The sequence below is a fragment of the Leucobacter komagatae genome (assembly GCF_000834055.1).
Classification (GTDB): Bacteria; Actinomycetota; Actinomycetes; order Actinomycetales; family Microbacteriaceae; genus Leucobacter; species Leucobacter komagatae_A.
Map to the genome: position 1 here is coordinate 1 of NZ_JXSQ01000010.1, position 57351 is coordinate 57351.

A 57351-nucleotide genomic window follows, 5' to 3' on the forward strand; every position below is an offset into this window, starting at 1 on the left:
AAGCCGCGGGAGAGGCCGAAGGCCTGGCCCGCCTGTGCATGACGACCCGATGCAGCGCGAGTTCGTGACCCCTGCCCCGAACGAGTTATGGTTCTCGGACATCACCGAGCACTGGACGGGTGAAGGCAAGCTCTACCTCTGCGCGGTGAAAGACGTCTTCTCCAACCGGATTGTCGACTACTCCATCGACGCGCAAATGACCTCTTCGCTTGCGGTGAGTGCGTTGAACAACGCCGTACTACGCCGCCGAGACGTCGCAGGGTGTGCGCTGCACACAGATCGTGGATCCCCGTTCCGAAGCCGGGAACTACAGCGCGCTCTCACCGGTCACAGGATGACCGGCTCGATTGGGCGCGACGGTGCTGCGGGTGACAACGCGGCGATATAGCCGTTCTTCAGCCTGCCCAAAAAGAACGTCCTGTCCGCAACACCCGGGGGCACCCGAGACGAGCTCCGATCAGCACTCGCGGCATGAATCGAACGCACCTATCATCGACGCCGCAGACAAGACCGGTTGGGCCGTTTGACGCCGATCGAGTACGAGACCATCATGAACAAACAGATCGCACTGGCTGCCTAACCAAGCTGTCATCTGAACGTATATCCCCCTACAGGCGGGCCGAACGCTCGCACCTGGTGGAACTCAGCACTTAAGGCTGCGGGCCTGCCCTACATGCCCGTTCACGACATGAGGCACACCGCAGCGTCACTCGCCGTGAAGTCTGGCGCGCACGTCAAGATCGTTCAGAGAATGCTCGGGCACAAATCGGCTGCGATCACGCTCGACACCTACGCGGATCTCTTCGAGGATGATTTAGAGACGCTTATCGAGCGCTTGGATTCAGACATTGATACAGCAATTGTTGCCAAATCTGTTGCCATGGAAGAATCTGAGAAGAAATAAGGCCGATCCTGCCGCAGAATCATGCGGAAGTATCGGCCTAATTGTGTTGTGCCCTGGAGAGGAATCGAACCTCCGACACCTTCTTTAGGAGAGAAGTGCTCTATCCACTGAGCTACCAAGGCGGGAAGCGCCCGCTGGGCGCCAAGCAACGAGTCTAGCGCACTCGGCACCCCGGGTGCGGGGTTGCGGCGGAAATTCGCGCACCTCAGACCGGCGGTGTCGGTGCGACCACCATGGGTCGCCATGCGCACGCGCGTCGCGCACCCGCGCTGCCATGAAGAACGGGGGTCGGCGGCGGGGCCTGAACGCACAAGAGGGGCGCAGCTCGAAAGCTGCGCCCCTCTTGGATGACAAAGTGTTAGCTCATTCGCACGACCTGCGAGGGGAGCTGGCCCCACACGCTGATCGCGTCTACGACGGTGGTGCCACCGCTCCAGCCACCGTGAACTGCCTGGCCGCCACCGATGTAGACGGCGACGTGGGGCAGACCCGGCCACACGAGCAGGTCGCCCGGAGCGAGAGCAGTGGTGCCGTGAACGTAGCTCACGGTTGCGCCGTAGCGGCCGAAGTCGTTTACGCCGTGGTCGTAGCCACCTGCGTCGCGGCGCTCGGTCTGACCGATTGCTGCGAGCGAGTTCTGCACGAGGTCGGTGCAGTCCTGGCTGACGCCAACCTGCGCGAGCGCTGCAGCTACGAGGCCGCTTGCGCCCGACCCGGCTGGAACCTCAGGCGCGGCCGGAGCCTCAACCTTTTCGTCCGACTTCGCAGCCTCGAGCTCCTTCGAGCGCTCCTCGGCAGCAGCCACGAGCCTCTCGCGACGCTCCTGATCGGCGACGCTGGTGTCGACCTCGAGCGGGATGTCGTCAATCTTCGTGAGCGACGGGCCAGCGGTGACCTTGATCGTCTGCGTCTCTGCGACGGCCGCCACGGGCGCTTCCTGCGTGCTGTTTGCGTATGCGGGGAGAGCGAGCGTTCCGAACATCGCGAAAGTGAACACGGCAGCGCCGCTCACACGTGCGATCTTCTTGACCTTCGCCTTGGACGATGCTGCGGAGTCGGTCGCAGCTACGACCTCGGTACTGGGCTGTGAATTCACGAAATATCTACCTCACGTTTGCGCTTATAACCGGCCAGGAAACGGCCGGAAAGCTAAGACTTGGACAAGCCTAACCGAACATCACGAAATTGTCACGCTTAGATTACGCGGGCTAAATGACGCCCTGCTCGAGCATTGCCTGTGCCACGGTGACGAAGCCAGCTGAGTTCGCACCGAGCACGTAATCGCCTGGCTTCCCGTAGCGTTCAGAGGCCGAATAGCAGAGCTCGTGCACGTCGCGCATGATCTCGTGCAGGCGGTTTTCGCTCTTGTCGAAGTCCCAGCGGGACCGCGCGGCGTTCTGGCTCATTTCCAGCGCAGACGTTGCAACGCCGCCAGCATTCGCTGCCTTCCCAGGCGCAAACAGCACCCCGGCCTCCTGCAACAGCTCGATCGCCTCCGGCGTCGCGGGCATGTTCGCGCCCTCGGCGACGGCGCGTACGCCGTTCTTAATGAGCTCGCGCGCCGAGGCCTCATCGAGTTCGTTCTGGGTGGCACACGGGAAGGCCAGCTCGCCGCGAACGTCCCAAACGTTTCCGCCCGCGACGTAGTGTGCTCCCGGTCGGCGTTCAGCGTACTCGGAGATTCGTGCGCGCTCAGTTTCCTTGACCTGCTTGAGCAGCTCAAGGTCAATTCCAGCTTCATCGACGATGTAGCCGCTCGAGTCGGACGCGGTGATGGCACGCCCACCGAGCTGCTGCACCTTCTCAATGACGTAGGTGGCGACGTTGCCTGACCCCGAGACCACTGCGCGGCGACCCGCGACGCCTTCTCCCGCGCGAGCAAGCATTTCTTCCGCGAAGAACACTGCGCCGTAGCCAGTGGCCTCGGTGCGCACCTCTGCACCACCCCAGCCCTTACCCTTGCCGGTGAGCACGCCAGACTCGTAGCGGTGAGTGAGACGACGGTACTGCCCGAAGAGGTAGCCGATTTCGCGGGCACCAACACCGATATCGCCGGCGGGGACGTCGGTGTGCTCACCAATGTGGTGCACGAGCTCCGTCATGTAGGCCTGGCAGAAACGCATGACCTCTGCGTCGCTCTTGCCAGCCGGGTCGAAATCGGAACCGCCCTTGCCGCCGCCGATGCGCTGCGAGGTGAGGGCGTTCTTGAAGACCTGCTCGAAGCCGAGGAACTTGACCACGGACAGGTTGACGCTCGGGTGGAATCGCAACCCACCCTTGTACGGGCCAAGCGCAGCATTGAACTGCACGCGGTAGCCACGGTTCACCTGCACCTTGCCGTTATCGTCTACCCACGAAACACGGAACAGGATCTGCCGCTCGGGTTCGACGAGGCGCTCAAGGATGCCGGTTTCAATATATTCGGGGTGCTCTTCGAGCACGGGAGCGAGGGTGTCGAGCACCTCGCGGACGGCCTGGAGAAATTCAGGCTCGCCCTGGTTACGACTTTCGACGGCGTGAAGGACAGTGCTGAGGTGCGCCTCAGGTGTGGGAAGTGACAAAGCTGTCTCCTCTGGGTATCAGCTCCATTGCATAATGGGCTCGCCAAAACTGCGGGTTCGAACGCCTGCGAAAATGCATCGCATATAGACGCCGTCTCATCTATGAGACGAAAATGTGTGCCGCCACCTCCACTGGAATGTCGATAGCACCACTATTTCCCTCCACCTCGACGCGAACAGAGTCGCCAATGCGGGTGAAAGAAGCTTTGTTGCCGGGGACGACGCCGGCTGCCGCGAGCTGCGCGAGCAGCTCTGGCTCGTACTGCGCTGGTTCCGCGAGGCGGCGGATCGTCGCGCTCGGGGGGTTGTGCGGCTGGGCGATCCAGTCGGTCATGCCGCGCTCGCCACGGTTTGCCGATGGCGCGGCGACCGCGCCGAGCTCTTCAAGCCCGGGGATGCGGTTGCCGTAGGGGGAGACGGTCGGCTTGTCGAGGATGCTCAACAGCTTTCGCTCGACCTGCTCGCTCATCACGTGCTCCCAGCGACATGCCTCTTCGTGAACGAACTCCCATTCGAGGCCGATCACGTCAGCGAGTAGCCGCTCTGCGAGGCGATGCTTACGCATCACGCGAATCGCTCTGGCACGCCCCTCCTCGGTGAACTCGAGTTGCCTGTCGTCTGTGACGACGACGAGCCCCAAGCGTTCCATGCGCGCGACTGTCTGCGAGACCGTTGGTCCCGAGTGTCCGAGCCGTTCTGAGATGCGCGCGCGGAGCGGCACGATGCCTTCTTCCTCGAGTTCGAGGATTGTTCGAAGGTACATCTCGGTAGTGTCAATCAGATCCGTCAATGTATACCCCACCAGCTGTCTGCTTAGCCCCAGCTTACGACATCTCTGCGCCTCACTCACGCAAGACTTCAGCCATGCGGCAGCAGGATCGGGCCATGCGGCCCCGAATCGCGGACGACGCATGGCGACGCGGGCGTGCTTTACTCTCTAGAATTAGCCCATGCCAGCGATTGAATTGCCCTCCTCTCTTATTCCCGCAGACGGACGTTTCGGCTGCGGGCCCTCGAAGATCCGCGACGAGCAGATCGCGTTCCTCTCGAGCCTCCAGCCGAGCGTGCTTGGCACCTCGCATCGGCAGGCACCCGTAAAGAACCTCGTTGGCAGCCTGCGCGAGGGCCTCGCTGAGCTGTTCCGCGCGCCAGAGGGATACGAGATCGTCCTGGCGAACGGCGGGGCGACATCGTTCTGGGACGCTGCAGTCCATTCGCTGATCTCCCGCAGGAGCCAGCACCTCACCTTCGGTGAGTTCGGGGCAAAGTTTGGCGCGGCCGCCGCTGCGGCGCCATTCCTCGAGGAGCCGGTCATTCGCAAGGCGGAGCCTGGCTCACGTTCAGAGCTACTCCCCCAGACCGGCGTAGATGTCTACGCATACCCGCACAACGAAACGTCGACCGGCGTGATGACCGACGTGCGTCGGGCGGCCGGAGCCGATGTGGATCCTGGCGCGCTCACCGTTGTCGATGCGACGAGCGCCGCGGGCGGCATCGACTTCGACGCTTCCGAGACTGACGTTTACTACTTCTCGCCGCAGAAGAACTTTGCTTCGGATGGCGGGCTGTGGTTCGCACTTGTCTCGCCCGCGGCTATCGAGCGAATTGAGCGGCAGACGAACGGTGACCGTTACATCCCGGAGACACTGAACCTCGCTGGAGCCCTGTCGAACTCGCGCCTGAACCAGACGCTGAATACGCCTGCCCTGTCGACGCTCGCTCTCATGGATGAGCAGGTTCGGTGGATCAACGGCAACGGCGGGCTCTCGTGGGCCTCCGCCCGCACTGCGGAGTCCTCGGGCGTGCTCTACGACTGGGCAGAGCGCAGTGAAGTTGCTACCCCGTTTGTGACGGACCGTGCGCACCGCTCGCAGGTCGTTGCAACAATCGACTTTGACGACTCGATCGACGCGACGGCAATCTCGAAGGCGCTGCGCGCGAACGGCATCGTCGATACCGAGCCCTACCGCAAGCTCGGCCGCAACCAGCTTCGTGTGGCGACGTTCACGGCTATTGATCCGGACGACGTGCGCACGCTCACGGGCGCGATCGACTACGTGCTCGAGCGCCTGTAACAAGGCACCTCCACGACCGAGGGGGCCTCCTGCGTATTCGCGGGAGGCCCCCTCTGTGTCTTGCGTCGGAACAGAGCTGACACGGGGTGAGCGGAGTGCTAAACTGAACGCGTTCACTGAACTCGTTCACCCACTCCATCCGGACGGAGGCTTGAATGCTCTCACGCCGGCTTCAACGCCGCACGTCAGTTGCTCAGGTGCTCGATGCGGCCGAACGACTCTTCGCAACATTCGGGTTCGCCGACACAACAGTAAAGGACATCGCAGTTGCCGCCGGCCTCAGCGTCGGAACAGTCATGTCCGTCGGCGATAAGAATGCCCTGCTCGTTTCGGTGTTTGACGGCCACATAGCCAAGATCCACACTGCCCGGCCAGTGGAGGCTGCTACGAGTGCAATCCCGTGCGCGGAGCGACTCACGCTCCTTTTCGAGCCATTCGCAGAACTCTTCACCCAACAGCCTGCGCTCAGCCGCAGCTACGCGAGCATCCTGGTAAGCGGGCAGCACTCTTCCCGAGTGTTCTCCGAGCTCGCAGATACTCTGACAGGCGAGATCACCGAGGAACTGGCTCGCTGCGACCGAGCGGGCGGAGCAACGGACGCAACTTTGCAAACTGCCCGCGCAAGGGCGATCTACCTTGCCTACCTCGGGCTGCTGTTTACTTGGCCACCTGAGTTAGATATGGACACAGACGCACTGGTAACTGCGCTCCAGCGGCTCTCGGAATCGCACCTCCACACCTGCCGTTGCCCGGCTGGCACCGAAACCCCAGCGTGAAAAGACTCTGTCGCCTTCCCGCCTCGTCTCACACAGTCGGGAGACCCCGCGAAAGGAACAGCACATGACCTTCGTCCCCGCACCGTGGTGGGCGACTGCGCTGCTCGCGGTCGTCCTCATAGCCGACGCAGCGCTCTCACTGCGACCGCCACGGTTTATCAGCAGCTGCCTGTCGGGAGTCGGGTTTCCGCGAGACTGGTGGTGGACCCTCATCGTCATCAAGCTGCTCGCGGCGACCGGTCTGCTTGCGGGCATCTGGGTTCCTGGGGTCGCACTCGCCGCACACGTAGGGGTGATCGCTTATTTCGGCTGCGCCGTCGCCGCACACATACGGGCCAAGTTTTTTGGCGTTGCCTTTTGGTTCAACTGCCTCGGTATGCTCGCGCTCGCCATCGGAACAGCTGTGCTCGCCTTCGCAGCCCAGCTGTAGCGTTCCGACGCAGCACAAAGCCCCGGCCCGCGCGTGTAAACGCGCGGGCCGGGGCTTTGTAAACAGCTGGAGTTACTCGGCGTCCACTGCCTGGCCGGCGCGGAGCTTCGAGACCTCGTAGAGCGCAACGGACGCGGCGATGCCGGCGTTGAGCGACTCGGTCGCTGCTGAGATCGGGATCGAGACGATCGCGTCACAGGTCTCCGTGACGAGGCGGGACAGGCCCTTGCCCTCGCTACCGACGACAATCACGAGCGGACGGCCAGCAAGGTCGAGACCGGGCAGGCTGACGTCGCCGTCGCCGTCAAGACCAACAACGAAGAGCCCCTGCTTCTTGAGCTCCTTGATGGTCTGCGTGAGGTTTGTTGCACGTGCAACGGGGATCCGCGCCGCGGCGCCAGCGGAAGTCTTCCACGAGGCCGAGTTCAGGCTGGCCGAGCGGCGCTGCGGCACGATGACGCCCTGTCCGCCGAATGCGGCGACGGAGCGGATGATCGCACCGAGGTTGCGCGGGTCGGTAACACCGTCGAGCGCGACGAACAGCGGGGTCTCACCGCGGTCGAGGGTCTCCTCGAGGAGATCCATCGGGTGCGCGTACTCCATGGGCGGCACCTTGAGCACGACGCCCTGGTGCACGGTGTCCCGGTCCGTCATGCGGTCGAGCTCTTGGCGCATGACCTCAAGCACTGCGACACCGCGGTTTGTCGCGATGCGCATGATTTCACGCGTACGGTCGTCCATCTCGATGCGCGAGGCAATGTAGAGGGTCGTAGCGGGGATCTTGGTGCGCAACGCCTCGAGCACAGCGTTGCGACCGGTCACGAGTTCAGACTCGTCGGTCTTCTTGTTGCTCGGTCCACGACCGCCGCCTGATCCGCCTGCGCCGCCCTGATGGCGTGCCTTCGCAGCCTCGTAACGCTCGCGCGATGCTTTGGCCTTTGCCTTCGGGTGGTAGTCGCGGTCTTCGGCGCGCGGGGTCGGGCCGCGGCCCTCGAGTGCCTGGCGACCCTGACCTCCAGAACCGACGCCCTTACCGAGCCCCTTCTTGCGTACGGCGCCTGGGCGCCCCTTCTTGTTCGTCATATGAGGCTCCAGCGGGTTCCGTTCGGACTGTCTTCTAGGATGATTCCAGCACCAGCAAGGCGATCGCGGATCGCGTCACTCGTGGCGAAGTCTTTGTTTGCGCGTGCATCGGCACGCTGCTCGATGAGGCCGGTAATCAGCGCATCGAGCGCCGTATCGGCGGCGGCGTCTCCCGAAGCCGCGCCCCATACACTATCGCGTGGATCGAGTCCAAGCACATCGAGCATCGCGACGACCTCGATTGCGCGGTTCAGCAGCGCGTCACCATCACCGGCATCGATCGCGGTATTTCCGGCGCGAACGGCCTCGTGCAGGGCCGCGAGCGCCTGTGGGATCGCGAAATCGTCGAGCATCGCCGCGGTGAACTCAGCCGGCAACGACTCGGTGGTCGCTGCGCCGCCGAGCGGTCCGAGGTACAGCTGGGCTGCTGCCTCGCCTGCGAGCGTGTCCTCGGCTGCACCAACGATGTATTCGTGAGCGCGTGCGAGGAAGCCTTCGATCCGGTCGAAGGCGGCTGCCGCCTCTGAGAGCGAATTGGCCGAGTAGTCGAGCACGGAACGGTAGTGCGCAGCACCGAGGTAGTAGCGGAGCACGATGGGCCGGGCCTCGGCGAGTAGATCCGCTGCGAACAGCGAGTTGCCAAGCGACTTTGACATCTTCTGGCCGCCCGTGTTCACGAGGCCGTTGTGGATCCAGTACTTCGCGAACGCCTGCCCGGCAGCTGTGGACTGCGCGAGCTCGTTCTCGTGGTGCGGGAAGCGCAGGTCGAGCCCACCGCCGTGGATGTCGAAGGCGTCTCCGAGGTACCGCGCCGCCATCGCCGAGCACTCAATGTGCCAGCCGGGTCGCCCATCGCCCCATGGCGACGGCCAGGAGGCCGACTCGGGTTCGGAGCCGCGGTGCGCTTTCCACAGCGCGAAGTCGCGCGGGTCGCGCTTGCCGACGGGCTCAGAGTCCGCGGCGTCCTCCATCTGGTCGCGCTTTTGGCGCGTCAGGGTGCCATATTCTGGCCAGCTCGCGGTGTCGAAGTACACGCTCGCCGAGCCGTCGTTCGCCTGGTACGCGTGACCGCGTTCGATGAGCCGTTCGATGAGCGCGACCATCTCGCGAATGTTCGCGGTAGCGCGCGGCTCGTAGGTCGGGGCGAGGATCCCGAGCGCGTCGTATGCAGCGGTGAACTCGCGCTCGACACGGTAGGCGAGCGCCCACCACTGTTCGGTGCCGCCCGCCTCGGCCGCGAGCTGCGCGTTCGCGAGAATCTTGTCGTCAATGTCGGTGACGTTGCGAATGAGGGTGACGTCGTGGCCGGTTGCCCGGAACCAGCGCCGCATCTGGTCGTAGACGAGCGTGCTCCGCAAGTGGCCGATGTGCGGCGATGACTGCACCGTCGGCCCACAGACGTAGAGTCCGACCTTGCCCGCGTTCTGCGGGACGAAGTCGACTACTGCCTGTGCGTGCGTGTCGTAGATGCGTTGTGTCACGCCCCAAGTCTACCGTTTGCATTACCGGGGCCCCGCGAATGTTGCAAATCGGAGAGCGCTATGCGATCTCTCCCGAGAAGAAGAACTGCATCTGCTTCGCAACGCCAACCGCGTGATCACCAAACCGCTCGTGGTAGCGGCTCGCGAGCGTCGCGTCAACGAGGCCGAGCGCGTCGGCATTCACCTTGTCGCTGAGCATCTTCGTGAACACCTTCGCGTGCAACTTGTCGAGATCGTCTTCGAGGTCGCGGATCTCGATGATGATCGCGGGATCCTGTTCGCGCAGCAACCGGACGACTGCCTCGGCCATCTCCACGTCGAGCGCCCCCATTCGGGTGAAGGTCTTACGCAGCCCCTTCGGAATCGCGCTGTCCGGGTACCGGTACCGCGCGAGCTCTGCGATGTGCTCCGCAAGGTCGCTCATCCGCTCGAGCTCCGCGCTCATGCGCAGCGAGGCGACAACGAGCCTCAGGTCCGACGCAACGGGTGACTGCCTGAGCAGGATGTCGAATGCGAGCTCGTCGAGCGAGAGCGACAGCGCGTCGATCTCCTCCGAGCGCTCAATGACGTTCTCGGCGAGTTCTGCGTCAGAGTTGCCGAAGGCGGTCGTCGCCTCGCCAATTGACGCTTCGACGAGCTCTGCCATCAGAGTGAGTCGGTCTTGCAACTCGCTCAGCGACTGCTGGAATACTGCGCGCATGATGTCCTTTCGTGGCCAACCTCTTGCGTACTTACTTTCGCCGGTTACTGTGAACTAGCCGTCACTACAAGGTAAACAGTGAGCGAACTCTTCACTACCGTGTGCGCGGATGGTTCGCTCCCGTTTACGATGAAGACATGCTCCCGCTTGCCGAGCTTCCACAGCTCCATGGCCTTCCCGAGACCGCCACTGCGATCCTCGATGGTCTTGACGCGTTCGCCGTCATCCTCGACCGAGACCTCACCGCCGTCTACGCCAATGATGTCGCCAGACGGAGCGAGACCCCCACCGAGCTCGGTCTGCTCCGCACGATCGAGTTCCAGATCCGCGCACGCCGCGTTCTCGAGACAGGCACCCCCTCTCACCGCGACCCGCAGCCGGCTGACCCGGGAGCCCCCGTACGCACCCATGTCGTGCGCATCGAGCACGACTTTCTCGTTGTCATCGCGGAAGACCTCGGAGAGGCGCAGCGGCTCACCGCAATGCGGCGTGACTTCATCGCCAACGTCTCGCACGAGCTGAAGACCCCCATAGCCGCCGTCGGCCTCCTCGCCGAGGCGGTCAAGGAAGCCGCCGACGACCCCGAGCTGGTGCGCGAGTTCGCTGCGAGCCTGGTGAAGGAATCCAAACGGCTCGCCGACCTCTCGCGCGACATCATCCAGCTTTCAGAGGCACAGTCCACACTGCGCCCCGAGCACCTCGAAGAGGTCGATCTGCGGGCCGTCGTCGACGAGGAAATCGACGCCCACGAGAGCTTCGCTGAGCGGCGCGGCGTGAGCCTCTTCTTCATCGACAGCTCCAACCTCAAACGATCCGCTGCGATCCACGGGCGAGCGAGTGCGATCTCGAGCGCCGTCGCGAACATCCTCAGCAATGCGATCCGCCACTCCCCCGAGGGCGCCTCGGTGCGGATCCGCATCGCGCACAAGAAGCGTCACTTCACCATCACCATCACCGATTCCGGGCCGGGCATTCCACCCGAACACCTCGAGCGCATTTTCGAGCGCTTTTACCGCGTCGACGGCGCACGCAGCCGCGAGGACGGCGGTACGGGTCTTGGGCTCAGCATCGCCAGGCACTCCCTGCGCGCACACGGTGGCGACGTCACGGTGCGCTCAACGCCCGGCGAGGGATCCCGGTTCACGCTCTCATTCCCCCTGAACGATATTCCGAAGAAGAAACGTGCCAAGCGAGTGAAACGCACGCGCAAAGCCCTCCAGCAGCTCACAGACACGAAAGGACGCTCGTAGTGTCCCCAAATATCCTCCTCGTCGAAGACGAAGAGTCAATCTCCAAGCCGCTCGCCTTTCTGCTCGAGCGCGAGGGATACAGCGTCTCAGTCGTCGACGACGGCAACAGCGCTGTGCGGGCGTTCAACACACACGGCGCGGACCTCGTGCTGCTCGATCTCATGCTCCCAGGGCTGCCGGGAACCGAGGTGTGCCGAGAGATTCGACAGCGCTCGCAGGTGCCCATCATCATGCTCACAGCGAAGGACAGCGAAATCGACATCGTCGTTGGGCTCGAGCTCGGCGCTGACGACTACGTGACAAAGCCATATTCGACGCGCGAGCTACTCGCACGCGTTCGCGCTGCGCTGCGCCGAGCGGTGCCCGTCGAGGATCAGGCAACGGATGACGACGAGGACGGTGGCGCACTCGAGTCAAACGGGGTACGTCTCGATACCGACAGGCACACCGTGACCGTGCGCGGTACGGAGATCGCTATGCCGCTGCGCGAATTCGAGCTGCTCGAGCTCCTCATGCGTCACAGCGGTCGGGTGCTCACCCGCGGCCAGCTCATCGACCGGGTATGGGGCTCTGACTACTACGGCGACACCAAAACGCTTGACGTGCATGTCAAGCGTGTCCGCTCACGCATCGAGGAGGAGCCGGCACAGCCCAAGCTCATCTCGACCGTCCGCGGCGTCGGCTACCGCTTCGGCTAACCCAGCTGAGACGCGAAACGGGCGCCAGGCGAGATTCTCGCTTGGCGCCCGTTTCGTGAGCCTGTCGGCAAAGCCGAGTAGTGCTGCTAGTCGGACTTCGTCGTGGCGGAATCCTGCAAGCTCAAGCGCTCAGTGAATTCGGCGACCGACTCGCCTGCAGCCTCAGCTGCGGCTTCGATCTCTTCCTCGGTCATCGCGGCGAGCTGCTCTGCGGTGATGTCGCCGAGCTGGCCGACGCCGGCCGGGAGCACGTAGTCCTGGTATTCCTTGAGCGTGCCATCGAGCAGCGGGATGTACTCGACAAGGTCGCCCGTGCCGTTGATGGTGAAGTACGTCTTCACCGTCTGACCGGCCTGCAGCCCACCGAGCGTTGCGACGATGACTTCCTCATCGCTTGCCGGGTTGCCGAACGAAGTAGTTCCGTCCGGGGCGACGAACTCGACGGACGCGTCTGCGCCCTCGCTGTTCATGTTGAGCGACACCTGCGCGGGAGCTCCCGTGTTGTTCACCGCGGTGAACACCAGGTTGAAGTTTTCGCCCGTCTCGTCTGCGACGAGGATGATGTTCCGAAGCGCAACGCCTTCAGAGGTGACCTGCACGCCGTCGCTTGGGGCGTATTCGACGCCTGTTGCGTTGTGGGCAATGAGGCTGCACCCGCTCATACCGAGCGTGAGCGCTGCTGCAAGCGCGAGTGAAGCGGCGATCCGATTCTTCAAGAGGGCCTCCGAGCCGTGGATGAACTGAAACGTGCGCGCCCGAAGCACGCAGACCTGTGTCAATACTATCCCCCGAGAGGGTCACTTGCGACCCGACAGCACCGCATCGCAAGATACACCAGCCTCCGGGCAGCGAGCTGTGGTATTCTAGTGGTTGGTTTAACACAAGGAGCAACTCGATGCAATTTGAGGTCGGAGAGACCGTCGTCTACCCCCACCACGGCGCAGCCAAGATCATCGAGGTGAAGAAGCGCAAACTCGGAGGCGAGGAGAAGCTCTTCCTGAAGCTTCAGGTCGATCAGGGAGACCTGACGATCGAGGTGCCTGCAGAGAACTGCGACCTCGTTGGCGTTCGCGACGTCATTGACCAGGAAGGCCTCAAGGAGGTGTTCGAGGTGCTCCGCACTCCGTTCACCGAGGAGCCGACGAACTGGTCACGTCGCTTCAAGGCAAACACCGAGAAGCTTGCCTCTGGTGATGTCATCAAGGTTTCCGAGGTCGTTCGCGACCTGTGGCGCCGCGACCAGGAGGTTCGCTCGCTCTCAGCTGGAGAGAAGCGAATGCTCGCCAAGGCCCGTCAGATTCTCGTGTCAGAGCTTGCGCTCGCCGAGAAGACCGACGAGGAGAAGGCTGGCCTGATCCTCGACGAGGTACTCGCTTCCTAACCAGAGAAGTTGTGCGCTGCGCGCACCCAGATGGCCCCGATCGTGCACCGCACGGCCGGGGCCATCGGCTTATGCGCGCGCTGCGCGCTGCGCAGGCCGGGCAGCATCACGCCCCGCCGCACCCCACCCCTGACAACCAGCACTCCGCCCGCCCGGGGATTCAGCCCATGCGAAGCTCACTAGGGCTCGGTTGCGTGAGTGTCCTGCGCGAGTTGAAGAGATCCGGCCGCCCGTAGTCGGCGTAGCTCACGGTGACCTCACCCGGACGCGCCTCGACGATCCGCACGGTCACCCAGTCCTCACCCTCGCGAGCCTCCCAGCGCTCGGCGAGGTATCCGAGGCCGTTGCCCAACAAGAACGCTTCGGCAGCGGCTCTGGATCGCGGCGTAGCGAGCGGCGACCCGAACACCGCGCATGGCACCCAGAGGCCCGGCTCGGATTCCCGGAGCTGGCCAATCAGTTCGCCGTCGTCACGGTACACCTCGCCTGCGCGGCCTGCGTGTTCAGACATGCTGCTCCTCCGATCCACTTACGCAATACCTACTCCCTTACGTGTGTTCGCTCGCATTCGGCTCCGCGCGGCCTCCCAATGCGCCGCCGCGGAGCCAGTCGACCGATGGCGCCCACAGCGAATCCCTGAACCGATCGTGGAAGACGCCGAGGTGACCGATCTCTTCGACCCCGAGCTCCGCGGGCGAAACCGAGCACCGTTCGATGCTCGCGCTGCGCAAGTAGCCGAGGAGCCGTTCGGTGGCTGCCCCCGTCGCGAATGGATCGTCGGTTGCGGCAACCGCGAGGACATCGAAGTCGAGCGTTGACACACGCTCCATCACCTCGCGCCCACCCCGCCCTATGGTGTCAGCAAAGTTCGCCCGGCCCCGAGCCCAATCGAAGGCAACACCACGCGGCATGTCCTCCATCCAGCCGAGCCTGCGCCCGGGCAGGTAACCTGCGGCTGCCGCAACTGCCGGCATCGCGAGGTGCCAGCGAAACAGTGCCCGCGGGTTCCGTGCCGCGTAGTCCCGCCAGTGCGCATGCTGCGCACCCACCATGAGGAGGCGCTCGACCGCGGCAGCACGCGGCGCAATACACACCCCGATCCCTCCGAAGCTGTGCCCAACAGCGACGATCCTTCTGCCCGGCCCATCGCCCTCCGCCCAGGCGATAACCGCATCGATATCGAGGGTGCCCCACTCGTGCCACCGGGTGCGCATCGCTCTGAGGCCTGCGGAGCCGCCAGCCGGGGCGGACCGGCCGATCCCCCGATAGTCAGCCACCACCGCTGCCACACCCCGCGACGCGAGGTAGTCGGCGTAGCGCCAATAGTACGACGCCTTTGCGCCGGTCGCCGTTGTGATGACCGCGGTGACACCGAGGTCCGTCCCCGCGTGCGGCCTGAATACGCGACCGGCAAGGCGGTAACCGTCGGCGCAGGGAATCGAGACGTCGACGCCCGGCTTCTTGGCCTGCCGCGTGTGCTCCGCGGGCTCGTTCACGCTCATGCTGCCCCTCCGTCGGTGTGGGGCAATCGTAACCCGGTGTTGCGCAGCACAACAGAACGGCTTGGGTGTGCGACTAAGTCACACACCCAAGCCGTTCTGTACAACCGGGTGCCACCGGGGCCCGCCGGGTCCCGCCAGCGCGAGGCGAGCTGCCGCCCTACGCGAAGAGCGCGGGAACCTCCGACAGGGCGACCTTCTCCTTGGTGCCGGCGGCGCGGTCCCAGACCTCGGCGAAGCCCTCGGCTGCGTCGCGGCCGACGACGACAACGCGTGGCACCCCGATGAGCTCGGCGTCGCCAAACTTCACGCCTGGCGAGACCTTCGGGCGGTCGTCGAACATCACGTCGACGCGAGCGTCTGCGAGGGTCGCAACGAGCGACTCGGCGATCTCGATGATCGCGGGGTCCTTGCCGGTCGCCACAACGTGCACGTCGAACGGCGCGATCGCGCGTGGCCAGAGGAGGCCGCGCTCGTCGTTGTTGAGCTCAGCGAGCGCCGCGAGGATGCGGGTGACGCCGATGCCGTACGAGCCCATGGTCACGGTGACAAGCTTGCCGTTCTCGTCGAGCACCTTGAGGCCGAGCGCGTCGGCGTACTTACGGCCGAGCTGGAAGACGTGGCCGATCTCCATGCCGCGCGCGGTCTCGATGGGGCCAGAGCCGTCGGGTGCGGGGTCACCCTCGCGCACGGTAGCGATCTCGGCGACGCCGTCTGCCGTGAAGTCGCGGCCGGCGACAAGGAAGGCGACGTGCTTCTCGTGCTCGTTTGCGCCCGTGATCCAGGTGGTCCCTGGCACGACGCGGGGATCGAGCAGGTACTGCACGCCCGAGGAGCCCTCGAGGCCGAGTACGGGTGCGCCGGCGGCGCCAGGCCCGATGTAGCCCTTGACGAGGCCGGGGTGCTTCGCGAAGTCTGCTGCCGTTGCTGGCTCGACCTCGCAGTTCGGGAACGCAACCTCGACGCGCTTCATGTCCGCGTCGCGGTCGCCCGGAATACCGACGACGACGAGCGAGCGCTCGCCCTCAAGGTCGGTGACGGCGAGCACGACGTTCTTGAGCGTGTCGGCGGCGGTCCACGCGCGACCGTCCTCGCGCGGCAGCACGGCGTTCGCGTGCGCGACGAGGGTGTCAATCGTTGGGGTGTCTGGCGAATCGAACACGACGGCCGCTGGCTGCCCCTCAATGGGGAGCGACTCGGGGATCGGGGTCGCGTACGCCTCGACGTTGGCCGCGTAACCGCCTGCCGAGCGCACGAAGGTGTCCTCGCCGATCGCGATGGGCAGCAGGAACTCCTCCGAGCGCGATCCACCCATTGCGCCGGCATCAGCGGCGACGATGACGTATTCGAGGCCGAGGCGCGTGAAGATGCGCTCGTACGCATCGCGCTGCTTCTGGTAGGCGGCGTCGAGGCCCTCGTCGGTGGTGTCGAACGAGTACGCGTCCTTCATCGTGAACTCGCGGCCGCGCAGCAGTCCTGCGCGGGGGCGTGCCTCGTCGCGGTACTTGTCCTGGATCTGGAAGAGCTGCAGCGGCAGGTCCTTGTACGACGTGACGATGTCCTTCACGAGGGTCGTGAAGACTTCCTCGTGGGTGGGCGCGAGGAGGTAGTCGGCGCCGTGCCGATCCTTCAGGCGGAACATGTTGTCGCCGTATTCCTCCCAGCGACCGCTCGCCTCGTACGGCTCGCGCGGCAGCAGCGCCGGGAAGTGCACCTCGTGGGCGCCAGCGGCGGCCATCTCCTCGCGAACGATCTGCTCGATCTTCGCCTTCACCCTGAGGCCGAGTGGCAGCCAGGCAAACACGCCCGGCGCCTGGCGCCGGATGTAGCCCGCCCGCAGGAGCAGTTTGTGGCTTCGGGCCTCCTCATCAGAGGGGTCCTCGCGCAGAGTCTTAAGAAAGTATGAGCTGAGCCGTGTGATCACTCTCCCATGCTAGCCGTAGGCTGAGCATATGCCGGGCAGATTGCACAGGCGTTCGCGCGTTATCGCCACCATCGGTGTCTTCGCTGTGCTCGCACTCGCAGCGCTGTTGCGGTTCTGGGCGCTCGGCAGGCCAGGCACGCTCGTGTTCGACGAGCTCTACTACGTGCGCGACGCCGTCACACAGCTCGCCAACGGATTCCCTACGTCGTGGCCAGACGACGACCCGAGCATGGCGACCCCATTCACGGACGACGCTTCGTTCGCGGTTCACCCGCCACTGGGGAAGTGGATCATTGCCCTCGGACTCCTCGTGTTTGGCGATGGCAGCTGGGGGTGGCGCGCTGGAGTGGCACTCACGGGCGTGGTGACGGTCGGGCTCACCATGCTGCTCGGGTGGCGGATCAGTCGAAGCACGGTTGTCGCACTCCTCGCGGGCCTGTTTCTCGCGGTCGACGGCGTCCACGTGGTGCTGACCAGGGTCGGATTGCTCGACGGCATTCTTGCGGCGTTTGTCGTGCTCGGCGCGTTGTTCATGTGGCGCGACCATGAGCGGGTCGTGGATCGCACTCGGCTCACCGCCTCCGGAATCGCGGTGCAGTGGTCGAGGCCGTGGTTGTTCGCTGCCGCGATTGCGTTCGGTTGCGCCGCGTCGGTGAAGTGGTCTGGGCTCTACCCACTCGCTGCATTCCTGCTCCTCACCGCAGCGCGCGACCTGCTGGTGCGGGTTGTTGCCGCGAGGGAGGCAGCGCGGACGCTCGGGGTCACCGCCGATCTTGCGCTGCACCGGCACGCGAGCACAGCCCGAGCGCTAGGGCGATGGACGCGGCAGGCGTTCGCGACAGGTGTGATTGCGTTGCCAACCGCCGCGGCCGTGTACGTCGCGAGCTGGGCCGGGTGGATCCTGACAACTGGCGGCTGGGGCCGCGCGGACGGGCCGTGGCCAAGCGCGCTTTGGCAGTACCACGTCGGCATGTTCGAGTGGCACTCCACGCTGTCTGCGCCCCACCCGTATCAGGCGCATCCGCTCTCCTGGCCACTGGGGCTCCGCCCCACCGCGATGTACCACGAGGTCCTTGACGGCGGGCTCACCGCAACCATCTCGCCGCTGCCGAACATCCTCATCACCTGGGGCGGCGTTGCTGCGCTCATCCTCCTCACCATCTGGGGCTTCAGGGCACTCATGCGCCCACGGGAGCTCGTGCGACGGAGCCCGGTGCTCGGGGCAGGCGCGTTCGCTGCCGCGTTCGTCGTCACCGGCTACCTGTCTGGCTGGCTGCCGTGGGTGCTCACCCTTTCCCGTTCGGCCGTGTTTCAGTTCTATGCGGTGGTGCTCACACCGTTCTCCGCGGTCGCCCTGGCGCTCGTGATCGGAGTGATTTGTCGCCGTCGCGGCGGTCGCGACGAGGTCGCCGGCAGGCGGATCGCTGTCGGGATCTTCGTCGCCGCAGCAGTGATTGTCTCGGTGCTGTTCTTCCCCGTCTGGTCGGCCATGCCCGTCCCAGAGTGGTTCTGGCGCTGGCATCTGTGGCTCCCTGGTTGGGTCTAGCCAGGTTCGGGTGTGCGGCTACAGCAGACGCTTCGAGAGCGCCCAGGCGGTGAGCTCGTGTCGGTTCGAGAGCTGCAGCTTACGCAGCACGCTCGACACGTGAGTCTCCACGGTCTTGACGGAGAGGAAAAGCTCCGCCGCGACCTCCTTGTAGGCATAGCCGCGTGCGATCATGCGCATGACCTCCTGCTCACGCGCGGTGAGCCGGTCGAGCTCGTCATCGGCAGCGGCAGTCTCTCCGAGTCCCGTGCCGAACGCGTCGAGCACGAATCCCGCGAGGCGAGGTGAGAAGACCGCGTCGCCGCCCCGCACGCGGAGCGCGGCGGCCGTGACCTCAGCGCCGGAAGCTGTCTTGGTGAGGTAGCCGCGCGCTCCGGCCCTGATCACGTTGACGACGTCGTCCGCAGCGTCTGAGACGCTGAGGGCGAGGAACTTGGTTGCCGGTGTGACTGCGGCGAGGCGCTGCAGTACCTCGGCACCGCCCCCGCCAGCGCCTCCCGGAAGGTGCACGTCGAGCAGCACGACGTCTGGCGCGACACCCGGGATCAATGCGACGGCCTCGTCGACGGTAGCGGCTTCGCCAACGACCTCGATCTCTTGGCCGAGCTCGGCACGCAGGCCGGTGCGAAAAATCTGGTGATCGTCGACGATCACGACGCGGATCGCCGCGGGGCTCTCTTCGGTCACGGTGACACTCCTGCCCCTGCGTCTCCGGCAGGCTCTGGTTTTTGCTCGCGCGGCATCTCCAGCCGCACGGAGGTCCCGGTTCCACCCGGACCAGGGACAATCTTCGCAGTTCCACCTGCGCGGGCCATTCGACCGAGGATCGAATCGCGAACACCCATGCGTCCCTCTGGGAGGTGAGCGGGGTCAAGCCCTGGCCCGCGGTCCGTGACGTCGATCGACACTCGCGCTGCCGTAACCTCGGCGAACACCGTGACCTCTCCCCCGGCGTGCCTTGCCGCGTTGAGCATGGCTTCCCTGGCCGCTGCGACGATCGGCTCAGGGACGACGACCTCGGCGCCGACACCGACGGTCTCAAAACGAACCGGGTGCGCGTCCTCCAGTGCAGCTGCGTGCCCGCGAAGCGCTTCCAGTGCGGTCTCCTTCGGGGCGGCGCTGCCGCCGTCCGCCGCACGGAACAACCACTCACGAAGCTCACGCTCCTGCCCCCTGGCGATGCGCGAGACCTCACTGCCAGGGGCCGAGCGCTGCTGAATGAGCGCGAGCGTCTGGAGCACGGAGTCGTGCAGGTGTGCGGCGATCTCCGAACGTTCCGCCTCGCGTTCGCGGCCAGCGCGCTCAGCAATGAGTTCACGATTCAGGCGCAACAACCACGGGGCGATTGCGAGGGCCACGCCGGCCAATGCGGCGAGCGCTGCGGCCATCACCGTCCAAATGTTCGGGCTCTCTGCGGTGACGAAGAACATCAGCACGCCGACGGCGACAAGCGAGAGCGCGCCAAGCACTCTCGGCACCTGGTTGCGGTCAGGCCGATTGCGGTCGGCGATCTGCCACCAAGTGAGACCGACTCCGACGAGTACCGCGAGACCCGGCAGGATCACCGAGAGTCTGAGCGCGACCCCGAGCTGCTGTACAACGAGAAGTATCCCGACGATGAGCAGGCATGCCCCAAAGAGCAGTTCTGCGACGGGCAAGCGTGGGCGTTGACGCCCCTGTTGGCCCGGCGCATCGCCGGTGTGCGCGGCGGCTGGGTCAGCCTTCGGCGGTGATTGTGCAGGGCCCAGTTGCCGGGTTAACGCTGGTTGCGGCACCGCCGACTCCGCCCTTGCCGGCGGCACCGGCTGTGGCCCCGCCTGCGCTTGCCCTGCCTGCGCTGGTCCTGCAGGCCTTGGCGGCGCCAGGTACGGCGCTGACGGCGTTCCACGGGGCACGGATCCCGCCGGTTGGGCTGTTGGTTCTGGTCGAGCCCGCCCGCCGCGATCGCCCTGGGTGCCGCTCGGCCGCGTGAGCGCGCGCCGCATCGGAGCGACATTGGGTTCGGTGCTTTCGAGCGGCACTGTCACCCAGAGCCAGGCGTACAGCAGCACACCGGCGCCACCGGCGAGGACCAGCACGGCCATCGTGATCCGCACGGCGATCACCGGAACGCTGAGATGCTCAGCGAGCCCACCGCACACCCCTGCAAGGAGGCGATCCGTCGCCGAGCGCGTGAGCATACGCGGTCGCGGCTGTGTACTCATCATGTGTCCATCAAAGCACCCGCGGGGCTCGCTCGCCTCCCTCAGGGGTGTCATTCAGGGTCAGATCAGGGTGAACCCTTATGGCCGCATCTGTGGGTTCAAGGCAGACTCAGAGTATGAACCACACACCTCCTCCCAGCGGTGCCCAGCAGAACACCCCGTTCGGCGCCGGATTCTTCACGTGGATCCGCGGCCTCGGCATTGGCCGCGGCACCGACCGCTGGTTCGCCGGCGTCGCGGGCGGCATCGCCCTTCGGGCCGGTATCGACCCCATCATCGTGCGCGGTATCTTCATCGTCCTCGCGCTACTCGGCGGACCGGGCATCGTGCTCTACCTCGTCGGGTGGCTCCTCCTGCCAGACCAGGGCGGGCGCATTCACCTTGAGGAGGTCTTCCGGGGGCGAGCGGGGGCCGCGGCCATAGTAGCTACGGTCGCGGCTGGCATCTTCGTCGTCTTCCCCATGCTGTTTAGAGTGTTCGGCATTGGCGTGTACGGCGGGTGGAGCCTGTGGAACGTCATGGGCATGCCGCACTGGCTCTCGACGACGATCTCAGTGTTCGCCTGGATCGCGGTCATCGCGGGTATTGCCGTGCTCCTCAGCCGCGTATTCCTCGAACGCGGGCGCCGTGTGAACACGGAAACCGCTGGCGCAGCCAGCCCGCAGGCAGCGCCGTTCTCAGCGCCCGCAGAGCCGACAGCCGGGCCAACTCCGGCACCCCCGTACCAGGCGAGTCAGTTCGCTGCCTCCCCCACCTCTGGGGCATGGCACCCAGCCCCGTCGAACACGGCTGACGCTCCTGCCGCAGCCGACACCGCCTTCGCCGACACCGCACCGCCGACGACCAGTGCGCCAGGCGATGGCACCCAACCGCCGCACGAGCAGCAAGCCGATTGGGCGACGCGCGTCGCAGCGAGTGCCGACCGGGCCGGCGAGAAGGCCGTTCGCTGGAGCGAAGACGTTGGCAAGCAGGCGGACGAGTGGAGCGCACGGTACGCGCAGCAGCACGACTTCACCCGGCTCGGTGCGGCGCACGTCGTCATCACGCTCGCGTTCGCACTGCTCGCAGCCGGCACCGCAGCGTTCATCGCATTCGACAGGCAAGTCGGCTCAGATTTGGTGCTCACCGCAGCGCTGCTCGGAGCAACGGGAGTGCTCGCTGTCTCGCTCATCATCGCTGGCGTTCGGGGCCGCAAGACCGGCTGGGTCGGGTTGCTCGCGATCTGCGGAGTCATCGCTCTGCTCTTCACGTCGGTGCTCCCCGCTGGTACCCGATTCCAGCCGTTCGGCAGCATGAACGTGAGCACCACCGCCCCGAGCAGCGTGATCATCGCTGGAAGCAGTGAGCTCGACCTCACGGCGCTCGATGGCAGCGGCACCACCGAAGATCTCGATCTGTGGCACCTCACCGGGGTCTCCGTGATTACACTCCCCAAAACCGAACCGGTGGTCCTCACTATCCGCATGTTGGCCGGCGCCATCGACGCCTCGGAGGCAAAGCCCGACGGAGAACGATCCGCAGGGCCGCTGCTCTCCCGCACGATCGACACCCGCGTCGATGCCAGCGAACCGGCGACGCGAGTGAACGTGTACATGATCGCGGGCAGTATTCGGGTCGAAGGGACTGCAACCGGTGCCACACGGGCGCAGCTCCCCGAGGCTCCCGGCACGACTCCTGAGCTGCGCGCCGAGCTACGTGATGAGCTCTCGGCGCTCCGTGCCGAGGAGGAATCGCTCATCACCGAACTCGAGGGGTCGGAGCTCTCCGCAGCACACGAGGCACGGCTCGAAAATACGCTTGAATTCACGCGCGACGAGATCGCCAAGCTAGAAAAGGAGCTCGTACGATGAGCACCGAACACGCGACAGGGCCAGAGCCCGAAGCCACTCCTCCCGTGCCACCGGCGCCGGAAACGGCACAGCCCACAGAGACGGCACAGCCCGCAGAGTCGGCACAGCCCACAGAGAAGGTGGACCCGACAGCAACTGCACCGTTAACGGAAACGGTGCAGCTGACAGAAGCCGCACCGGCCGTAGAGGGAACACAGCCGCTGCAACCGGCTCAGCCGGCGGGCGACGTCGCGCAGCCGTGGCTGTCCGCGCCCCCGGTGCCACCAGCACCATCTGGCCCACCCGTCCCACCCGTTCAGACGCAACATCAGCAGCCTGGGCAGGTAGCAGCGCCTCAGCCTGCGGGGCGCGTCAAGAAGCCAAGCCCGCGCACGAGCCCCATCGTGTGGGGAGCGCTCATCCTGGTGTTCTGCGCCTACGTCGCGGTCGTCGCCGTCGGCGGGTACATTGACCCGGTCGGGTGGATCATCACCACGATCATCGGCCTTGGCGCGCTGCTGCTGATCGTTGGCGTCGCGGTACTCGTGCGCACCTCACGCGAACGCGACTGACGCCCGCCACGCTGGCTCGCTAGCGCTCGACCTTCGGAATCGGCCTGGTCTGCGCTGCGAGCCAGTGAAGCGGAATATCGATCGACACCTTGGTGCCACCGGCGACGTCTGCACCCCAGTGAATCGATCCACCGAGTTCACCCTCGATGAGGGTGCGTACGATCTGCGTTCCCAACCCGTCGCCCACGGTGCCACCGGGGAGCCCAGTGCCCGTGTCGATGACCTCAACGGTGAGTCGTTCTGGGGTGCGATCCGCCTTGATGAAGACCTCACCCTCGCGGCCCGCGAGCCCGTGCTCTACCGCGTTCGTGACAATTTCGGTGAGCGCGAGCGCGAGCGGCGTCGCGTACTCAGACGGGAGCTCCCCGAAGGAGCCCTCCTTGCGGGGATGCACGGTGGTGCCGTGCAGGCTTGCGACCTCAGCGGCGAGACCGAGCACCCGTTCGAATACGACGTCGAAATCGACGATCTGGGCGAGCCCCGTTGAAAGCGTGTCGTGCACGACCGCGATCGCCGCAACGCGACGCATCGCCTGGCCGAGCACCTGCTTCGCTTCCTCGCTGCGGGCCCTGCGCGCCTGCACGCGCAGCAGCGAGGCCACCGTTTGCAGGTTGTTCTTCACGCGGTGGTGGATCTCGCGGATCGTCGCGTCCTTGGTGATGAGCTCCTGTGCCTGCTGCCGGAGCTCACTCACGTCGCGGGTGAGGATCACTCCCCCAACTCGCTCGCCGTCGCGGTACACGGGGATGGAACGCATCGCGACGGTGAGGCCACGAGCAAAAATCTCCGTGCGCTTCGCAACCTTGCCCTGGCTGATGATGGGCAGCGACTCGTTCGTGTCGAACTGGCCCTTCAATACTTCTGAGAGCACTTCCGAGAAATTCTGATCTTCGATCTCATCGCGGTAGCCGAGCATGGTGAAGGTCGTCTGGGTGTTCGGGCTCACGAACGTTGCGATGCCCTCGAGGTTCACCCGCACGAGACCGTCGGTCGCCCGCGGCGCGCCCTGCTGCCCGCCGACACCGCCGGGGTTCGGGAACGCGCCCGTCTGGATCATGCCGAGCAGGTCGCTCGCGACCTCACGGAACGCGGCAGCAATACGTGACGCATGCTGTGTGTCGTGTGCGCTCGTATGCACCGTCGCTACCGCAAACGGACCAAACACGTTGCCCTGGCTGTCGCGCCTGCTGATGGAATACGCGGTGAGCTTCATCGGGTTCTCTTCGTACCAAGCCGGCGAAGTTGAGGCGGCTGGTTTGCCCGTCTCGAGTGCCTGCTCAACGACCTCACGCCACTCGGGCCGGAGGAAGTCGCCGATCACGTCACGGTAGAACAGCGTGATGTACCCGGCAGGTCGGCTGTGCGCGACCGCGAGATAGTCACCGTTGTCAGACGGTACCCACAGCACGATGTCGCTGAGCGCGACATCGGCGAGCAGCGGAAGATCAAGCGCGAGCAGTTCAAGCCACTCGAGCTCCTCTTCCGTGAGGTCCGAGTACTTCGTTGCAAGATTTCGAAGGGTTGCCACGCACATAAGCCTAGGGCACAAGCCCACCGTTCAAGCGACGCCAGGCGGTCTGCAACCTGTAAGCACACCACCGCCGCGAATGCGACGCTTGACCTGGGATTATGAGGGCCACGTAACGTTGGGGCTCAACATCGGCCGCGAGTGGGGGTCGCGGACAGGCAGGTCCGACACAGAAAGTCCACACTATGGGTGCGCCGCTCTCCTCCCCAACGCCTCTCGCTCACCAGGGCCGACCCCAGCCGCCCCGGCTCCGCGCCGTGACAGCGGGGCCGGAGCCACCAGCAGAGGCGACCGGTGCGGGCGAGCGCGTCCCGAAGCTCACCGCAGCCAAGCCAGGCGCGCCGGACGTGCCACGTCTGGATGCGCGCGCGATTGGCGCCGTCGCTGTTTTCGCGTTCGAAGCGGTCGAGGGTACCCGTCAGATCGGGCAGCTCGGTAAGTGGATCAGCTCCGCGGTCGCCGAGGAGCTCGCGGAGGTCAGGCAACTCAATGTTGAGCGCCGCTCGCTCTACCGCGACCACAGGCGGATCGTGCCGGTCGTGCAGCGCGTTCGCGCAACCCACCCCTCACCGAGCGCTACGGAGGCCTCCGTCGTACTCACGACGCCGAGCCGTTCGCGCGCCGTCGCCCTCCGGTTCGAGGTACTTCGTGGACGCTGGCAGGCGACTTCGATTACCGTGCTGTAGCGAAGCGGTTTCCGCCCACCCAAGTTCGCCACACCGAACTCAAAAAACACGGGTATTCGAGTTCGCGAACGGGCTTCTCCCTCACGCAAAATCCCTGTTAGCGTTGCCCTTTGCGTTGGAATTGGCACATCGATTCGAACGCTCGAACCATTTGAGAGGGCACCGTTGAACACCCCGCCACAACCGCGCGACATTTCCCGCCCGCACGAGTACGACCACCGCCACGCCGACGTTTCGTCAGGCTGGCTTCGCGCCACAGTATTTGGCGCGATGGATGGCCTCGTATCCAATATCGGCCTCATTGCTGGCATCGCCGCAGCTGGCGCGTCAAACAGCATCGTAGCCATCACGGGCATTTCTGGGCTCATCGCAGGCGCAATCTCGATGGCGCTTGGCGAATACACCTCCGTGCGCACGGCGAACGAGCAGCTCGACGCCGAGGTGCGCACTGAGCGTGAGGCTCACTCACGCAATCCCGTTGGTGAGCAGGCCGAACTCTCCGCACTGTTCGCGCGTCTCGGCATGCACGAAGAGACCGCGGACGTCGCGGCTTCGCAGGTGCACGCCAACAGCGAGAGCGCGGTGCGCGTGCACCTCGCGCACGAGCTCGGCCTCAGTCTCGACGATCGTCCCTCGCCCTGGGTGGCAGCCTTCTCCTCGCTGCTGTCCTTCGGGGTCGGCGCGTTCATTCCCATCATCCCGTTCGTGTTTGGCTTCGGCAATCTCTGGGTCGGCCTTGCGTTTGGCGGTGTCGGGCTTCTCGTCGCTGGCGGGCTCGCCGCGCGGACCACGAAGCGCAACTGGTTCGCTGGCGCCGCAAGGCAGCTCCTCTTCGGCGGAATCGCGGTTGCGGCGACGTACACCATCGGAATGCTCCTCGGCGTCTCGAACATCTAACAGCCGCTCGCAGCAGCGCCTCGCAGTCGCCAACGGCCGCCCGCGAGGCGCTGCTGAACGAATTCGGGCGCTGCTGGCACCCGCGCGGGCGTAGGCTTAAGCTGTGCCAGATCCCGATTTCACCGAAGCCGTACTCGCGGTGGTCGCACGCATCCCGGCTGGGCGCGTCATGACCTACGGCGACGTCGGCATCGCGGTTGAATCGGAGGCGCCCCGCGCGGTTGGCCGCGTGATGGCACTGTTTGGGCACAGCGTCGCGTGGTGGCGCGTTGTCCCCGCAAGCGGCCTCCCGCCGCAGGGTCACGCACGACTCGCGTACCCGCACTACCGCGAAGAGGGAACACCCCTCAGGCACGTCGAATCTGCCGAGGAGTACCGCATCGCACTCTCCTCAGCCCGGCTGCCATACACCCACGAAATCTACGCAGACGTGATGCTGTGAACGAGGCTGACATGAACGACAATGCGCAGGGCACCCCCGAAATCACACTTGGCTTCACCCGCGGTGTAGCGCCGAGCAAGTGGGTACGCCGCTGGCAGGCGGTGTCTCCCGAGCAGCCGCTCACGATCATGCCCTTCCCCAAGCCGTACGGGCGCCCGGGGAACGCGGCCGAATTCGACATGCTGCTCGAACGCACTGCGCCGGGAGCGAGTCCCGTTGGCGCCGTGGCAGACGGCGAGCGCACGCACCACGCGCTCCGGCTGTACACAGAGGCAGTGGCGCTTGTGCTCCCCAAGGGGCACGACCTCGCCGGCGAGGAATCGATCTCCCTCGCCGTGATCGCCGAACGCTCCGACATTCGCCTCCTCGACCACCCGAATCACGCTCCGGAGTGGCCGGCGGCGGAGCCGTGGGACGACCCGTCCTGGATGCCAGCCGATCTGCGTGGCGCGCTCGAACTCGTCGCGACCGGGCTCGGCGGAATCCTCATGCCAGCCCCGCTCGCTCGCCACATCACTGACAAGCGCTCACATATCTCGATCCGCGTTTCCGACCCGATTCCCGGCGGGGAGATCTGGGCGAGCTGGCTGGTCGGGCGTGACGCTCCAGACGTGCAGCACCTCGCCGGGGTTATGCGCGGCCGCACCGCCCGCTCCTCACGCAGCAGCGAGCACAACGCTGAGAACGCTGCGGCCGCCGCCGCCCGCGCGCCAAAGCGGCAGCAGCAGCCTCAGAAGAAGCAGCCGAAGCTCAACCCCAACTCGCGCGGCGCGCAGCTCAAGGCTGCACAGGAGAAGCGGGAGCGCGAACGGGCAGAGCGCAGGCGCGCGAAGCGGCGCTAGTCGCCGAATCGGGGTTGCGCCTCACTCGGGTGCGGCAGGCCGACCTTGGCGGTTGGGCAGCGCAAACAGTGCGAGCGAGATTCCGATCAGCACAACGCCGACCACGCCCCCACCGGTGAGCCGTTCACCGACGATGAGCGCGGCGAAACCTGCCGCAATGACGGGCTCCGACAGTGTGAGCACCGTCGCGGTCGTCGCGTCGATGTGCCGAAGCGCGAAACCGAAGGCCAGGTAGCCGAGGAACATCGGAACCAGTGCCATGTACGCCCCAACGCCCAACGTGCGCCACGATGCGAGGAACGGGGCTCCCGTCGCGATGAGCACCGGGATGAGCGCGAGACCACCGCAGCCGAAGATCGCCCCCATCGCGACGCGCGAATCGACCCCTGGCCCGATGAGCCGGTGGGCGGCCCACGCGTAGCAGGCGTAACTCACGCCGGCGAGCAGGCCCAGCCACACTCCGAGCGCTGTCTGCCCCGTACCGCCAGCGGCCGCGTGGCCGCCAAATAGGCTGAGTACCGTCATCCCTCCCAGCCCGAGTCCCGCGGCGGCGAGCCATCGCCTCGTCGGCACGCGCCGGTCAGCTGCCCACTCGAACAGGGCGGCAAACACCGGTGCCGAGCCGAGCGATACCACCGTGCCGATCGTCACGCCAGCGGTGTGCATGCTGCTGTAGAACGCGAGGGGATAGGCGAACACGGCAAGCCCCCCACAGGCTACGAGCTTCCACTGCCGCACGAGCAGCGGCGCTGAACGCACGAGTCCTCTTCCTGCGACGACCGCTTGCAGGAGCCCGCCGAAGCCGAGCGCGACCGCACCGATCGCGATCGGGCTCACCTCGGGTGCGAATGTGGCAGCTGTCCCAGTGGTTCCCCACAGCACGGAGGAGACGAGCACGAGGGCGATCCCGATGCCGGGTCGAGCGAGCGGTGAGTTCTGCATCCCCTCACCCTAGTAGACAGATCGGTCTAGTTCGCTACACTGGGAGAAAATCCGAGCACGGGAGGACAGCATGAACACCACGCACCAGCGACGCGCACCGGCGCGAGAACGCCTCCTCCGCGCCGCGGCAGAAGAGTTTTACGCCGCCGGGGTCACCGCGACAGGTATCGACACGGTCATCGCCTCCGCGGGGGTCGCCAAGGGAAGCCTGTACAACAACTTCGATTCGAAAGACGCACTCGTCGCGAGCTACCTCACGGACCGCCACGAGGAGTGGCTTGGCCTCTATCGAGCACGCCTCGAGACTGCCGCCTCACCCGTTGAACGCGTGCTTGCCGTATTCGACGCCTACGCCGACCACGCGAACTCCGCATACCGCGACGGCTGGCGGGGCTGCGGCCTCCTCAACGCCGCCGCTGAGCTCCCGGTAGGCCACCCCGGTAGGGCGACCGTTCGCGCCCACAAAGACGAGGTGCAGGCGATCCTCACCGCCCACCTCGCCGACCTCACCGCCGAAGCCCCAACGATCGCCGAGCATCTCTCGCTGCTCCTCGAGGGATCGATGGCGAAGTCCGGGCTCGAGGGCAGCGACGCCTGGGTGCGCACGGCGCGCAGGCTCGCCGCTGGGATCCTCGCCCCGCTCGCGCCGCAGGCGGTGCCTGCGGTACCCGCGGCTGCCAGGTAGCGACGAGCCACCTGGCGCACCGCGAGCACCGACTGCGTTATTCGGTGTGACCTGCGAGCTCGGGCTCGGCCGCCGCCGCCGCAACAAACGCGTCGACGCAGGCACGAATTTGCTCCTCCGTATGCGCTGCCGACAGCTGCACGCGGATCCGCGCCTCACCGCGCGGCACAACAGGGAAACTGAACGCCGTGACGAACACCCCGCGCCGCTGCAGCTCAGCGGCGACCCGAGCGGTGCGCGCCGCATCGCCGAACATCACCGGCACGATCGGGTGCTCGCCAGGAAGCAGTTCAAAGCCCGCAGCGGCCATGAGTGAGCGGAAGAGCTCAGCATTCTCCCGCAGCCGCACCCGCTCTCCCCCGGCCTGTTCGACGAGGTCGAGCGCCGCGATGGAACCGGCAACAATCGCGGGAGCGAGGGTGTTCGAGAACAGGTACGGGCGTGCGCGCTGGCGCAGCAGCCCGACGATCTCACTGTGGCCAGACACGTAGCCGCCTGACGCCCCACCAAGCGCCTTACCGAGCGTGCCGGTGAGGATGTCGACCCGATCAGCGACCCCGCAGAGCTCCGGGGTGCCAGCGCCGGTCTCGCCCATGAAGCCGACCGCGTGCGAGTCGTCGACGAGCACGAGCGCGTCGTACTTGTCTGCGAGATCACAGATCGCCTCGAGCGGGGCAATGAAGCCGTCCATCGAGAACACGCCGTCGGTGACGATCACGCGGAAGCGCGCGTCTGCCGCCTCCTGCAACCGCGCCTCGAGCTCCGCCATGTCGCAGTTCGCGTAGCGGTAGCGGCGGGCCTTCGACAGGCGGATGCCGTCAATGAGGGAGGCGTGGTTCAGCGCGTCGGAGATGATCGCGTCTTCCGCGCCGAACAGCGTCTCGAAGACGCCGCCGTTCGCGTCGAAGCACGAGGCGAAGAGGATCGTCTCCTCCGTGCCAAGGAACTTCGACAGGCGAGACTCGAGCTCGAGATGCTGATCCTGCGTGCCACAAATGAAGCGCACGCTCGCAAGGCCGTAGCCCCACTCATCGAGCGCCGTGTGCGCGGCCTTCACGATGCTCGGGTGGTCGGCGAGGCCAAGGTAGTTGTTCGCGCAGAAGTTGAGCACCTGCGCATCGTTGACCGTGATCTCGGGTCCCTGCGGTCCGGCGATGCCGCGCTCGTGCTTGAAGAGCCCCGCCGCCTCAATGGCCTCGAGTTCGCCGTTGAGGTGTGCCTTGAATGCTCCGTACATTACAGTTCCGTCCAGTCGAGGATGATTTTTCCGGTGGTCGCGGACTTCGCCGCTTGAAATCCCTGCTCCCAGTCGCGCGCCGGGATCGTGTCGGCGATGACCGAGGTGATGCGTTCGCGCAGCTGCTCGCTCGTCTCAAGCATCGCAGCCATCGCGTTCCAGGTCTCAAACATCTCGCGACCGTAAATGCCCTTCAGCGTGATCATGTGGGTGACGACCTTTGCCCAGTCGACCGCGAATTCCTCGGTTGGGAGGCCGAGCATGGCGATCCGCCCGCCGTGGTTCATGTTCTCGAGCATGCCGGGGAGCGCGGCACTCGCGCCGCTCATCTCAAACCCAATGTCGAAGCCCTCGCGCATGCCAAGGGCCTGTTGAGCGTCACCGATGGCCTCGCGAGCTACATTCACCGCGGCGTGAGCACCCAGCCCACGCGCGATTTCAAGCCTGGCATCGCTGATGTCGGTCGCGACGACATAGCGGGCCCCGACGTGCCGCGCCACCGCGATCGACATCAGCCCGATCGGCCCGCAGCCGCTTACGAGCACGTCCTCGCCGACGAGCGGAAAAGCAAGCGCGGTGTGCACTGCGTTGCCGAGCGGATCGAAAATCGCACCGAGCTCCGGTGTGATCGTGTCTGAGTGCACCCAGACGTTGCTCGCAGGCAGCGAGAGAAACTCCGCAAATGCGCCGTCGCGGTGCAGCCCGAGGCCCTTTGTACGGATGCACATCTGGCGGCGGCCAGCGCGGCAGTTTCGGCAGGTTCCGCAGACGATATGGCCCTCACCAGAAACGCGGTCGCCGACGCGCACGTCGCGCACCTGCTCGCCGATCTCAACGACCTCGCCGTAGAACTCGTGGCCTGCGATGAGCGGGGCGTCGACGTTTGACGCGGCCCACGCATCCCAGTCGAGAATGTGGAGATCAGTGCCGCAGATGCCAGTGCGCATCACGCGGATGACAACCTCGTCGGGACCGCACTGCGGGTCTGGAACCTCGGAAAGGGTGAACCCTGGGCCGGGTTCGGGTTTGAAGAGTGCTCGCATATAGCTATTTCGTCACGAAAAATAGTTCAGAACAAGATCGTCTTTCTATAGATTTGTTTAAGCTGGAGCTAAACAGTTGCGCGACGCGCACGAACGAGAGGGGCGACGCGTGGAGATCCACCAGCTCGAAATTCTGCGCGAGCTCGGCACGCTCGGCAGCGTGACGGCCGTCGCAGACAGCTTGCGTGTCACTCCCTCCGCAGTCTCGCAACAACTCACCTCACTGCAGCGGGGGTTTCGCGCACCGCTCACCAGGCGCGACGGGCGCACCCTTGTGCTCACCGAAGCCGGACATGCGCTCGCCAGGGCTGGCGCGGAGGTCATCGAGGCCATGGCCGCCGCCGCCGGCGCCGTAGCGGCATTCGAGCAGGAGCCTTCCGGGGTCGTCAAGGTGAGCGGCTTCCACAGCGCCTCGCAAGCGATCTTCGGCGGCCTCCTGAGCGAGCTGCGCGGCGTCGCCGCTGCCCCTGACCTCCGCCTGTCTGACGAGGACGTTTCGCAGGACGAGTTCCCGCTGCTCACCGCGAGCTACGACCTTGTCATCGCACACCGACTCGAACACAGCCCGCCATGGCCCACCGCCGGCCTGCGGGTGATCAGGCTCGCGCAGGAGCCCCTCGATATCGCGCTCCCCACTGGTCATCCGCTCGCCGATCGCGACCGCCTCACCCCGGCAGATGTCGCGGGCGAAGCCTGGGTGACCAGCCGCAGCGGCTACTCCCCCGACGACCTGCTGGGCGCGATCGCCGCGGTCGCCGACCGGCCGGTCAACGTCGTGCACCGCATTAACGACTACGGGTCGGTCGCAGCGATCGTTGCGACGGGAGACGCGGTCGGGATGGTGCCGAGGTACACCGTCGGCTCGGCACTGCAGGGCCTCGTGCTCCGGCCACTCACGGGTGTGAACGCGACCCGCGCAATCGATCTGCTCACGCGCCCGGAGACGCTGCATCGACGGTCGGTGCAGGTGACGGTCGATGCGCTGCGCACCGCGATGGGCAGACTCGTGCGGGCCGGAGAGGCGAAGGTATCGCTCTAGGGTTCACGTAGGATCCTCACCGGTCGCTACGCCTCGTTCGTGAACGTTAGAGCTGATTTGCGGGCACCTCGAAGGTGCCGCACGACGTGGGTCCCTGCTCGTAACCCGTCATGAACCAGCGCTGGCGCTGCTCGGAGGTGCCGTGCGTGAACCGCTCGGGATCGACCCGAACCCCGGAGGATTCCATGATGTGATCGTCGCCGACGGCCGCGGCGGCGCTCAGTGCGTCGTTGATCTCCGAGCGCGTGACTGGCTTGAGGAACGGCACGCCGCTGTCGTCCGTGATCGTCTGCGCGGCCCCGACCCAGGCTCCAGCAAAGCAGTCCGCCTGCAGCTCAAGGCGCACGGATCCCGAGGTCGCGCCCGACTCGCGCCCGGCCTGGTTGAGCGAGCCCGTGATGTTCGAGATATGGTGCCCCCACTCGTGAGCGAGCACGTACATTTCGGCGAGCGGGCCGCCAGAGGCGCCGTAGTCGGAACGCAGCGTGTTGAAGAACGCGGTGTCGACGTAAATGCGCTCCTCTGGCGGGCAGTAGAACGGCCCGGTTGCTGCCGATGCGGTGCCGCACTGCGACTGCGTCTGGCCGCTGAACAGCGCGACCGGCTGTGGCCCGCGGTAGTTGCCGACCTGCGTGTTCCAGTACCGGTTCAGCGAGTCGCTCGTCGCGGTCATGCGGCACTCGACGTTCGCGTTCGCGTCTGCCCCGGTCTCGCAGTTCTCAACGGCGACGACCTGCTCGCTCGACGAGCTGCCGCCACCGGCAGAGCTCAGTGCCGGGGCGAGCCCGGTGAGATCCACACCGAGCAGCTGGGAGCCGAGAAACAGCACGATCATGAGCCCGATACCGCCGCCGCCAACGGCGAGCCCGGTGCGGCGACCGCCGCTGCGCTTCTGCACCTGACTCGTGTCGATGCGAACGTTCTCGTTGAAAGTCATAGTCGAAATAGTATCCCGTCAGCGGCGCATCGCCCATCGAAGCGTGTCGAGGCCCAGTGTGCCCATGCTCAGCGCAGCGCTGTGGAACGCCCGAAGGTCGAATCCGCTGCGGCGCTCGGCGTCCTCGCGCAGTTCAAGCCAGGCGCGTTCGCCCACCTTGTACGAGATCGCCTGCCCGGGCCAGCCAAGGTAGCGGAGCACTTCAAAACGCAGCGCTTCTTCGCGCATCGTCACGTTATCGATCATGAACGCCAGCGCACCCGCAGCGGTGAACCGCTCCCCGTTCGGCATGCGTTTGCCCAGGTGCACCCCGATGTCCACGACGACGCGCGCAGCACGCAGTCGCTGTGCGTCGAGCATGCCGAGCCGCGCGGCGGGATCCTCAAGGAACCCGAGCTCCTCCATGAGACGCTCGGCGTACAGCGCCCACCCCTCAAGGTGCCCCGAGGTCCCCGCCCGCGTGCGGCGCCATGCGTTGAGCGTTCCGCGCATCGCTACCGCGCCCCCGAGCTGGAGGTGATGGCCGGGAACACCCTCGTGATAGACCGTCGTGAGTTCGCGCCACTTGCGAAACTCGGTCACGCCAGCAGGCACGGTCCACCACATGCGACCGGGCCGCGCGAAGTCCTCACTCGGGGAGGTGTAGTAGATACCGCCCTCCCGCGTCGGAGCGATGCGGCACTCAAGCCTGCGCAGGGCATCGGGAATGGTGAACACGCGACCGGCGAGCGCCGTGATAGCTTCGTCGCTGCGCTCCTGCAGCCAGTGCTGCAGTGCTGTCTCACCGTGGATCAGCCTGTCCGGATCGGCGTCGAGGATTGCCACGGCTTCTGCAACACTGCCGCCAGGGCTGATTTCGCGCGCGGTGCGGCGCTGCTCAGCGTCAATCCTCGCGAGCTCGCTCACTCCCCACTCGTAGCACTCGTCAAGGTCGATCTCTGAGCCGAGGAACTCACGCGATGCGAGCGCGTAGTGCTCGCGCCCGACCGCGTCCTGGGTTGTTGCGATCGGCGCGAGTTCGTCGCGGAGGAAGCTCGCGAGTTCGGCATATGCTGCGCTGGCGAGCTGCGCGCCGCGCCCGAGGTCCCTTGCGAGCGGTTCACGCAGCTTGGCGGCGCCGGCAAGCGCGGGGAAATAGTCGGCAGCGAAACGCTCGGCCTGGCTCGCGACGGCGAGGAGTTGGCGCCGTGCCGGTGTTGTCCCGGTCGCCGCACCGAGCCGGAGGGTCTCCCGGTAGCCGGCGAGCGCCCGCGGCACCTCCGCCAGCCGGCTCGCGACCGCATGCCAGTCCGCTTCGGTCTCACGTGGCATGAGGTCGAAGGCTTGTCTGATGAGCTGCGCGGGGGTCTCGAGCACCGTGAGATCGCGCAGCTCTAAGCCGGCGGCGGCTCGGTCGAAGCGAAGCGTGAGTCGCTCGGTAAGCTCGCGCACGGTGACCTCGTCGACCGCGTCCTGCGGGGCGAGCTGCGTGAGCTCGCTCAGCACACCGCGTGCGGCTGCGTTGCCGGCCGCGATGCCCTCGGGCGAGTAGTCCCCAAAGGTGAGGGCTGAGCTTTCCCTCCCGAGTTTGGTGCCGAGGACAGGGTCGAGGCGCACCTCGGTGTCGAGCCACCGCTCGGCGAGCGCGTCGATAGCGGTGACTTGTCGATCATCGGCAGCGGCGCCTTGGACGGGCAGGGTGGGAAGCATCGTTGGTTACCTTTCTGCGCGCTTCGCCTGGGCAAGGCCGTGCGCGGTGATTAGTCTGAGGGGGTGAGTAAAGACAGAGACAGCGCCAACGATGACGTCGCGGCGCTCGGCAGCGAGTTGCGTGGCGAGCGCCAGCGTCAGGGGCTGAGCTTGAACGCTCTGAGCCAACGCTCGGGCGTGAGCTTCGGGCTCATCAGTCAGCTTGAGCGCGGTCTCGGAAACCCCTCTTTCCTCGCGCTGAAACGACTCGCCGAAGCGCTCGGGATCCCGCTTGCGCGCTTCGTTGAGGGCGGCGCTGATCGCGACGAGCTCGTGGTCCGCTCGCACGAACGAACGCTGCTTCCTGTTCTTGAGAGCGAGCCGGCGAGCCAGCTCGTGGTGCGGGAGCTCCTCACCCCCGGCAGGCGGTCTTCCCTGCAGGTGATTCGTAGCACCCTCCCGCCAGGCTTCACGAACGAGGGCAAGGCGTTCAAGCACCTGGGAACCGAGTGTGTCGTGGTGGAGTCTGGGACGCTCACGGTCGTGCACGGCGACCGCCGTGTTGAGCTGGCGCCCGGCGATGCAATGACGTATCCCTGCTCCGTGCCGCACTGGTGGGCGAACACGACTGAGCAGCCGTGCGTGGTGCTCGGGGCCGTGACGCCGTTCGAGCAGTAGCGGCCGGCGGCCAGTCACTCAGCGGCTGCTCGGCGCTCGGTGATGGCGAGCTCGAGCAGCCGGCCGAGCTCTGCGATCGGGGCGGTGTGGTCGTCTGCGCGAAGGTCGATGGCGAGCGGCGCCTCCCCGCTTTCCGGGCGCTCGCCAGCGCCAACGAGGAGGGCAGCTGACTGTCTGCCGCGGCTGTCACCGCCAGCGGCGTCGCCTGCGGCGAGCGCGGCAAGCACCCGGCTCGCAAACGCGGCGAGCGCGGCCTCGGCGGCTCTTTTCCCATCGGTGTCGCCTGCACCGGCGTCCGCGCTGTCGCCCTCGGTGCTGACCACACCGTCCGCTTCCGCGAGGAAGGCAGCGGACATCGCTGAGAGCACCTCGGGGCCCGGCAGCAGGTTGCCGGCGACGACGAATCCCTCACCGAGCTCGCTCCCTGCCCAGGCGCTACAGGTCGCGCCGGTGTGCGCTGCTGCCTCACCGTCGGAGCTGATCACCGCTGCCTGGCGCTTTTCCGCTTCCCCGTCCCATTCCGGGATGCGTTGCAGGGCGCTCGCTGGTGTCTCCCCGCCCTCGAGAGCGTCGAGCAGCCTGCCACGCAGCGCACGGTTCGTGTATGCCTGGCTCGCTGCTGCCCCCACACCGACCCGGATCGCCGGAACTCCTGCGCCGACCGCGAGTGAGCGACTCGCGGTCGCGGCCGCGAGTAGACCCCTCGTTGGGTCACTCGCCAGGATGGTAAATGTCATGTCTGTCACTTTCTCAGGTTGACGCGAGCGGATTTTCGCTGTTGACTATCGCAATAATGATGATTCCATCATAAAAATGATATTTCCGCCCACTCGAACAGAGGATCAGTGCCGATGAAGTCACGCACACTACTCCCGGGAGTCGCCCTGATCGGCGCGCTCACCCTCTCAGCATGCTCGACCGGTAGCGCGGTCGACCTCGACGGCGGCGACGGTGCGCAGTCGGGCGCCGTGCTCTCCGCAGCGATCGCCGGAGAGCCAGACCAGCTCGATCCCCACAAGACCACGGCGTACTTCTCGTTCGAGGTGCTCGAGAACGTCTTCGACACGCTCGTGCAGCCAGACGAGAACCTCGAGATGCAACCGGCACTCGCCGAGAGCTGGGAGCTGAGCGACGACCAGCTCACCTGGACATTCACGCTGCGCGAGGGCGTCACGTTCCACGACGGCAGCCCGTTCACCTCAGCCGACGTCGCATACTCGCTCAACCGCATCATCGACGAGGAGCTCGCGAACGCGTGGCGACTCAGCGCAATCACCGACATCTCCACGCCAGACGACACGACCGTTGTCATCACGGTTGGCCAGCCAAGCCCCAACCTGCTCTCGAACCTCGGCGGCTACAAGGGCATGGCCATCGTGGAGCGCGACAACGTGGAAAGCGGCGACATCACCACGAAGCCCGTTGGCACCGGCCCCTTCTCGCTCGCGAGCTACACGCAGGGCGACACCATCAAGCTCTCCGCAAACGCTGACTACTGGGACGGGGCGCCGAAGATCGGCGGCGTCACCTTCTCGTTCCTCTCCGAGGGCAACACCGCTGTTGCTGCGCTGAAGAGCGGGGAGATTCAGTGGACAGACTCGATCCCCACCCAGCAGCTCGCCCAGCTCCAGGACGACGCGTCCCTCGAGGTTGGCCTCGAGCCGAGCACCGACTACTGGTACCTCGCCCTGAACGAAAAGCGGAAGCCGTACGACGACAAGCGGGTTCGCCAGGCCATCGCCTACGCCATCGACCGCGACGCGATCGCACAGGTGACGAGCTACGGCACCGCAGCGGTGAACCAGCTCGCGATCCCAACGGAAAGCGCCTGGTACACCGAGTTCGACGAGTACAGCACAGACATCGCGCAGGCCAAGCAGCTGCTCGCTGACGCGGGAGTCGCTGACGGGTCGCTCACCCTCGACCTGCTCGCATCCTCCGACTACCCCGAGACCGTGACCGCCGCACAGGTAATCGCAGACAACCTCGCACCGCTCGGCATCAAGGTCTCGATCCGCCAGCCCGACTTCGCCACCTGGCTTGACGAGCAGAACAGCGGCAACTTCGACATGCTCATGATGGCGTGGCTCGGCAACATCGATCCAGACGATTTCTACTACGCGCAGCACCACTCAAGCGGCGCGAGCAACGCACAGGGGTTCAGCAACGCCCGCGTCGACGAGCTCCTTGACGCAGGCCGCACCGAGACCGATACCGCAGCCCGCAAGGCACTCTACGATGAAGCCGCAACGCTCATCGCCGAGGAGGCGAGCTACATCTACCTGTACAACCCCTCGGTCATCCAGGCGTGGCAGCCAACCGTTGAGGGCTACGCCGCCCGCAGCGACCGTGCGGTGCGATTCAAGGATGTGAGCATCACCGAATGACCACCACGCTCACCGCTAAGGTGACGGGCTCCCCGACACTGCGCTTCCTCGCGAAGCGCCTGCTGCACACCATCGTGGTGCTGCTCGGCGTGCTCGTGCTCGTCTTCACGCTTATCCACCTCGTGCCTGGCGACCCCGTACGGATCGCCCTCGGCACGCGATACACGCAAGAAGCGTACGATGCGCTCCGCACAGCCTCAGGGCTCGACCGACCGCTCGTTGAGCAGTTCTTCGGGTACGTCGGGCATGCGGTCACCGGCGACCTTGGCGTGAGCTTCAGGAACGGCCAGCCGGTCACCGAGATTCTGCTCGAACGGCTGCCTGCGACGCTCTCGCTCGCGGGTGTTGGGATGCTCATCGCGCTACTCATCTCCATCCCTGCCGGCACGTTCTCAGCGCTGAAGGAGGGCACCGTCGGTGACGGTATCGTGCGCGTCTTCAGCCAGTTCGGCGTCTCGGTGCCCGACTTCTGGATGGGCATGCTCCTCATCACTCTGTTCTCGACGATCCTCGGCTGGCTTCCGCCTTCGGGGTACGTCGCGTTCGCTGACGACCCTGGCGAGTGGCTCCGACGGGTGTTCACCCCCGCGCTCACCGTCGGGCTCGTCGCCGGCTCCATCATGACCCGCTACGTTCGCGGCGCCGTGCTCGAGGTTGCAGAGGCCGCCTACGTGCGCACCGCACGCTCGAAGGGCCTGCGCCCAGCGGTCGTCACGGGCGTACACATCGCCCGCAACGCGTTCATCCCGATTCTCACGATCACGGGAATCCAGTTGGCCACGATGCTCGGCGGCGTACTCGTCGTCGAGGTCGTCTTCGCTTGGCCAGGACTCGGGCGCCTCGTCTACGACTCAGTCGCATCACGCGACTATCCGGTCGTGCAGGGCGCGGTGCTCCTCATCGCCATCGCGTTCCTCGTCGTCAATCTTGTTGTCGACGCACTCTACGCACTCATCGACCCGAGGATCCGACTGTCATGACCGCACCGGACACCATCGCCATAGCGACCGCGCCCAAGGGCGCAGACGGTCGCCGCCCCTCCGCGCTGCGGCTCTTCCTCCGCAGCCCGGTGAGTCTCGTCGGCAGCATCGTGCTGCTGGTGATGATCGCCGCAGCGCTCATCGGCCCGGCTCTCGTCCCATACGGCGTCAACGAAACCGACATCGCAGGCGCCCTCCAGGGACCGAGCGCAGCGCACTGGTTCGGCACGGACGACCTCGGCCGAGACGTCTTCTCGCGCGTGGTGCTCGCCGCGCAGGTGTCACTGCGTGTCGCCGTCATCAGTGTCGCGATCGCACTGGTGGTCGGCGTCCTCCTCGGCATCGTCTCCGGCTACGCTGGCGGCTGGGCAGACGGGATCCTCATGCGGATCGTCGACGTAATGTTCGCCTTCCCGATGCTCATTCTCGCGCTCGCGATTGTCGCAGTGCTCGGGCCGGGCGCGAACACGGCCACCATCGCCATCGGCGTCGTATACGTGCCAATCTTCGCCAGGGTCGCACGCGCGAGCACCCTGAGCGTGCGCACCGAGCCCTTCGTCCGCGCATCGCAGACCATGGGCACGGGCACTGGCCGGATCCTGGTGAAGCACATTCTCCCGAACATTTCCGGCCCAATCATCGTGCAGACTTCCCTGTCGCTCGCGTTTGCCATCCTCTCGGAGGCGGCGCTGTCGTTCCTTGGGCTTGGCGTGCAACCGCCCCAGCCTTCATGGGGGCGCATGCTGTTCGAGGCGCAGTCGTTCCTCGGGACCGCATGGTGGCTCGCAGTGTTCCCCGGCCTTGCCATCTTCCTCACCGTGCTCTCATGCAACCTCGTCGGTGACGGCCTCCGCGACGTCCTCGACCCGAAGCAGCGCAGCGTTATCGAATCAAGGAGTGCTCGCCGATGAGGCAGACTGACACCCCCATCCTGTCCGTGCAGGACCTGCGCGTGCGTATCGGCGCAGCCGACCTCGTGCACGGCGTCTCCTTCGACGTCCACGACGGCGAGACCGTAGGTATCGTTGGCGAATCCGGCTCAGGTAAGTCACTGAGCGTGCTCAGTGCGACGCGGCTCCTCGACCTGCCGCATCAGCAGGTAACTGGCCGGTCGCTGCTCAGGGGAAAGGACCTGGTTACCGCGTCGAAGGCCGAGCTGCGGCGCGTACACGGGCCCGAGATCGGGTTTGTGTTCCAAGACCCGAGCACCTCGCTCAACCCGCTCCTCACCCTCGAGCGGCAGCTCACCGAGGGGCCGGAAGCGCACCTCAGACTCAGTCACCGTGCTGCTCGCAGCCGGGCGATCGGGCTGCTCGAAGCCGTCGGGCTCCCCGACCCCGAGCAGCGACTCCAGTCGTACCCGCACCAGCTATCGGGCGGCCAACGACAGCGGGTCATGATCGCGATTGCGCTCGCATGCGACCCGTCGCTCCTCATCGCGGACGAGCCGACGACCGCGCTGGACGTCACCACGCAGGCGCAGATCCTCGAACTCGTTCGCGAGATGCAACGCGAGCGCGGCATGGCGGTCGTGTGGATTAGCCACGACCTCGGCGTCATCGGCCAGGTCGCCAACGAGGTCACAGTGCTCTACCGCGGGGAAGCCGTTGAGCAGCGACCCATCCTCGAGCTGTTCGACCGGCCGGAGCACGAGTACACGCGGCGGCTGCTGTCGAGCCGGCCGTCGCTGTCGAGCGAAGGCCCGAAGCCTGCCCCGCCGAGCGCACAGCCCATTCTTGAGGTCGCAGACCTCAACGTGCGGTTCCCCGTGAAGTCGAAAACAGGAACCACGTGGGTGCACGCGGTCCGCGACGTGAGCTTCACCGTCGCGCGCGGCACGACGCTCGGGCTCGTCGGCGAGTCGGGTTCAGGCAAATCGACGATCGCGGGCGCACTCACCGGCCAGGTCGTGCCAGAGAGCGGCTCGGTCACACTCGACGGCGGTGACGTACTCGCGTCACGCGGCGCGGCGCAACGCAGCATGCGGCGGCGCATGTCGATGGTGTTCCAGGATCCCTTCTCCGCGTTGAACCCGCGGATGACGGTTGCCGAGTCGATCGCGGAGCCGCTGATCGTGCACCGGCTCAGGGACGGCGCGCAGGCGCGAACGGATCGCGTGAACGAGCTACTCGACCAGGTGCAGCTCCCCCGCACCTTTGCGGCGCGCTACCCACACGAGATGTCGGGCGGGCAGCGGCAGCGGGTGTGCATCGCACGCGCGCTCGCCTGCGAGCCGGAGCTGCTGATCCTCGACGAATCGACCGCGTCGCTCGACGTGTCCATCCAGGCCGAAGTGATGGCGCTACTCAAGCAGCTGCAGCTCGAGCTCGGCCTCGCCTACCTGTTCATCGCACACGACCTTGCCGTCGTGCACGAGATGAGTCACGAGGTCATGGTGATGCGCCGCGGTGAGATCGTCGAGGCTGGGCCGAGCGGCGACCTCTACGCGAACCCGAAACACGAGTACACACAGTCGCTCCTCGCCGCGATTCCCCCGAGCCGCCCCGTCGCGGCAACGCGCTGACGTTTCAACGCGCGCGAGCCGTGCAGCGCGCGGGCGATGAGCCTCCCTGGCCCATCGCCCGCGCACTGCGCGCTTGGCGCTGAGGACTGAGCGCTTGGCGCTGAGAGCTACTGCGCTACTGCGCTACTGCGCGAACCGGTCCGTCGCGCGCACGAGCGCGTCGACGATGCCGGGCTCGCTGGACGCGTGGCCCGCGTCGCCGATCATCTCGAGCGCGGCCTCGGGCCAGGCGCGGTGCAGATCCCACGCGGTGCGCGCCGGGGTACAGACGTCGTAGCGGCCCTGCACGATCACCCCTGGAGTGTCCGCGAGCTTGCCTGCGTCGGCGATGAGCTGCCCGTCCTCGAACCAGCCGCCGTGCGAGAAGAAGTGGTTCTCGATGCGGGCGAACGCGACGGCAGCCGCTGCGTCGGCGCGCGCCGCTGCGATCGCCGCTTGGTTCGGGTGGAGTCGCACCGTCGAGTTCTCCCACACGGTCCAGGCGATGCCCGCCGGCACGTGCACGTCGGGGTCAGGGTCGCTGAGCCTGTCGTTGTAGGCCGCGACGAGATCTCCCCGTTCTGCCTCAGGAATCACCGCGAGGTATTCCTCCCACGCGTCGGGGAAGATGTGCGAGGCGCCGTCCTGATAGAACCAGTCAATCTCGCTCTTGCGCAGGGTGAAGATCCCGCGCAGCACGAGCTCGGTGACTCGCTGCGTATGCGTCTGCGCATACGCGAGTGCGAGCGTCGAGCCCCACGATCCGCCGAACACCAGCCAGCGTTCGATGCCTAGGTGTTCGCGCAGTCGTTCGATGTCGGCGACGAGGTGCCACGTGGTGTTGGTCGACAGGTCGGCGTCCGGGTCGCTCGCGTGCGGCGTCGAGCGCCCGCAGCCGCGCTGCTCGAAGAGCACGATCCGGTACTGCGCTGGGTCGAAGTAGCGTCGGTAGTCGTCCGCGAGGCCGCCTCCGGGGCCGCCGTGCAGGAAGACGGCGGGCTTCCCGTCTGGGTTCCCGCACACCTCCCAGTAGATCTCGTGGCCATCACCCACGGCGAGCATGCCGCGGTCGTAAGGTTCGATCGGCGGGTACAGGGTGCGCAGTTCGGTCATGATTCCAGCATATGAGGCGCTGCCGCGACAGCGGTCACCGGACCTTCCGAAGCTTGAAGTAGGTATCTCAAAGGTAACGAACGGGCTGAGCGTCGGAAAAACCTAGATATCTGCTGTGTCGCTGTGTATCGTGTTCGACAAGTCCGCATTGGACTAGCCGTGTGGGGGACGCCGGCAAGGGTGGCTTTCCTCCTGGTGACTCCCCGTACGCCTCCGAGCATCATTTGCCGGGTCTGAGACAGCGCTGCCTCTGGACAATTGAGGAGAGCGTTCTGCTTGTTCCTACCTCTGTGATGTTCGTGCAGAAAGGAACACTCTCTCATGAGTCCAGTAGTGCTGATGCTCATCGGCCTCGTCATATTCGCCCTCGGGTTTTTCGTCTATTCGAAATACCTCGCGAAACGCGTCTACAAACTCGACGAAAACTTCCAGACCCCCGCCCACGAACTCAACGATGGCGTTGACTACGTGCCGACGAACAAATTCATCCTGTGGGGGCACCACTTCACCTCCGTCGCTGGCGCGGCTCCCATCGTGGGCCCGGCAATCGCCGTCATCTGGGGATGGCTCCCCGCCCTGCTCTGGGTGACGCTCGGAACCGTCTTCTTCGCCGGCATGCACGACATGGGCGCACTCTGGGCGTCGGTACGCAACAAGGGCCGCTCCATCGGCGCGCTCTCCGGACGCTACATCGGCAAGCGCGGCGCGAATCTCTTCCTCGTCGTGATCTTCTTGCTCCTCCTCATGGTCATCGCTGCCTTCGCAGTCGTCATCAAGAACCTGCTCATCGGCACCCCATCAGCCGTGATCCCGACGTGGGGAGCGATCATCGTCGCGCTGCTCGTCGGTGTGGCCGTGTACCGCATGAAATGGCCGCTCGTGCCGATCACCATCGTCGGCGTTGTAACCCTCTACGGACTCATCATCCTCGGCGACATGTTCCCCGTCGTGCTCCCCGAGCAAACCCTCGGCATGAGCCCGGGCACCTTCTGGATCGTCGCCCTGTTCGTGTATGGGGCGATCGCCTCCCTTCTGCCAGTGTGGGTGCTGCTGCAGCCACGCGACTACATCAACGGCGTGCAGCTGTTCGTTGGCCTCATCCTGCTGTACGGCGCCGTCCTGGTCGGCGCGATCTTCTCCGACGTCAAGCACAACGTCGTCGCCCCGATGATCAACGACGCCGTGCCAGCCGGGACACCGTCCCTCGTGCCGCTGCTGTTCGTCACGATTGCGTGCGGTGCCATCTCGGGATTCCACGGCATGGTCTCCTCCGGTACCAGCTCGAAGCAGCTCGACAAGGAGACCGACGCCCGCTTCGTCGGCTACTTTGGGGCCGTCGGTGAGGGCCTCCTCTCGCTCGGAACCATCCTCGCCGTCGTAGCAGGCTTCCGCACCGTCGCGGAGTGGGAGAACGTCTACTCCGAGTTCGGTGCTGGCGGCGTGCAGGCATTCGTCGACGGCGGCGGAATGCTCATGCAAGACGGGATCGGGCTGCCAGCGTCGCTCTCTGCCACCGTGCTCGCCACCATGGCGGTGCTCTTCGCGGCAACAACCATGGACACAGGCATGCGCCTCCTCAGGTTCGTCGTGCAGGAGATCGGTGAGGCCGCGAAGATCAAGATCGGGAAGGTGCCGGCAACGCTGGTCGTCGTCATCGTCGGTCTCGGCCTCACCTTCTCGCAGGGCCTCGACGGCTCGGGCGGCCTGCGAATCTGGCCGCTGTTTGGCACGACGAACCAGCTCATGGCTGCGCTCACCCTGTCGATCCTCGCGGTCATGCTCATCCGCAAGCGCTCCTCGCCGTGGCCGGCGCTGATCCCGCTCGTGTTCGTGTTCGTGATGTCGTTCTGGGCGGCAATCGAGCAGCTCTCGACCTTCGCGGACCCCAACAACCCGGACTGGCTGCTGTTCGCAATCGACCTCGTCATCATCGTCGTGAGCATCTGGGTGATCATCGAGGCCGTTCTCGCCATGCGCAGGGCTGCGCTCGAGCCCCCGGAGCCTGTCGACGCTGACGCGAGTCTCACCGCGGTGAGGGAGACGGTCTGACCGCGCAGACAGTCGGCGCGCGCCAGCGCCTAGCGGCAACTCTCGCTCGGCGCTGGCGCGCATTCCGTGACGGACTCACCGAGTTCTACCACGCCCCGTACCGGCAGACGCTGGCCCGCGAACAACGCACCGAGGACGACTTTTTCACGCTCGTCGTGCTCGGCGAGGCACTCGGCGTGCCAGACCCCGCCGCCTATTACACGATGGAGCTCATGCCATACCTCTACGAAGATTTCCATGCGTGGCACCGCCGCATGGGGATGCCACGGTCGCCGCTGGAAAACGTCTCATGCTGCTAGCCGCCACCAGCACTCAACGGCTGCTCTTCGTCGGCGGAAAGGGTGGCGTCGGGAAAACCACGATTGCCTCCGCCCTCGCCTACGCGCGCGCCGAGGCAGGCGAACGGGTGCTCCTCGTCTCCACCGACCCGGCGCACAACCTCGGCCACCTCTGGGAGCAGCGATTCGGTGACGAGCCGCGGACCGCGGCCAGGCTCGCCGCGGGCGAGGTTACTGCGGTAGAAATCGATCCAGCAGCGACGGTCGCGCAACACCTTGCCGCGGTATCGACAACGATGCGCGGCGTGCTCCCCGAGCGCATGCACGGCCAGGCTGCCGCCCACCTTGAGCTCGCTAGGAACGCCCCGGGGAGCCACGAGTCGGCGATCCTTGAGCGGATCGCCGACCTCGCGATCGAGCAGGGAGCGACCTACGACACCATCGTATTCGATACCGCGCCGACGGGGCACACGCTCAGGCTGTTGAGCCTGCCGGCGCAGTTGGGCGGCTGGGTGGATCAGCTGCTGCAGAACCGCGGCCGCTCCGAGCGCTTCGCCGAGGCACTCCAGGGCCTGGTGCCTGGGGGCGGACGCAGCGGAGCGCCCGCCGAACACCCGCTGACCGCCACGCTCACGCGTCGGCGGGAACGGTTCGCGCACCTTGAGTCAGCTCTCACTGACCCGGAGCGCACCGCGTTCGTCGCCGTGAGCGTCGCCGAGCCGGTGCCCGTGTCTGAGACGATCGAGCTCGCCTCCGAGCTCGCGAGTTCCAGCATCCGGCTCGCCGCGACCGTCATCAATCGGCGAACCACTGTGGTGGCGGACCATGAGCGTGCCGCACTCGAGTCGGAGCAGGTTGCCCGCCTGGCGGCAGCTCTGCCAGCCATCCCGATAGCCGAGGTGGCCCGGCTCGGCGGCGCCCTGAGCGGCGTCCCGATGATCGCTCGGGTCGCAGCACTGCTCGGCTAGCGAGTTCTGGGAGCGGCCGGCCGGGCGCACAACGCAGGAGGGGTGCGGCCGCACCGGCCGCACCCCTCCTGCGTCGGGGCTAAGCCCGCGCAGCAGCCTTTTCGGCTGCCTTGGCCTCAGCCTTCGCCTTCGCCCGGAGTTCCTTCTCGTGGACGGGCCAGGTGCCTGCCGCGCGCTGCGCGTCGACGTAGTTCTGGGCCTCCTCCTGGCGCTCCTCCTCGATGCCAGTGGCGATCTCGGCGCGGAGCAGAGCATCGTCCAGGCCGAACGCGTCGACGAGCTCGAGTGCGTGCTCACGAATGCGGCCGAGCAGCCGGTCTACATAGGCGGTCACTGCCTCGGCACGCTTGCCAGACATCCGGCCGTGCACGAGGTACCACGTCATGTTGCGTTCGATCACGGTGAGGCCGAAGAGGTCGCGCAGCCAGGTCATGATCTGCTTCGTGTCCGGGTCGCTGAACTTCTCGACCTCTTCGGTGAACGCCTCCCACTGCAGCAGCTCGGCGTGCGCGCGTGCGGCCTCGATGAGCTTGTGCTGCTGGGCGTTGAAGGCGTCCTCGTTGCGTGCGGCGCGCTCTTCCTTTGGCGCGTCCTTCCCAGCGTCGCGCAGCGCGGAGGCGACCTCGGCAACCATGGTCTCGACGCGGTCGGTGAGCAGCTCTCGCTGCGCTTCTGCCGAGCGGAAACTCTCGACCGAGCGTGCGGTCTGCCCGAGGTCGGCGATGCTCTGGCCGAGCTGGCGGAGCCCGAAGCGGCTCACCCGGTCGCCAAGCTGGCTCGCTGCGGCGCGGGCGATGGCAGCCTTGTCGCCGTCCTTGAACTGGGCCGCGTAGTCGGTGAGCAGGCGCTTGCCGACGAGCTGCAACAGAATGGTGTTGTCGCCCTCGAAGGTGACGTAGATGTCGAGGTCAGCGCGGAGCCCGGTGAGCCGGTTCTTCGCGATGAAGCCCGCACCACCGCAGGCCTCCCGCGCTTCCTGAAGCGTGTCGAGCGCGGCCCACGTCGACAGCGACTTCAGGCCGGCTGCGAGCGTCTCGAGATCCTCGCGGTTCTCGTCGGTGTCTTTCGCGCCGGAGAACACCTCGTCGAAGACGGTGAGCAGCCGCTCGTGGGCGAAGGCCATGGCGTAGGTCTCAGCGAGTCGCGGGAGCAGTCTGCGCTGGTGCTGACCGTAATCCATGAGCACGGTCTCGCGGCCGGATGCGCCAGGGAACTGGCGGCGCTGGGTGCCGTAGCGGATCGCGATGGAAAGCGCTGCCTGCATCGCGCGGACCGCGGAGCCGTCCAGCGAGACGCGGCCCTGCACGAGCGTGCCGATCATCGTGAAGAAGCGCCGGCCAGGGCTCTCGATGTCTGACGTGTAGCTGCCATCTACCGCGACGTTGCCGTAGCGGTTGAGCAGGTTCTCGCGCGGGATTCTGACGTTCGTGAAGTGCAGCCGACCGTTGTCGATGCCGTTGAGCCCACCTTTGACGCCGTCGTCCTCGCTGCCAACACCGGGCAGCAGTTCGCCCTCTGGCGTGCGGATCGGCACGAAGAACGCGTGCACGCCGTGGTTCACGCCGCGCGTGATGAGTTGTGCGAACACGACGGCGGCCTGCCCGTGCAGGGCCGCGTTGCCGAGGTAGTCCTTCCAGGCACCCTTGAACGGTGTGTGGATCTCGAACTCTTCGGCGTCGACGTCGTACGTCGCGGTCGTGCCGATCGAGGCGACGTCGGAGCCGTGGCCGATCTCGGTCATCGCGAACGCGCCGGGCAGCTTGAGGCTCATCACGTCTGGCAACCACTTTTCGTGGTGCGTCTGGTTGCCGAGGTGCAGAATTGCCGAGCCAAAGAGCCCCCACTGCACGCCGCCCTTGATCTGCATCGACGGGTCGGCGAGCACGAGCTCCTGGAACGCCGCGACGTTGCCGCCGTGGTTGTCCTGGCCCCCGAGCGATGCGGGGAACGCGCGCTGGATGGCGCCTGCGTCAACCAGCTCGTGCAGCTGATTGAGCACGCGAATGCGATGCTCATCCATCGGCTGGCCCGGGATCGTGTGCAGGCTCGGGCTGGTGCGCACGAGCTCGCGCGACTGCAGGCGCTCTGCCTTCCACTTGCCGAGGAGCGCATCGCTCACCTGCTGAACGTTGAGGCGGGGGGTGGGATGAGCCATCGATATCTCCAATTCGATCCTGACGGCGGTGGCAGAGACGAACCTTGATCGCGCGGATCAGCAGCTCACCGCTGTGCCCTGGGTATGGAGTCAGAGTATGCCGGGTCGGCAGAAGCCTCAAGCGTTCGCGGTGCACTCGACAATCTGTCCCGAGCGCGCCTCGACAGACGTTGTGATATCCCTACAATCTGGAGATGGGTTCTCTGGCAGTTATCTCTATTTGTTCGGGGTGGAGCGTCCCCGCTGCTTCGGCTCGAACGCATCGAACACGAGCGGCTCGATGCCTGCCTCGTCAAGCATCTCGCGCGTGCGCTTCTGCCAGGTCCGCGGAATGAGCGTCACAACCTGACCACCGCGGCCTGCGCGGCCGGTACGACCGGAGCGATGCACGAACGTCTTCGCCTCCTGCGGCGGATCGAGCTGCACGACGGCGTCGACGTCGTCGATGTGAATGCCGCGCGCGGCGACGTCTGTGGCGACGAGCACCCGAGCCTTACCGGTTGAGAACTGCTTGAGGTTGATTTCGCGGCGGGCCTGACTCAGGTTTCCGTGCAGCGAAGTCGCAGAGATACCAGCCCCCTCGAGCAACTCGGTGACGCTCTCCGCCGACGCGCGGGTGCGGCAGAACAGCATGATGCGGCCCGGAATACTGGCGAATTCAAGAATTGCCGCTTCCTTGTCCTCACGCATGACCATGTACACGCGGTGCGGCACCGTTGACTCCGCGCGCTCGATCTCGTGCGCGGCCGGATCCACAAGGAACTCGGCAACGAGCTGCTCGACGTCGCGGTCGAGTGTCGCCGAGAAGAGCATGCGCTGCCCCTCCCGTTCGGTCTGCCGCAGCGTCCACTGCGTCTCCTCAAGGAAGCCGAGCTCGCACAGGTGATCAGCCTCGTCGATCACCGAAACCTGCACCTCTCGCAGGTCGAGCTTTCGCCGCTCTACGAGGTCGCGGATGCGACCCGGTGTACCAATCACGATGTCGATGCCGCGCTCGAGGGCGTGTACCTGAGGCTCGATGGGTACCCCACCGACGAGCTGCGCGGTGTAGAAGCCGACGGCACGGGCGAGTGGTTGCACCGTGCGGTCGATCTGCAACGCGAGCTCGCGGGTCGGCGCGAGAATGAGCGCCTTCGGGTTGCGCGTCGGGGTGCGCTCACCGCGTGCAGAACGCTCGCCACGCTTTGGCTGTTTGAACTTCTTCGAGGTGCTCTCTCCGAGCTTTCCCTGCGCCTTCAACACGAGGAGACGTTCCACGAGGGCAGCGCCGAAGGCGATGGTCTTGCCGGAGCCCGTCTCGGCCCGCCCGAGCACATCGCGGCCCTGAATTGCGTCGGGAATCGTCGCAACCTGGATCGGGAAGGGTGAATCTGCGCCGAGCTCACCGAGGGTCCGTACGATGTTGCCGCCGAGGCCGAGCTCCTTGAACGATCTGCCCGCGGCGTCTTCGGCCGTCCACAGCTTCGCCGTGTACTTCTGTGGGCGTTCGCCGACCGGACGGATCCGCTTCGCGCCTCGCTCCGCTCCGCCTCTGCTCGCCTGCTGGTCGCGCCCGTGGTCGCGCTCGCCGCGCTGGCCGGCCTCGCCGCGCTCGCCTCGCTCGCCGCGCTGTCCCCCGGCAGAAGCTCTGGGATCGACGTTATCTCTGCCAGATTTGCGGGAATTCGGCGTATCTACCGCGAATCCCCTTCCTTGTGCGTCTCGGCGCTCGCCCGCGGCGCCGCCCGTGCGGTCACCACGGCCGCCAGCGGCAGTACGGCCGCCACGGGGTGCGCGGCCGTGCGGATCAACCCTGTCCGACCGGTCGCCCCGGTCAGCGCCCTCGTCGCGGTTCGCTTGACGCGCCGAACCGTCAGGCGCGCCACCGTACTTTCGTTTGGGCGCGCGCGTGCGATTCGGATCGTAGTTCGCGGGGGCTTTGAAGCCCCGCCGCTTCTTCTGGGCCATGAGTTAGAGTCCTCGGGGCTCGTGCCCCGCGTCGCCTTCAGTGTCGTTTTCGTTGTCGTCTTCATTGCCGGCGTCACGCGAAGCGCTCCACGGCCTGTTGGCGCGCGTTGGGCTCCACGAGACCGGTGGAGCCGTCGGCTCCTCGGGTACGTCGGGCTCTGCGGGCACGACTGGCACGTCGGGCTCTGCGGGCACGAAAGGCTCCGCGGGCACGGCGGGCACGGCGGGCTCCGCGGGAGCTGAGGGCTCTACGTGCACCGGGGGCGCAGCACTCGCGACGGATTCCGCACCAGTCACAGACTGCTCGCCAGCCACGGATTTCTCAACAGCCACCGATTCCTCACGAGCCACAGACGCGTCGCCAGCGACCGGGGCTGCACCGCTTGCGGACTCGCCGTCCGCAGGTGACTGTTCCGAAGCGTCCGACGCCGTGGCGCCTGGCGTGATGCCGTGCTCGGGATCGTGGCTGACAGAGCCCTGCTCCCCCGGCCACGCTTCCGGTGCGCCAGCGTGCAGCGCGCCATCGTGGCCGGAAGCGACCGCGCCGGCCGCAGCGGGAGCGAGCGCGCCTGCGCGCTTCTTCGCAGCGCGTGCCTGGCGCCGATCACGCCATTCCTCGCGCTTGCGCTCGACAAGGTAGTACAGCGTCGGCAGCACGACAAGCGTGAGCACCGTCGAAGACAGCAGTCCGCCGATCACGACGACGGCGAGCGGCTGCGAGATGAACCCGCCCTTTCCGGTGACGCCGAGCGCCATCGGGGTGAGCGCGAGAATCGTCGCGAGCGCGGTCATCACGATCGGCCTGAGACGCTGCAGCGACCCGTGCAGGACAGCGTCGCGTAGCGCGTCGCCGCGTTCTCGATACTGGTTGACGAGGTCAATGAGCACGATCGCGTTCGTCACGACGATACCGACGAGCATGAGCACGCCGATGAGCGAGGCGACGCCGAGTGGGATCCCCGTTGCGATGAGCAGCAGCAGCGCGCCGGTAGCCGCGAACGGCACCGAGACGAGCAGCAGCAGCGGCTGGAGCAGGCTGCGGAACGTTGCAACCATGACCACGTAGACGATGAGGATCGCTGCGAGCAGTGCGATGCCGAGCTGCTCGAACGCTTCCTCCTGCTGCGCCATGACGCCACCGATGCTCGCCGAGGCGCCAGCGGGGAGATCAACGGAGTCAAGCGCGGCTGTGACCTGCACGCCTGCCGCTCCGAGGTCGTCGCCCTTTGGCAGCGCCGACACAGTGACCATGCGGACGTTGTTCTCGGTGCGGACGGTCACCGGGCCGTCTGCGACCTCAACGGTCGCGAGCTCGTCGAGGCGCTTCTCGCCTGTGGCGGTCTGCAGCTCGAGCGCCTTCACGCCGTCGAGATCGGCCGGCGCAGTGCCGAGGTCGAGGTACACGTTCACGGTCGAGTTCTCGATCGTGATGCGCCCAACCTGGCTTGGCTGCATGCTCTTCGCTGCCATGCCGCCGACCGCGGCCTCGCTCAGGCCTGCGTCTGCGGCCTTCTGGCGATCGACCGTGACGCGCACGTACGGCCGCGACATCGCGAGGTCGCTCTCGATCTGTTCGAGGCCGTCCTGCTGCTTCAGCGCCGCAACAATGCTGTCGCTCGCGCTCGCGAGCGTCTCCTGGTCTGGTGCGGTGACGTTCACCTGGATCGCGCTCGACATCGACATGCCGCCACCGGCCTGGCCGATCGCGAACTCTCCCGCACCGTCGAGCTTGCCAACGGCAGCCCGGATATCGTCCTTTGCCTGAGCCTGGTCCGCGTCGGGGTCGAGCGTGAGCGAGTAGCTGATGGCGCCGTCGCTGCCCCCGCCGAACATTGCGGCCATCCCGCTGTCGCCTGAGCCGATCGTGACCTGAACCGTCTCTACGGCGTCGAGACCTGCGAGTGCGTCCTCGACCTGCTCGGCCTGGGAGAGCTGCTCTTCGAGGCTCACGCCAGGCGTGAGCGTCTGCGTGAGGCCGACCGAGTTCTGCTCATCTTCGCTCATGAACGTTGTCTTCATGAGCGGCGTAGCGAGCACGGTTCCGCCGAGCACGAGCACGGCAAGCAGGAGGGTGATCGCTGGCTTGCCGAGCGTCCAATCGATGATCGGGCGGTACCCGCGGGCGAGCCAGTTGGTACGGAGCGATGCGTCCTCACCACCGGCGTCCTTCGCCTTGCGCGCCTCTGGTTTGAGGAACCAGTAAGCGAGCACCGGCACGATGGTGAGCGATACGAGCAGCGAAGCTGCGAGCGCAATCGACACGGTGAACGCGAACGGCCTGAACAGCTCGCCAACCATGCCGCTGACGAATGCCATCGGAAGGAACACTGCGACCGTCGTGATCGTTGCGGCCGTGATCGCGCCCGCGACCTCGCGGACTGCGCGCAGGATCGCCGCGCCGCGGTCTTCACCCTCGACCAGGTGCCGCTTGATGTTCTCAATGACCACGATGGAGTCGTCGACGACGCGGCCAATCGAAATAGTGAGCGCGCCGAGCGTGAGCATGTTCAGCGTGTAGTCGGCGAAGTTCAGGCCAACGAATGCGAGCAGAACCGAGGTCGGGATTGAGATTGCGGTGACGAGTGTTGCGCGCACCGACATCAGGAAGACCAGGATCACGAGCACCGCGAAGAGGAGCCCGAGCAGGCCCTCCGTCGTGAGCGACTCGATGGACTGCTCGACGTACGGTGCCTGATCGAAGATCACGGTGAGCGATGCTCCGCCGAGTTGGCTCGAGAGCTCGGAGATCTTTTCTTGCACGAGGTGGGACACCTCGACGGTGTTCGCCTGGGACATCTTCGTCACGGCGATGGTGAGGGCTGGTTCGCCGTTGATGCGCGAAATGCTCGTCACCGGGTTGGCTTCGAGCGAGACCGTTGCGACGTCGCCAATGGTGACGACCTTGGGCGGCTGAGGCGCCTCTGCCTGCTCTGCCTCTGGCTGCCCTGCCTCTGGCTGCCCTGGCGGCAGCGTCTGCGGCAGTTGCGCGCCCCCTGGGGTCTGGCCCTGCGCCGCCTGCTCTGCGAGCTGCTGCTGCGCCTGGAGCGCCTGCTGGTACGCCATGAACTCGTCGGCGCTCAGCGGGATCGGGAGCGCGGCGATGTCCTCGGCAGAGTTGAGCTCCGATCCGAGCTGCACCGCGAGCGTGTTCTTGTCGTCATCGACGGTTCCGCCCGCGATGAGCACGCCGCTCTGCTGCAGTACGTCTGTGATTCGTTGCTGACTGATGCCGGTGTCGCTGAGCTTGTCCTCGTTCGGCACGATGGTGACGCGGTCGCCCCTGGCGCCTGAGAGCTGAGCTTCGCGGACCCCGTCCAGCTCCCCGATCTCGGGCACGGCGATGCGCTCGATCAGCTTTGCGGCCTCTTCGGGGTCATCCCCGTTTGCCGGCGCTACCGCGATTTGAATCACGGGGAGGTCGTCGACGCTGCCTGCGACCACCTGGGTGTCGGCGGTGTCTGGCAGCATTTGCGAAATGCGGCTGACGGCGCGTTCGACCTTTTGTTCGGTCGCAGCGATATCAACGCCGTACGTGAACTGGGCGAGCACAACGGACATGCCGGTGTTGGACGTTGCCGTTGTGCTCTCGAGCTTCGGCACACCCCTGAGCGCGGTCTCGACGGGGCCGGATACGTCGTTGTTCACTACGTCTGGCGAGGCACCCGGGTACGTTGTGATGACCGCGATAGCCGGAAACTCCACGGACGGCATGAGTTCCTGCTTGAGCGAGGACATTCCGAGGAACCCGAAGACGGCTGCAACAACGGTTACGAGCGCAATGAGTGCCCGGTTTTTGAGGCTGAGCACTGTAAGAAATTGCATGGTCTGAATTATCTCATGGCTGACTGATAGCGTCACCGGGATACCTCAGGTCGCATAATGGAGGGGTGCCACAGTTCAACCGACGTACGCTCGGAGCCGTCACCCCAGCCGACTTCGACCGTTTGCACGCGCTCAGACGCATGCAGGGGATCGCAGTCGGGCTCCTCATCTTCATGGCAGTGCTGTTTGTCGTTGCCTTTATTCTCCAAGAGCGGATCCCGTGGTTTGGCTACGTCCGAGCCGCGAGCGAGGGCGGCATGGTCGGTGCGCTCGCCGACTGGTTCGCCGTCACCGCGCTGTTCCGACACCCGCTCGGCGTGCCGATCCCGCACACGAACCTCATCGCGAACAAGAAGGACGAGATTGGTGAGGGTCTCGGATCCTTCATCGAGGAGAACTTCCTCGCGGACGAGGTCGTCCACGACAAGCTCTCCCAAATCAGCGGGGCACGCATGGCCGGGTCATGGCTGCGCGAAACGGGAAACGCGAAGCGCGTCAGCGACATGGCTGCCGGCATTGGCCTCGGGGCGCTCACCGTACTCGACGACCGCGACGTCCAAGACCTCATCGAGTCGCTCGCCCGCAGACACGTCATCGACCCCGAATGGGGCCCGCTGCTCGGCCGCGCAACCGAGTCCTTCATCTCTGGCGGCCACCACGAGTCCCTCGTCGATCTCGCCGCGAACCGCGTCAGGCTGTGGCTCGTGCAGCATCCGCAGGCGTTCGACAACGTCATTTCCTCGCGGCTGCCCCAGTGGATGCCGAGCATCGTCGAGAAGTTTGTCGATCAGCGGCTACACACGGAGGCCGTGAAGTTCCTCGAGAACGTCTCCGCTGACCCGGAGCATCCGGCGCGCATCGCCATCACGAAGTTCCTCCACGACCTCTCCCGTGACCTGCAGGAGCAGGAGTCGCTGCAGGAGCAGCTCGAGTCGTTCAAGCGCGAGGTGTTCGACAGCCCGCGGATCCGCTCGCTGGCCGCGAGTACCTGGCAGACAGCTCGTGCAGCGATCGTCGAGATGCTCGAGGATCCGGAGAGCGAACTGCGCGAACGCATCACCGCTGCAGTGACCGACTTCGGGCGGAAGCTCGAGGAGGACGCGACGCTGCAGTACAAGATCGACGTGTGGGTGATGAAGATCGTCGAGTACCTCGTGCACACCTACCGCCACGATCTCGCACAGGTGGTGTCCGACACCGTGCAGCGCTGGGACGCGAAGGAAGCCGCCGAGAAGATCGAGTTGCAGGTCGGCAAGGATCTCCAGTTCATCCGCATCAACGGCACGGTTATCGGTTCGCTCGCCGGGCTCACGATCTTTACGATCGCGGAGCTCGTGATCGCTCCGCTCGCCTTCGCCGGGTAGCTGCTGCGAACGTCTCCAGCCACGCTGAATACGCGTGACGCGCCCGGAGCGCATTCCACTCACGGAAGATTCTCAGCTGACTTCTGCGGCCGGCTTAGGGAGCGGGCCAATGCACGCGCAGCACGCCACGCCAGCGCCCAAGCGTGCCGCGACCGAGCAGCTTCGGCCTAGCGGAAAGCAAACGGAAGGAGCATGTCTTGCACGCGATCCTTCATCGCCGTGTGGTCTGAACGCGTTGCGATTGCGCAGCGCGTCACGGTGCAATCGAGCCCCTCGACCGTGGGCTCAGGGACCGTGAGCCGCACGGAGAAGCTGCCCCGAGCAGCGTCGTCGTAGCCCTGCGTAGCGAACGCCCGCCAGGCCCAATCGTTGGTGATCCACGCGCTCGAAAGCGCCTCCGTTGCGGCGGCTTCGCCGGTCTCTGCGCCCTCCGGAATTCCGCCAAGACACGGGCCGGGCTTCACCTCAGCGGACTCCGGCACCGCACAGAACCCCACGTATATGCCGAGACCGGCATCGAAGCCTTCGCCGCTCACCACGAGCTCATCGCTTGGTGTGAGCGAGTCAAGCTCAGCCGGGCTGCCGTCAACGTTTGTCACCTCAAGCGCCCGCGTTCTGCCGTCTGCGCCAGCCGCCGTCGACTCCGAGACGAATCCGTCTGGGATGGCCTGGCCGGAACTGCCCGTGTTTGAGTGCGTAAGGATCGGGACAATAATCGCAGCGACTACGCCAAGAATAATGAGCGAAAGTGCGAGCACTATGAGCAGAACAGTGCGCTTTACTGAACGGCGAGGTGCGGACGATCTCATAACCTCATGTTAGCGCCGCAAACACCGGTTCCCAACGTGCTAAGATCATGCCCATACGTCCATGTTGTATTGAGTACTGCCTCGCGGGAGAATATCCTGCGGGGCCCGAAATGTGTAAGGGGGTCACGCATGGGGCGCGGCCGTCAGAAGGCAAAACACACTAAAGTCGCTCGGGAGCTGAAGTATTTCAGTCCAGCTACCAACTACTCGGAGCTTGAGCGAGAGCTCGCTTCGGGGCACGTCTCCGACGAGGAACGTTGGGCAGACCTTGCCGACAAGTACAACGTCGATGACGAGGACTCCGAGGAGGAGGACGACGACAGCTAGTCGTCTCCGACTCACCAGCACCAAAAGTTCTGGCCGCCTCAGTTAACTGAGACGGCCAGAACTTTTCGCTTGGGGGTTACTTGCCCTGTGCTGCGACAGCTGCTGCACCGGCAGCTGCTGCTTCAGGGTCGAGGTAACGTCCGGCACCCGTTGGGGTTCCGTCGTCGTTGATTTCGTAGACGAGCGGCATTCCTGTTGGGATGTTCAGCGCGGCGATGTCTGCGTCGGAGATGCCCTCGAGGTGCTTCACGAGTGCGCGCAGCGAGTTCCCGTGCGCGGTGACGAGTACCGTCTTGCCGGAGTTCAGCTCGGGGAGAATGTTGCCCTCCCAGTACGGAACCATGCGGGCAACGACGTCGCTCAGGCACTCGGTACGCGGTGCTTCGCCGTCAATAGCTGCGTAGCGCTCATCGTTCGCCTGCGACCACTCGCTCGCATCGTCGAGCGCTGGCGGAGGGGTGTCGTACGAGCGACGCCACTCCATGAACTGCTCCTCGCCGTACTTCTGCAGCGTCTCAGCCTTGTCGAGGCCCTGCAGTGCACCGTAGTGGCGCTCGTTCAGTCGCCACGAACGCTCGACGGGGATCCACATGCGATCGGCGCTTTCGAGCGCGAGGTTCGATGTCTGGATCGCCCGGCTCAGCAGCGAGGTGAAGAGCACGTCGGGGAGCAGCCCCGATTCCTTGAGCAGCTTGCCGGCAGCCGCCGCCTCGCCACGCCCGCGCTCAGTGAGTCGAACATCGACCCATCCGGTGAACAGGTTCTTTTCGTTCCATTCGCTCTGGCCGTGACGGAGCAGGATCAACGTGTTGGTCATGTTTCCAGCTTAGCGAGGTTCTCCCCGAACGCGTGAGGGTTGCTCGCTACAGTCGCTTAAGCTTCGGAATGTTCCGCGTCGCGCCAGCATCCGTCGGCACGATCATCTCCTGGGCGGCGGCGATGGCACCGGCCACGGGCGCCTGCGGGTCAGCTGCCGCTGATCCGCTCCGAACCGCGAGCGTGAGATCGCCGGGCACCGATCGCTTCAGCAGTGCGAGCGCGATGCCACCCCACTCGTGGTGGAGCGCTGCGCGGGTGATTCGCCCGACGGGTCGCGCATCGGGATCCGCGGC

Annotated in this window: 52 protein-coding genes, 1 tRNA gene and 1 pseudogene (1 of these 54 only partly in view); 27 read left to right on the plus strand and 27 right to left on the minus strand. The window is 65.9% G+C overall.

The features are described from left to right. Positions 1-580: pseudogene (locus SD72_RS18230) on the plus strand (transposase); the annotation flags it as partial. 93 nt (positions 581-673) lie between these two features. Continuing rightward, positions 674-904 carry a tyrosine-type recombinase/integrase gene (locus SD72_RS08670; RefSeq protein ID WP_042544067.1) on the plus strand — a complete coding sequence of 77 codons (231 nt, stop codon included), beginning with the start codon at positions 674-676 and terminating at the stop codon, positions 902-904. A gap of 49 nt (positions 905-953) precedes the next feature. Here SD72_RS08670 and SD72_RS08675 read toward each other — a convergent pair. From SD72_RS08675 to SD72_RS08690, 4 genes are all read right to left on the minus strand, one after another. Next, positions 954-1026 (minus strand) — tRNA-Arg (locus SD72_RS08675). 236 nt (positions 1027-1262) lie between these two features. After that, positions 1263-2000, minus strand: a complete 738-nt coding sequence (locus SD72_RS16960; RefSeq protein WP_052492568.1) for an NlpC/P60 family protein — start codon at positions 1998-2000, stop codon at positions 1263-1265. Between the two features lie 112 nt (positions 2001-2112). Continuing rightward, the gene (gdhA, locus tag SD72_RS08685; protein WP_042544068.1) at positions 2113-3465 is read right to left on the minus strand and encodes an NADP-specific glutamate dehydrogenase; all 1353 of its coding nucleotides are present in this window, start codon (positions 3463-3465) and stop codon (positions 2113-2115) included. A gap of 100 nt (positions 3466-3565) precedes the next feature. Then, positions 3566-4255: a metal-dependent transcriptional regulator gene (locus SD72_RS08690; RefSeq protein WP_042544069.1), complete on the minus strand. Its 690-nt coding sequence runs from the start codon at positions 4253-4255 to the stop codon at positions 3566-3568. Positions 4256-4415: 160 nt separating this feature from the next. On the opposite strand from SD72_RS08690, the gene serC reads away from it, so the two are divergent. The 3 genes from serC (at position 4416) to SD72_RS08705 (ending at position 6746) form a co-directional block, all read left to right on the plus strand. Next, the gene (serC, locus tag SD72_RS08695; protein ID WP_042544070.1) at positions 4416-5540 is read left to right on the plus strand and encodes a phosphoserine transaminase; all 1125 of its coding nucleotides are present in this window, start codon (positions 4416-4418) and stop codon (positions 5538-5540) included. Positions 5541-5695: 155 nt separating this feature from the next. Beyond that, a complete protein-coding gene (locus SD72_RS08700; protein WP_052492569.1) occupies positions 5696-6316 on the plus strand; it encodes a TetR/AcrR family transcriptional regulator in 621 nt (206 codons plus the stop codon). Positions 6317-6380: 64 nt separating this feature from the next. After that, a complete protein-coding gene (locus SD72_RS08705) occupies positions 6381-6746 on the plus strand; it encodes a DoxX family protein (RefSeq protein WP_042544071.1) in 366 nt (121 codons plus the stop codon). 72 nt (positions 6747-6818) lie between these two features. Here SD72_RS08705 and rlmB read toward each other — a convergent pair whose 3' ends face one another. From rlmB to phoU, 3 genes are read right to left on the minus strand one after another with little or no spacing between them, the layout of a single operon-like run. Beyond that, positions 6819-7829 (minus strand): 23S rRNA (guanosine(2251)-2'-O)-methyltransferase RlmB, encoded by a 1011-nt coding sequence (gene rlmB / locus SD72_RS08710; RefSeq protein ID WP_042544072.1) that lies wholly within the window; start codon positions 7827-7829, stop codon positions 6819-6821. After that, positions 7826-9310 (minus strand): cysteine--tRNA ligase, encoded by a 1485-nt coding sequence (gene cysS / locus SD72_RS08715; protein ID WP_042544073.1) that lies wholly within the window; start codon positions 9308-9310, stop codon positions 7826-7828. The genes rlmB and cysS overlap by 4 nt, the downstream gene beginning before the upstream one ends. Before the next feature lie 58 nt (positions 9311-9368). Next, positions 9369-10010, minus strand: coding sequence for a phosphate signaling complex protein PhoU (gene phoU / locus SD72_RS08720; RefSeq protein WP_042544074.1), 642 nt, complete (start codon positions 10008-10010; stop codon positions 9369-9371). Positions 10011-10147: 137 nt separating this feature from the next. Between phoU and SD72_RS08725 the strand changes: the two genes are divergently transcribed. Beyond that, positions 10148-11260: a sensor histidine kinase gene (locus SD72_RS08725; protein ID WP_084767052.1), complete on the plus strand. Its 1113-nt coding sequence runs from the start codon at positions 10148-10150 to the stop codon at positions 11258-11260. Next, on the plus strand, positions 11260-11958 hold the full coding sequence (locus tag SD72_RS08730) for a response regulator transcription factor (protein ID WP_042544076.1): 699 nt from the start codon (positions 11260-11262) through the stop codon (positions 11956-11958). The genes SD72_RS08725 and SD72_RS08730 overlap by 1 nt, the downstream gene beginning before the upstream one ends. An 86-nt stretch (positions 11959-12044) precedes the next feature. Here SD72_RS08730 and SD72_RS08735 read toward each other — a convergent pair whose 3' ends face one another. After that, the gene (locus SD72_RS08735) at positions 12045-12737 is read right to left on the minus strand and encodes a DNA modification methylase (RefSeq protein WP_157000521.1); all 693 of its coding nucleotides are present in this window, start codon (positions 12735-12737) and stop codon (positions 12045-12047) included. A 116-nt stretch (positions 12738-12853) separates the two neighbouring features. On the opposite strand from SD72_RS08735, the gene SD72_RS08740 reads away from it, so the two are divergent. After that, positions 12854-13339, plus strand: a complete 486-nt coding sequence (locus SD72_RS08740) for a CarD family transcriptional regulator (RefSeq protein WP_042544077.1) — start codon at positions 12854-12856, stop codon at positions 13337-13339. A 160-nt stretch (positions 13340-13499) separates the two neighbouring features. On the opposite strand, the gene SD72_RS08745 is transcribed toward SD72_RS08740, so the two are convergent. From SD72_RS08745 to SD72_RS08755, 3 genes are all read right to left on the minus strand, one after another. Then, on the minus strand, positions 13500-13850 hold the full coding sequence (locus SD72_RS08745; protein ID WP_052492570.1) for a hypothetical protein: 351 nt from the start codon (positions 13848-13850) through the stop codon (positions 13500-13502). 37 nt (positions 13851-13887) lie between these two features. After that, positions 13888-14841 (minus strand): alpha/beta hydrolase family protein, encoded by a 954-nt coding sequence (locus tag SD72_RS08750; RefSeq protein ID WP_052492571.1) that lies wholly within the window; start codon positions 14839-14841, stop codon positions 13888-13890. Positions 14842-14998: 157 nt separating this feature from the next. Next, positions 14999-16762: a proline--tRNA ligase gene (locus SD72_RS08755; protein WP_042544078.1), complete on the minus strand. Its 1764-nt coding sequence runs from the start codon at positions 16760-16762 to the stop codon at positions 14999-15001. Between the two features lie 28 nt (positions 16763-16790). On the opposite strand from SD72_RS08755, the gene SD72_RS08760 reads away from it, so the two are divergent. Then, complete coding sequence (locus tag SD72_RS08760) at positions 16791-18308, plus strand: phospholipid carrier-dependent glycosyltransferase (protein WP_157000522.1); 1518 nt, start codon at positions 16791-16793, stop codon at positions 18306-18308. A gap of 18 nt (positions 18309-18326) precedes the next feature. On the opposite strand, the gene SD72_RS08765 is transcribed toward SD72_RS08760, so the two are convergent. Next, a complete protein-coding gene (locus tag SD72_RS08765) occupies positions 18327-18995 on the minus strand; it encodes a response regulator (protein ID WP_042544079.1) in 669 nt (222 codons plus the stop codon). Beyond that, entirely contained in the window at positions 18992-20515 is a 1524-nt protein-coding gene (locus tag SD72_RS08770; protein ID WP_232299703.1) for a PspC domain-containing protein, read from the minus strand. Before SD72_RS08770 ends, SD72_RS08765 begins: the two co-directional genes overlap by 4 nt. Before the next feature lie 113 nt (positions 20516-20628). Between SD72_RS08770 and SD72_RS08775 the strand changes: the two genes are divergently transcribed. Beyond that, positions 20629-22362: a PspC domain-containing protein gene (locus SD72_RS08775; protein WP_052492572.1), complete on the plus strand. Its 1734-nt coding sequence runs from the start codon at positions 20629-20631 to the stop codon at positions 22360-22362. Continuing rightward, entirely contained in the window at positions 22359-22913 is a 555-nt protein-coding gene (locus tag SD72_RS08780) for a hypothetical protein (protein WP_042544081.1), read from the plus strand. Before SD72_RS08775 ends, SD72_RS08780 begins: the two co-directional genes overlap by 4 nt. A 19-nt stretch (positions 22914-22932) precedes the next feature. Here SD72_RS08780 and SD72_RS08785 read toward each other — a convergent pair whose 3' ends face one another. Next, positions 22933-24441 (minus strand): sensor histidine kinase, encoded by a 1509-nt coding sequence (locus SD72_RS08785; RefSeq protein ID WP_042544082.1) that lies wholly within the window; start codon positions 24439-24441, stop codon positions 22933-22935. Positions 24442-24698: 257 nt separating this feature from the next. Here SD72_RS08785 and SD72_RS08790 point away from each other — a divergent pair, with 257 nt between their 5' ends. From SD72_RS08790 to SD72_RS08805, 4 genes are all read left to right on the plus strand, one after another. Next, the gene (locus SD72_RS08790; protein WP_157000523.1) at positions 24699-25127 is read left to right on the plus strand and encodes an Rv3235 family protein; all 429 of its coding nucleotides are present in this window, start codon (positions 24699-24701) and stop codon (positions 25125-25127) included. Between the two features lie 165 nt (positions 25128-25292). Beyond that, the gene (locus tag SD72_RS08795; RefSeq protein WP_042544083.1) at positions 25293-26024 is read left to right on the plus strand and encodes a VIT1/CCC1 transporter family protein; all 732 of its coding nucleotides are present in this window, start codon (positions 25293-25295) and stop codon (positions 26022-26024) included. Between the two features lie 103 nt (positions 26025-26127). Next, entirely contained in the window at positions 26128-26466 is a 339-nt protein-coding gene (locus SD72_RS08800; protein WP_042544084.1) for an MGMT family protein, read from the plus strand. 11 nt (positions 26467-26477) lie between these two features. Further along, positions 26478-27308, plus strand: coding sequence for a LysR substrate-binding domain-containing protein (locus SD72_RS08805; RefSeq protein ID WP_232299704.1), 831 nt, complete (start codon positions 26478-26480; stop codon positions 27306-27308). 21 nt (positions 27309-27329) lie between these two features. Here SD72_RS08805 and SD72_RS08810 read toward each other — a convergent pair whose 3' ends face one another. Further along, complete coding sequence (locus SD72_RS08810) at positions 27330-28250, minus strand: DMT family transporter (protein ID WP_042544086.1); 921 nt, start codon at positions 28248-28250, stop codon at positions 27330-27332. A 70-nt stretch (positions 28251-28320) separates the two neighbouring features. On the opposite strand from SD72_RS08810, the gene SD72_RS08815 reads away from it, so the two are divergent. Further along, on the plus strand, positions 28321-28935 hold the full coding sequence (locus SD72_RS08815) for a TetR/AcrR family transcriptional regulator (protein ID WP_042544087.1): 615 nt from the start codon (positions 28321-28323) through the stop codon (positions 28933-28935). A 37-nt stretch (positions 28936-28972) separates the two neighbouring features. Here SD72_RS08815 and SD72_RS08820 read toward each other — a convergent pair whose 3' ends face one another. Together SD72_RS08820 and tdh are read right to left on the minus strand one after the other, a co-directional pair. Beyond that, positions 28973-30172: a glycine C-acetyltransferase gene (locus SD72_RS08820; RefSeq protein ID WP_042544088.1), complete on the minus strand. Its 1200-nt coding sequence runs from the start codon at positions 30170-30172 to the stop codon at positions 28973-28975. Next, a complete protein-coding gene (gene tdh, locus SD72_RS08825; RefSeq protein ID WP_042544089.1) occupies positions 30172-31215 on the minus strand; it encodes an L-threonine 3-dehydrogenase in 1044 nt (347 codons plus the stop codon). The genes SD72_RS08820 and tdh overlap by 1 nt, the downstream gene beginning before the upstream one ends. Positions 31216-31324: 109 nt before the next feature. Between tdh and SD72_RS08830 the strand changes: the two genes are divergently transcribed. After that, complete coding sequence (locus tag SD72_RS08830; protein ID WP_042544090.1) at positions 31325-32254, plus strand: LysR family transcriptional regulator; 930 nt, start codon at positions 31325-31327, stop codon at positions 32252-32254. A gap of 46 nt (positions 32255-32300) precedes the next feature. Here SD72_RS08830 and ypfJ read toward each other — a convergent pair whose 3' ends face one another. Next, the gene (gene ypfJ / locus SD72_RS08835; protein WP_042544091.1) at positions 32301-33191 is read right to left on the minus strand and encodes a KPN_02809 family neutral zinc metallopeptidase; all 891 of its coding nucleotides are present in this window, start codon (positions 33189-33191) and stop codon (positions 32301-32303) included. 18 nt (positions 33192-33209) lie between these two features. Next, positions 33210-34880 (minus strand): DUF885 domain-containing protein, encoded by a 1671-nt coding sequence (locus SD72_RS08840; protein WP_042544092.1) that lies wholly within the window; start codon positions 34878-34880, stop codon positions 33210-33212. A gap of 63 nt (positions 34881-34943) precedes the next feature. Here SD72_RS08840 and SD72_RS08845 point away from each other — a divergent pair, with 63 nt between their 5' ends. Beyond that, entirely contained in the window at positions 34944-35537 is a 594-nt protein-coding gene (locus tag SD72_RS08845; RefSeq protein ID WP_042544093.1) for a helix-turn-helix domain-containing protein, read from the plus strand. A gap of 14 nt (positions 35538-35551) precedes the next feature. Here SD72_RS08845 and SD72_RS08850 read toward each other — a convergent pair whose 3' ends face one another. After that, positions 35552-36274: a DUF1028 domain-containing protein gene (locus SD72_RS08850; RefSeq protein WP_042544094.1), complete on the minus strand. Its 723-nt coding sequence runs from the start codon at positions 36272-36274 to the stop codon at positions 35552-35554. Positions 36275-36388: 114 nt separating this feature from the next. Here SD72_RS08850 and SD72_RS08855 point away from each other — a divergent pair, with 114 nt between their 5' ends. Genes SD72_RS08855 through SD72_RS08870 form a run of 4 tightly spaced genes read left to right on the plus strand, consistent with a single transcriptional unit; the run spans position 36389 to position 41428 of the window. Continuing rightward, positions 36389-37924: an ABC transporter substrate-binding protein gene (locus SD72_RS08855; protein WP_042544095.1), complete on the plus strand. Its 1536-nt coding sequence runs from the start codon at positions 36389-36391 to the stop codon at positions 37922-37924. Continuing rightward, entirely contained in the window at positions 37921-38904 is a 984-nt protein-coding gene (locus SD72_RS08860; protein ID WP_042544096.1) for an ABC transporter permease, read from the plus strand. Before SD72_RS08855 ends, SD72_RS08860 begins: the two co-directional genes overlap by 4 nt. After that, complete coding sequence (locus tag SD72_RS08865) at positions 38901-39815, plus strand: ABC transporter permease (protein ID WP_042544097.1); 915 nt, start codon at positions 38901-38903, stop codon at positions 39813-39815. Before SD72_RS08860 ends, SD72_RS08865 begins: the two co-directional genes overlap by 4 nt. Continuing rightward, positions 39812-41428 carry an ABC transporter ATP-binding protein gene (locus SD72_RS08870; protein ID WP_042544098.1) on the plus strand — a complete coding sequence of 539 codons (1617 nt, stop codon included), beginning with the start codon at positions 39812-39814 and terminating at the stop codon, positions 41426-41428. The genes SD72_RS08865 and SD72_RS08870 overlap by 4 nt, the downstream gene beginning before the upstream one ends. Before the next feature lie 123 nt (positions 41429-41551). Here the strand turns inward: SD72_RS08870 and pip are convergent, their stop codons facing one another. Next, positions 41552-42520 carry a prolyl aminopeptidase gene (gene pip / locus SD72_RS08875; RefSeq protein ID WP_198141921.1) on the minus strand — a complete coding sequence of 323 codons (969 nt, stop codon included), beginning with the start codon at positions 42518-42520 and terminating at the stop codon, positions 41552-41554. A 321-nt stretch (positions 42521-42841) separates the two neighbouring features. Between pip and SD72_RS08880 the strand changes: the two genes are divergently transcribed. The 3 genes from SD72_RS08880 to SD72_RS08890 all read left to right on the plus strand — a co-directional run bounded on the left by SD72_RS08880 (position 42842) and on the right by SD72_RS08890 (position 45815). After that, entirely contained in the window at positions 42842-44569 is a 1728-nt protein-coding gene (locus SD72_RS08880) for a carbon starvation CstA family protein (protein ID WP_042544099.1), read from the plus strand. 110 nt (positions 44570-44679) lie between these two features. Then, positions 44680-44868 carry a cory-CC-star protein gene (locus tag SD72_RS18585; protein ID WP_332307498.1) on the plus strand — a complete coding sequence of 63 codons (189 nt, stop codon included), beginning with the start codon at positions 44680-44682 and terminating at the stop codon, positions 44866-44868. Continuing rightward, positions 44811-45815 carry an ArsA family ATPase gene (locus SD72_RS08890; protein ID WP_157000524.1) on the plus strand — a complete coding sequence of 335 codons (1005 nt, stop codon included), beginning with the start codon at positions 44811-44813 and terminating at the stop codon, positions 45813-45815. Before SD72_RS18585 ends, SD72_RS08890 begins: the two co-directional genes overlap by 58 nt. 79 nt (positions 45816-45894) lie before the next feature. Here SD72_RS08890 and SD72_RS08895 read toward each other — a convergent pair whose 3' ends face one another. From SD72_RS08895 to SD72_RS08905, 3 genes are all read right to left on the minus strand, one after another. Then, on the minus strand, positions 45895-47970 hold the full coding sequence (locus SD72_RS08895) for an acyl-CoA dehydrogenase family protein (RefSeq protein ID WP_042544102.1): 2076 nt from the start codon (positions 47968-47970) through the stop codon (positions 45895-45897). A gap of 216 nt (positions 47971-48186) precedes the next feature. Then, positions 48187-49917, minus strand: a complete 1731-nt coding sequence (locus SD72_RS08900; RefSeq protein ID WP_042544103.1) for a DEAD/DEAH box helicase — start codon at positions 49915-49917, stop codon at positions 48187-48189. Between the two features lie 3 nt (positions 49918-49920). Continuing rightward, complete coding sequence (locus SD72_RS08905) at positions 49921-53739, minus strand: efflux RND transporter permease subunit (protein ID WP_084767028.1); 3819 nt, start codon at positions 53737-53739, stop codon at positions 49921-49923. A 65-nt stretch (positions 53740-53804) separates the two neighbouring features. Between SD72_RS08905 and SD72_RS08910 the strand changes: the two genes are divergently transcribed. Then, on the plus strand, positions 53805-55103 hold the full coding sequence (locus tag SD72_RS08910; RefSeq protein WP_042544104.1) for a DUF445 domain-containing protein: 1299 nt from the start codon (positions 53805-53807) through the stop codon (positions 55101-55103). 167 nt (positions 55104-55270) lie between these two features. Here SD72_RS08910 and SD72_RS08915 read toward each other — a convergent pair whose 3' ends face one another. Further along, positions 55271-55912 carry a hypothetical protein gene (locus SD72_RS08915; RefSeq protein WP_042544105.1) on the minus strand — a complete coding sequence of 214 codons (642 nt, stop codon included), beginning with the start codon at positions 55910-55912 and terminating at the stop codon, positions 55271-55273. 129 nt (positions 55913-56041) lie between these two features. Here SD72_RS08915 and SD72_RS08920 point away from each other — a divergent pair, with 129 nt between their 5' ends. Next, entirely contained in the window at positions 56042-56239 is a 198-nt protein-coding gene (locus SD72_RS08920) for a DUF3073 domain-containing protein (RefSeq protein ID WP_042544106.1), read from the plus strand. A gap of 76 nt (positions 56240-56315) precedes the next feature. On the opposite strand, the gene SD72_RS08925 is transcribed toward SD72_RS08920, so the two are convergent. Then, the gene (locus SD72_RS08925; protein WP_042544107.1) at positions 56316-57056 is read right to left on the minus strand and encodes a phosphoglyceromutase; all 741 of its coding nucleotides are present in this window, start codon (positions 57054-57056) and stop codon (positions 56316-56318) included. Positions 57057-57102: 46 nt separating this feature from the next. Continuing rightward, positions 57103-57351 carry the 3' portion of a CAF17-like 4Fe-4S cluster assembly/insertion protein YgfZ gene (gene ygfZ, locus SD72_RS08930; protein WP_042544108.1) on the minus strand. Its footprint extends 864 nt past the window's final position, so the window shows 249 of its 1113 coding nt (coding positions 865-1113); its start codon lies beyond the right edge, outside the window; the stop codon is at positions 57103-57105.

Coding starts and splice junctions, on each gene's coding strand:
- SD72_RS08670 (WP_042544067.1), top strand. CDS start 674: ATGCCCGTTCACGACATGAGGCACACCGCAGCGTCACTCGCCGTGAAG.
- serC (WP_042544070.1), top strand. CDS start 4,416: ATGCCAGCGATTGAATTGCCCTCCTCTCTTATTCCCGCAGACGGACGT.
- SD72_RS08700 (WP_052492569.1), top strand. CDS start 5,696: ATGCTCTCACGCCGGCTTCAACGCCGCACGTCAGTTGCTCAGGTGCTC.
- SD72_RS08705 (WP_042544071.1), top strand. CDS start 6,381: ATGACCTTCGTCCCCGCACCGTGGTGGGCGACTGCGCTGCTCGCGGTC.
- rlmB (WP_042544072.1), bottom strand. CDS start 7,829: ATGACGAACAAGAAGGGGCGCCCAGGCGCCGTACGCAAGAAGGGGCTC.
- phoU (WP_042544074.1), bottom strand. CDS start 10,010: ATGCGCGCAGTATTCCAGCAGTCGCTGAGCGAGTTGCAAGACCGACTC.
- SD72_RS08725 (WP_084767052.1), top strand. CDS start 10,148: ATGCTCCCGCTTGCCGAGCTTCCACAGCTCCATGGCCTTCCCGAGACC.
- SD72_RS08740 (WP_042544077.1), top strand. CDS start 12,854: ATGCAATTTGAGGTCGGAGAGACCGTCGTCTACCCCCACCACGGCGCA.
- SD72_RS08745 (WP_052492570.1), bottom strand. CDS start 13,850: ATGTCTGAACACGCAGGCCGCGCAGGCGAGGTGTACCGTGACGACGGC.
- SD72_RS08750 (WP_052492571.1), bottom strand. CDS start 14,841: ATGAGCGTGAACGAGCCCGCGGAGCACACGCGGCAGGCCAAGAAGCCG.
- SD72_RS08760 (WP_157000522.1), top strand. CDS start 16,791: ATGCCGGGCAGATTGCACAGGCGTTCGCGCGTTATCGCCACCATCGGT.
- SD72_RS08770 (WP_232299703.1), bottom strand. CDS start 20,515: ATGATGAGTACACAGCCGCGACCGCGTATGCTCACGCGCTCGGCGACG.
- SD72_RS08775 (WP_052492572.1), top strand. CDS start 20,629: ATGAACCACACACCTCCTCCCAGCGGTGCCCAGCAGAACACCCCGTTC.
- SD72_RS08780 (WP_042544081.1), top strand. CDS start 22,359: ATGAGCACCGAACACGCGACAGGGCCAGAGCCCGAAGCCACTCCTCCC.
- SD72_RS08805 (WP_232299704.1), top strand. CDS start 26,478: ATGAACGACAATGCGCAGGGCACCCCCGAAATCACACTTGGCTTCACC.
- SD72_RS08810 (WP_042544086.1), bottom strand. CDS start 28,250: ATGCAGAACTCACCGCTCGCTCGACCCGGCATCGGGATCGCCCTCGTG.
- SD72_RS08815 (WP_042544087.1), top strand. CDS start 28,321: ATGAACACCACGCACCAGCGACGCGCACCGGCGCGAGAACGCCTCCTC.
- SD72_RS08820 (WP_042544088.1), bottom strand. CDS start 30,172: ATGTACGGAGCATTCAAGGCACACCTCAACGGCGAACTCGAGGCCATT.
- tdh (WP_042544089.1), bottom strand. CDS start 31,215: ATGCGAGCACTCTTCAAACCCGAACCCGGCCCAGGGTTCACCCTTTCC.
- ypfJ (WP_042544091.1), bottom strand. CDS start 33,191: ATGACTTTCAACGAGAACGTTCGCATCGACACGAGTCAGGTGCAGAAG.
- SD72_RS08840 (WP_042544092.1), bottom strand. CDS start 34,880: ATGCTTCCCACCCTGCCCGTCCAAGGCGCCGCTGCCGATGATCGACAA.
- SD72_RS08850 (WP_042544094.1), bottom strand. CDS start 36,274: ATGACATTTACCATCCTGGCGAGTGACCCAACGAGGGGTCTACTCGCG.
- SD72_RS08855 (WP_042544095.1), top strand. CDS start 36,389: ATGAAGTCACGCACACTACTCCCGGGAGTCGCCCTGATCGGCGCGCTC.
- SD72_RS08860 (WP_042544096.1), top strand. CDS start 37,921: ATGACCACCACGCTCACCGCTAAGGTGACGGGCTCCCCGACACTGCGC.
- SD72_RS08865 (WP_042544097.1), top strand. CDS start 38,901: ATGACCGCACCGGACACCATCGCCATAGCGACCGCGCCCAAGGGCGCA.
- SD72_RS08870 (WP_042544098.1), top strand. CDS start 39,812: ATGAGGCAGACTGACACCCCCATCCTGTCCGTGCAGGACCTGCGCGTG.
- pip (WP_198141921.1), bottom strand. CDS start 42,520: ATGACCGAACTGCGCACCCTGTACCCGCCGATCGAACCTTACGACCGC.
- SD72_RS08880 (WP_042544099.1), top strand. CDS start 42,842: ATGAGTCCAGTAGTGCTGATGCTCATCGGCCTCGTCATATTCGCCCTC.
- SD72_RS08895 (WP_042544102.1), bottom strand. CDS start 47,970: ATGGCTCATCCCACCCCCCGCCTCAACGTTCAGCAGGTGAGCGATGCG.
- SD72_RS08900 (WP_042544103.1), bottom strand. CDS start 49,917: ATGGCCCAGAAGAAGCGGCGGGGCTTCAAAGCCCCCGCGAACTACGAT.
- SD72_RS08905 (WP_084767028.1), bottom strand. CDS start 53,739: ATGCAATTTCTTACAGTGCTCAGCCTCAAAAACCGGGCACTCATTGCG.
- SD72_RS08915 (WP_042544105.1), bottom strand. CDS start 55,912: ATGAGATCGTCCGCACCTCGCCGTTCAGTAAAGCGCACTGTTCTGCTC.
- SD72_RS08920 (WP_042544106.1), top strand. CDS start 56,042: ATGGGGCGCGGCCGTCAGAAGGCAAAACACACTAAAGTCGCTCGGGAG.
- SD72_RS08925 (WP_042544107.1), bottom strand. CDS start 57,056: ATGACCAACACGTTGATCCTGCTCCGTCACGGCCAGAGCGAATGGAAC.